This is a genomic window from Halomonas sp. AOP30-A1-24, from assembly GCF_052378165.1.
In the GTDB taxonomy this organism is placed as follows: domain Bacteria; phylum Pseudomonadota; class Gammaproteobacteria; order Pseudomonadales; family Halomonadaceae; genus Vreelandella; species Vreelandella citrativorans.
Genome location: NZ_JBQSXL010000019.1, coordinates 1 through 57,671 on the forward strand (window position 1 = coordinate 1; position 57,671 = coordinate 57,671).

Consider the following 57,671-nt stretch of genomic DNA (forward strand, 5'->3'; position numbering starts at 1 on the left):
AACTGTGGATAGTCCTGGAGTGAGGTTATAGGTATACGCTGAGGGTCGCGCTGCAACGGCAGATAACGGTGACGCATGCGTAGTGCGTCGTAGACCATCAGTGTGCCAAGCAATGTCTCACCGATACCGGTGATCAGCTTAATGGCTTCTGTGCTCATCGCTGAAGCCACAGCGGCGCAAAGAACGCCGAGCACGCCGCCTTCTGAGCAGGACGGAGCGAATTGTGGCGGGGGTGGCTCAGGATAGAGGTCTCTGTAGTTCAGCCCACCATTCGGAGCATTTTCCCAAAATACGCTGACCTGCCCTTCAAATCGGTAGATTGAGCCCCACACATAAGGTTTATTGGCCATCACGCAAGCGTCGTTAACCAGATAACGAGTGGCGAAGTTATCGGCCCCATCGATGATCAGGTCGTATTGGTCGAACAGTTCAAGGGCATTGCTGTTATCCAAGCGAAGCTCATGCAGTTGCACCTTTACATTGGGGTTTAGTGCCTTGATGGCGAGGCTAGCGCTTTTTGTCTTGGGCTGACCCAAAGTATTCATGTTGTGGATCACTTGACGTTGCAGGTTTGAGGCTTCGACTAGGTCAAAGTCAACGATGCCCAGTGTGCCAATACCTGCTGCGGCTAGGTAGAGCAGAGTAGGAGAACCTAATCCTCCGGCGCCAATCACTAGAACTCGGGCGTTTTTTAGGCGTTGCTGCCCAGTCAAACCTAATTCGGGAATTAAGATGTGACGACTGTAGCGTGATAACTCCTCAGGGATTAGTTTGGCTCCTTGATTACTAACCAGAGGTGCTAGGTCTCGAGGTAATACCGATGCGTCATCATGTTGATTCCTAGTGGTCATAGGTCAGCTCCGTTCGAGGTTCAAAACTTGCGCCAAGGCTTGGCGTAGGATGTGCATTTCGTCGGTGGTACCAAGGGTGATACGTACCCACTTATCAAGTCCCGGCCAACTTCTGCCGACTTTCACACCCAGTTGCGCGAGCTCCTCAATTATCGTGGCGACGGGCCGTTGACAGTCGATCAATAGGCAGTTGCTGTGGGAGTTGCTGTGGCGCAAGCCATAGCCGCCTAGCCAATCTGTGAAAGCTTGGCGTTCCTTCTTAGTGGCATGCTTACGCCGTGTGCATTCGGCTTCGTCAGCTAGACACGCAAGGGCAGCGGCTGCCGCCGGTGCCGGTACGTCATGAGCCGGTTGTGTATGGATGCGATTAAGCAGCTCTGGTTGCGCCACTGCATACCCAATGCGCAGACCTGCCAGTCCGTAGATTTTCGAGAAGGTGCGTGTAACAACCAAGTTTGGATGTTCTCGTAGTGCAGCGATCATCGAGGGCTCGTCACTGAATTCCACATAGGCTTCATCTACTAGCACCACGGCCTGTTGGGTCAGGTTGGCGGCGCCGTGAATCAGTCGAAGGAGCGCATCATGGGGCGTTACGCTGCCGGTGGGGTTGTTGGGGTTGGCCACATAGATCAATCCTCCTGCACCAGCCTCAAGCATCGCTGACACATTATGTTCCCCGTCTGCTAGTAAGGGTATCTGGCACACTGGCCGTTCATGCAGCCGTGCAGCTTGCTCACACACTGGAAAACCAGGCGCCCCTACCACTAGTGGTTTTTGAGCATTTGTGAAGGCCAGTGTCGCGTAGTGCAGAGCACGGTTCGAGCCTGGATAAAGCGATATCCATTCATTGGGAATTTGGTGTCGGTCGGCCAGGTCTTGACGTAGCTGTTCGACCAGTTCGAATTGATAGCGTGAAGATATCCTCACTGCATTCCGTGCAGCCTCTAGTGCTGCTGTTGGCACGCCGTAGGGCGATTCATTCAAGTTGAGGGAAATCGGCGCTTGACTTGCCCGCATGAAGTTTCCGCTTGACTCCTGGCGGCAGTATGGTGACTGCATTATGTTATGTTCCTTTTGTTTAGTTTTAAATCAATTGGTTAAAGTGAGTCGCGCACCGATTTTGGCGTGTAGCCGAAAAACTTTGTGAAGGCGGCACTAAAATTGTTTGGGTGCTGGTAGCCTACTTGGTAGGCCGATTCCGATACTCGGTATCCAGCCGCTAATAGTTCTTGTGCGCGCTGCATGCGCATCTCCAACAAGTGTTGGGCGGGACTGTTGCTGTAGGCCTGACGGAAACATTCCTTGAGTTTGTACTCACTGATGCCCAGCTCCGCGCACAAGCAAGCATTGTTTATAGGCTGGCTCAAGTGGGTGCGCATGAAGGTTTCAACTCTTTCAAGCAAGTCCACATCACGGCCTGTAATTCCTCCTCTCTGTACCTCACCGGGGGCCAGCAGGTTGAGCTGTTCACCGAGCAGGCTTAGAGCATGGATACGCTGGCGCAGCCCGTCTTGCTCTCCTACCCTCGGGTTCTTGAAAAATCTGAGATGTTCACTGGCTCGGCTGTTGACGTGAGAGATTTTGCGAAAGCTTTCGTTATGGCGCAGAGCTTTGCCAAGTAATCGATCACAGCGCTCTGGCCCGATATAACGCGTAAGTGCTGACTCAGAAACCACTAGGCGCAACTGCTGGATGGGTTCGTCGGCGGCGTAGCGCCTTTCACCAATGCCTTCCTGAAATACTGAAACCGTAGTTCGGTTGGCTGAGAAGGGTAAGCTGTTACCTACTCGGTCTAAGAACTCGGATTGTCCTGAAAGACCGAATGTGATCACCAGGGTTCGTTCATTGCCTTCGTGCTGACAAGCTTCGCGTAACTCGCGTCCCGAAGAGATTCGAGAGCGGACAACTGAGAAACCTGCCTCGCAATCCAGTCGCTCAATTAATGTATGGCTTCGAGAAGAATCGCTTTGACGGCATGTCCATTTCTGCAGTTCTTGATCAGTGGCCAATTTCGGTTTTGACAAGCAGTTCACAACACATCACTCCTTATCCATCTTAATCAGCAGGCGTTTCGGCGTGGGCAGCAATGAAACGCCAATAAGCCCCTAGGCGCAGTGTCTGCAATCTGTGGCTGGGGTAATCAGAGCACAGGCGGTACAGGCAAAAAATGGCTTCGCATGAATAGCATACGGAAACCTTCGATTTTCATATGTAATGCGAATGATTAGCATTACCTCAATAAAGTATCATCCCTCATGTCATCTCGACAATTGCCAGCAGGCTGATTACTCGTTGCTCAATATCCGATCCGAGGTAGGGCATATACGGGGGCGCGCATTGATTCTGGTTAAATTTGGCAGAGTAAGGAGGAGGGGGATGATCCCGATTGTTGTGAAACCGCCACTGACGGGGATTACGATATCCTTGACTCCTGCGCCAATAGGGTTGGAAGCGGTTGCAGAGGCTTTTATCCACCGAGCAGAGCTGCTTGGTGCACGAGTAGAGAGGAATCTGCAGTCCACCGCTAACAAGCTGGTAGCACAGTTCGAAGATGGTGGGGGTGCACGAGTGGTTGTGTACTTACGTGGCTGGCCTTGTGGTAATCAGCCAATAAGCGAGGCGCTGGCGCAGGCAGCTTGTGGGCTGAGTGGTTGGCATGCTCGCAATGCAGGTGGTGTATTTGCTCTGGGGCCGGACTATCTATCGGTGCTATCCGCATCACTTATGTGCACTACTGGCGTAGCCGCTCTGATTGGCCAGTACCGTGGTAGTGGTAGCCGTGAAGTAAACCTGAGCCTGGGCGGAGTCGGGTTGTTATCTATGGCTCAGTATTTGGCTATGGATGACGCTGGCCAAGCCTCTCCATCCAAAGCAGGCATAGATTGGTCTTCACCTCCCTTTATCAGTGTCGAAGGGCACCTCTTTGAGCTTGAAGCACTGAGCCCTGAGGCTTGGCTAAGCTTTTGGAGTAGGTTACAGGTTTCGGCAGTTGACATCGCAGCAGCTTGGTCGCCCTTCCTACAGCGCTATACCACCGCCCAAGCGCTGCTGCCGTCCAGCCTATTTGATGCCTGTTCCAGCCGACGATTGGTGGATCTGCAGCGCATGGCTAGAAACAGTGGTGTGGATATATGCCCACTGCGTTCGGGAACTGTGGTGTCTTGGCAGACACATGGCCCTTGGTCTTTCGGAGAGCCACGAGTGGCCGCGTGTAGCTCCACGTTAAACACTGCACCGGAGCGGCCATTGACAGGGTTGCGGGGGATTGAAGCTTGTCGATTGATTCAGGGGCCGCTGGCGGGACACCTGTTGCGCGAACTTGGCATGGAACTGGTAAAGGTAGAACCACCTGGCAGCGACCCGATGCGAGGTATGGCGCCATTGGTGAACGAGTTGTCGGTACATTTTCATGCCATCAATCGGGATAAGTCGTGTGTCGAGCTTAATCTGCGCAGCGGGGGGGACCGGGAACGCTTGCTACAGATGGCTGGCGGCGCAGATGTCTTCCTGCATAACTGGGCGCCTGGCCGAGCCGAGCGTTTAGGGTTGACGCCTGACATACTGCGTCGCCAGTCATCCTCACTCATCTATGCTTCGGCGTCTGGTACTGGTCGAGTACCAAAAATGAATGATCCACTTGCCACCGATTTCATGATCCAGGCGTATAGCGGTTTAGCATGCCGGATCAACCAAGCAGAAAGTCCCGCTGGAGCGTTACTGACGTTGGTGGACGTGCTTGGTGGAGTGGCCCTAGCCGAAGGTGTTGTTGCTGCACTTTACGCTCGCTATGCACATCAGCAGGTTCTGGAGCTAGATTCAGCCATGGCCGGAGCTGCTGCGCTGCTTATGGCGTCTAGCCCTGGCTCACCCCCGGCACGGAGTTTCGCCACTGCCGATGGTTACGTGATGGTTGAGTCGTGCTCCAGGCACATGTTGTCAGAGTTAGACCTGCGCTCGCTAGCGACTACCAAGGCGCTGACTTTGCTGGCAAAGCAAGGGGTTATCGCTACCCCCGTTTCTTTTTGTGCTGCTGATGTCGGAGCCCACCCCAACTTGTCAGGCACGCTGAGCCGTGACGAACATGGTCTGAATGTTGCCACCCCTTGGATCATTAATGCTTAAGGACAATGTAACATGCCTAATGAACTAGCCATGCGGCAGAATCAAAGTCAACTCAAAAAAACACAGGTGTTGGATTGGGTTCCTACCAGCCTACGCGAGCGTTGGGCCTCGGAAGGTATCTACCCGAATAAAGGCTTGTTTGAGGCCTTTCTGGATATTGCTCAAGTGCGTCCGATGGATGCAGCCGTTATCGAGGGTGCCGACAGCCTCAGCTATGCTCAATTGCGAGCGCGAAGTCTCAGCCTAGCCCAAGTGCTGCATGATATGGGAGTTGGTGCGGGAGATGTGGTGGCAGTGAACTTACCAAATGGGTGGCGTGCCTGTGCTGTAGACTTGGCTGTAGCCGCATTGGGGGCGATTGTGCTGCCATATCCAATGGGGCGACGCAAACGCGATACCCGCGCTATGCTCACCAAATCCGCCGCACGCGTTCTGGTATGTAAACGAAAGGTAGGCGACACCGATTACGCTGAGTTGGTCGATAGTTTGAAGCATGAATTACCGGCACTAGAGCAGGTGCTGGTATGCGGACAACGTTACCAAAATTGGCCGAGTTTGGCTGAGTGTTGGGAAAGGTCAGAATTCAATGCCCTCAGCGTGCGCGTCGATCCTAATGCTGGAGCCCGCCTGATAGCTTCTTCAGGCTCGGAGTCTGAGCCTAAATTGGTGCTTTACTCGCACAATGCGTTGGTGGGTGGTCAGACAGCTTATCTACACAGCTTGGTTCAGGATTCATCGAAAATACGTGCACTTTTTGCGGTGCCGCTAGCTTCGCCCTTTGGCTCGCTTGGCACTCCCTGCACTTTGGCTTCCCTTGGGGGAGTTCTCATTTGCTTGGATCGCTTCGAGCCGGACGAAGTGCTACGTCTGCTCTCCCAACAACGAGCCACACACCTTTTTGCTGGCCCTAATATGGTTGACATGCTGTTGGCTAGTCCTTTGCTCCAGCCATGTGGGTCTGAATCGCTTGATTTCTCCTCTCTCACGACGATCGTCAGCGGAGGCTCAGCACTGAGTGAGCAGACTTATGAAGGGGTACGTAACAAACTAGGGTGCACGCTGATCCAGTCCTACGGTTCTGCTGACGGTATTGCCTGCCATACTGAGCTTGATGACCGGCCTGAAACGACTGTGCGGACTGTCGGTTGCCCCGATCCGACAGTGATTAGCGTGAGCATTCGCAATGATTTGGGCCAGCAGCTCGGCTGTGGTGAAGAGGGAGAAATATGGGCGCGCGGACCTATGACGCCGATGTGCTACTACGGTGCACCGGAACTGGATCAGCGCTACCGCAACACCGAAGGTTGGGTGCGTATAGGTGATCATGGATTACTTGATGCTGAAGGGCGTCTGCGCATTGTTGGTCGACGTGCTGACACTGTGCTACGCGGCGGTTATAAAATTAATCTTGTTGAAGTGGCCCATATATTGCGCGGTCATCCTGCGGTTGACCAGAGTGTGGTGCTCAACAACCCTACTGAAGATGGCAAGCCGAGCCTGGATGCTTTTGTAGTCATGCAGCCTGGCCGTCACGCGCTGACGTTGGAGAAAATGCTGGCGTATCTCGTAAAGGAAGTGGGTGCTCAGCCGAGTCAACTGCCTGATACGCTGACGTGTGTGCCTGAGTTGCCATTGGCGCCATCTGGTAAGGTTGACCAGAAGGCGTTACTACAACGCTGTAAGGCGGTCTGGAACGGTGTTTCAGCACAGCCGGTAATTGACTTATTGATGGGGGTGGAGCGCGCAGGCGTGTTACGTGCGGCTATCGAGCTCCAATTGTTTGATCAAATGGGCGAAGGCGTCACCGCTGAGGTACTGGCTGAGCGTATTCAGGCCAGCCCCCGTGGTACTCGCATCCTGCTCGATGCTCTCGCTGGGCTGGGGCTAGTGTCAAACGAACCCGGCCACTCCTACTATCGTGCTAGTTCTTTGGGAGAGAAATTCTTGTGTCGTACTTCACCCCATTATGTCGGTGGCTTGACACAAGTTTACACCGCTGACCTGATGTGGGACGCCTTCCGCGATTTTAAGGGCGCGGTAGTAGCTGGTGGTAGCGTTCTTTCGCAAAGCCTGGAAGCGGCTAATCACCCATATTGGAAAGAATTCTCTCAGGGCATCACTAACACTGCGCGAGTTACTGCTCGACGTTTAGCTGACCAAATACTGCCATGGCTGGGCGAGCGTTCGCAGCCTGAGGTTCTGGACTTGGCCTGCGGAAACGGTACCTACGGCTTCACACTGGCTGCCAAACAACCTTCGATGAGAGTGTGGGGAGTTGACTGGCCAGACAGCGAAGAGTTATTTGAGAAAACCGCTGAGTGTTTTGGTGTTTGTGAGCAGGTACGTTTCATTCCTGGTGACCTCTTTGAAGTAAGGTTTGAGCAGCGCTTTGACTTGATCATTCTTAGTCAAGTGTTACACCACTTCGATGAATCTCAGTGTTGGCACCTGTTGGCGCGTTTGCAATCTTGGCTGAAACCCGGAGGGCGGGTTCTAATTGCTGGCTTCATGCGCTCCAATGCACCACCCGAACAGGAACCGATTCAACGGCTGTTTGCAGCACAGATGCTCAGCCTCACTGAGGCTGGTGACTGTCATTCGATAGAGTTGGTGCAGCAATTACTAGCCGAACAAGGTTGGCAGGATATTAAAACCAACCGTCTGAGAGGACTGCCTATTCAGTGCGTGCTGGCAACTAGAGGTGACTCGGGGGTAGAGGCATGACCCCGGTTCTCTGGCGCTTGTCGCGGCCTTTGCGTCCTTCGATTTTACTGGCTGCGTTCGGCCAAGTGGTTGTCACCGCCTGTCATGTTGGTCAGGCGCTATGCTTAGCCAGTGCTTTGGCCGGGCTATTCGCTGACCAGCCATTGTCCGAACTATGGTGGCCGCTGTCGGTTTTTTTTGTTTTTACTTGGCTACGCATCGTGCTGATGGGGTTGTCTGAAGCACTCGCTATGCGTGTGGCAGGGCTTGCCCGGCACTACTTGCGTCAGCGCCTGATTGGTCAGGTATTACGTGTGGCGGCTGATCCGGCCAGCGACCGAGATAGCGGGGAACTGAGTACCACCTTGGTGCAGTCGGTGGAAGCCTTGCAAGCCTATTACAGCCGTTATGTGCCTGCAGTGCTGGGTGCGGTGTTTGGTGGCGGGGGTGTGCTACTGCTAATGGCGTATTTCGATAGCCGTTCTGCCCTTGTGGCTGCTCTTGCTGCGCTGGCGCTACCCTTTACTGATCGCCTCTGGTTGCGTTGGCGGCGCGCTTCTGCAGGTGGGTTGTTCGCGAGTATGGGGCGTTTTTCCGCGTATTTGCTCGACAGCTTGCGCGGCGTCACCACGCTCAAGGCCTTCAATGCTCAGACCCGGCGCCGTCAGGTACTCAGTCAACAGGCACGGGATCTGCGTGAGCAGGCCATGGGTGTGCTTTACGCCATTCTCATGCGTAACGGCGCAACAGGGCTGCTTAGCTTGGGTGGTTTAGCGTTGGTGACTGCGCTTAGCGCTCAGCGCGCCGTTGCCGGTGAGCTATCGCCGTTTGCGTTGTTGGCCGTTGTGCTGCTGGCCCGCGAGGCCTTCGGTACGCTGGAAAAGCTTGATAAGACCTTCCACATTGCATGGTCGGGTAATGCGGCGGCGGCCCCCGTCATTCGTTTACTTGACGCTATACCTGGGGTGCCAGAGCCGATTGAGGCCCGGGCTTTACCGACCCATCATGGAGTGGCCTTTGATAGCGTTAGTTATACCTGGCCGGGTGGCTGCGAACCTGCGTTGCACAATGTGAATTTTACGCTTGAGCCTGGTGAGTTCGTGGCTGTGGTAGGGCCCTCTGGCGCAGGAAAATCGACCCTGGCAGCTCTATTGATGCGCTTTGTTGCACCTGACTGCGGCCGCGTCAGCCTGGGCGGCGTTGATCTTCGCGATTTGCGCGTCAATGACGTATACGAAAACGTCAGTGGCGTGTTCCAACATAGTGTGCTGCTGCATGGCAGCATCGAAGAGAACTTGAGGATGGGGGCTCCTCAAGCCAGTGATGAGGATCTGGCTGAGGCATGCCGGGTAGCGTCACTGGAATCGTGGATTTCAAGTCTTGAAAAAGGCGTTGCCACTGCCGTGGGAGAAGGCGGCGCGCGACTTTCTGGCGGTCAGCGACAGCGCATAGCTATCGCACGTGCTTGGCTAAAAAATACACCGGTCATGGTGTTGGACGAGGCGACCGCGAACGTGGACGTTGCCAGCGAAACCCACATTGGAGAGGCCATCGAGCGGCTTCGCGGTCAGCGTTCGCTACTGGTGATTGCACATCGTCTAGCCAACGTTCGGAATGCCGACCGCATTCTGGTGCTTGATCGTGGTCGTTTAGTTGAGATCGGTGATCACCACAACCTACTGACCCGAAATGGCCTCTATGCGCGCCTCTGGAACCGGCAGCACGCCCACGAAGCGTCGCCCCAAACCGAGGAAGAACTAATATGAAAGTCAATGTCCACGAAATTCCCCAGGGGCCGCGTAGCACATGGGGTGACCTGTTACGCCTTTCCGCTGGCCAGCCGCGCCTGCTAGCACTCACTATCGCTGCTACGCTCATTGCCCAGGCTGGCATGGTGACAAGCCTTGCGTTGGGTGCCTGGCTAGCAGGTTTGGCGCTGACGGGTGCACCGGAGAGCCTCTGGCAACCCGTGCTTTGGGGCATGCTTGTCAGCGCCGTTGCTGGGGCCGGTGGTCGCTGGTGGCAGGCACATATCTCCCATGCCTTTGCTTTTGCTCTGATCGAAACGCTGCAGGTGGGCATTTACGACGGTCTAGAGCGTGCCGCCCCAGGTGGTTTGTCCGACACCCGCAGCGGCGAGCAGGCCAACGTGGCGCTGAACGATGCTCAGGCGCTGGAACACTTTTTTGCCCACACCCTGGCCGATACCATCGCTGCAGTTGTGGTACCGCTGTTGGCACTGCTGGCGCTGGCCTGGATACAGCCTTGGCTTACTTTAGTGTTACTGCCATTTCTGCCGACTCTGACCAGCGTGCCATTCTGGCTGGGGGAGCGTGCTTTTCGCCAGGGGCGCGAGATGAATGCCGCGCTAGCGGGACTAAACGCTGAAGTGATTGAGGGCATTGAGGCGCGTCGAGAGATCCTCTTGTTCAATCAGGAGGCGGCTTGGCGCGCTCGGCTGGGGCAGTATCTGGCGCGGCTGAAGAGCGAGCAGCGTCGTTACGCCTTGCGAACAGGCGCGGAGCAAGGCGGTATAGAGCTGATCCAGTCCTTAGCATTGATCACCGCGCTGGTGGCCAGCGCAGTGTTGCTTGAATATCAAGCCCTAGCGTTGGCTCAAGTTCCGCTATCGGTCGTGCTGGTAGGCGCGGCACTGCTACCTTTGGCAGAGGTAGCGCGCAGTGCCAGCCAACTGGGTGCAGTGCGCGCCAGTGCGGCACGGGTGTTGGCGTTGCTGCATCAGCGTTCGCCGATTCAGGACAATGGCCAGCGATTGCCTAAGGATGCCAGCATCGAATTCAACCAAGTGGTGTTCGCCCATTCCGAGCGCCCTGTGCTGCAGGGTGTCAACTTCCGGGTAGAAACGGGTGAGATGGTCGCACTGGTTGGCCCCTCAGGATCTGGCAAGACCACCTGCGCCAACTTACTAATGCGCTTCTATGAGGTGCAGAGCGGCACAGTGAAGCTGGGCAGCGAAGATCTGCGTGATATTCCCCTATCCGAGCTGCGCCACTGGATCGCCTGGGTTGGTCAGGAGGCCTACTTGTTTGACGACAGTATCGAGGGCAACTTGCGCTTGGGCAAACCAGAGGCGACGCAGCAGGAAATCGAAATCGCTGCGCATCAGGCCCAGGCCCACGATTTCATTCAGGCCCTACCTGAGGGCTACCAAACGCGTTGCGGCGCGAATGGTGCGCGGCTTTCAGGTGGTCAGCGTCAGCGTATCGCCATCGCCCGGGCACTGCTGTCTCAAGCGCCCGTGCTGGTAATGGATGAAGCTTCATCCAGCCTCGATGCTGACAGTGAACATGCCCTGCAGCAGGCCTTGTTGGCGCTTCGTGGGCAGTACACGCTACTGGTGGTAGCACATCGTCCAAGCACCATTGCTCAGGCTGACAGGGTCGTACTCCTGCAGGATGGCTGCATTCTCGATCAGGGCTCTCATGAGCAGTTGCTGCACCGTTGCGAGCAATATGTCCAGTTGCTCGCGCAGCCAGCCAGCGCTTAAAAACACATGCTTAGCAACGAGTACCTTAAGCGTTTAGCTCCAGAAACTTAAAACCTGGGAATACCGACATGAAAGCCCCCGCCATTTCGTACTGGTCGTTGCAGTTGCTGCTCGGCTGGATCAACTTCGCTATGACCGCACCAATGATCTATCTCTACCTAGGGTTACCGCTGGTGATGCGCCAGCAGGGGTGGTCCGGCACCGCCATCGGCCTCTTCCAATTGGCAGGGTTGCCGGCCGTGCTCAAGTTCGTATTGGCTGCTCCGGTAGATCGCTGGGCGCGAGATACCGCCGGTTATCGGCGCTGGAGCTTAGTACTGTTGGTCGGTTATGCCGCAAGCCTTGTAGCGCTGGCGGGGCTCGACATAGGAAAAACGGGCTTCACGACGTTATTCGCCCTGGCGATGCTGGCTAGCTTATTCGGCACTTGGGCCGACGCGCCGGTCAATGCCTTGGCTATTCGCTGTTTACCCGAGACTGAACGTATGCGCGCAGGCACTATCCGTTCAGCCGCCAGTTCATTGGGGGCAGTGTTCGGGGGTGGTGCGATGCTCATTTTGCATGATCGTGTTGGCTGGTCTTGGCCGTTCTTTGTGCTGGGGGTTGGACTGTTGTTGGCCCTTGTCGGACTTTATCTCATACGCCCAGTGCATCTTGATACGATAGCGACACCCAAACGCTCAGAGGTGGGGGTGCGCCAATGGGTTGGCTATTTCGCTTCTGCTCAGCGTCGCCGTTGGGTGGTCGTGTTGATGCTCTATTTCCCCTTTATTGGCACTGCCTGGGTATACCTTAAACCGTTACTGCTCGATCAAGGACTGCCGTCCGGTCAGGTGGCCGTGGTAGCTGGTTTGCTGGGTGGCGTGGTCGGTGCTTTGGGCAGTCTGCTAGGCGGTTATGTCACTTACCGTCGTGGTTTGCACTATGCCCTGCCTGGCTTTGCAATGCTCGCCCTCGTTGCCTTGGCTGCATTATCGGCGGCGTTGGCCAGCCATGCGAGCTTGCCGTTGCTAACTGCCTGCACCGTGCTTCTGGCGCTGGCCATGGGCGCCTCGGCTGGATTAGTGTTTGGCATGATGATGTACTACACCCGTGAAGGTTTGACGGCTGTGGACTATGGTCTGCAATCGAGTCTATTCGTGCTCACGCGTACGGTTGTGCCCATGCTCGCAGGGCTGCTGCTTGACCATTTCGGGTATCTGGGCATGTTAAGCGCTCTGATGGCTGGCATGCTGGGAATAGGTTACTGGAGCCTGCGATTTGTGCGGGGCATGGGCGAGATGCCACCAAAGATGGGGCGTGTCGCCTGATTCCCGAACCGTTGTGGTCACTATAGTGGGGTACTGCGGAGCTAGGTCGGTTGTGCTGAGAACATCGTGATGTTAGCCGTGTCCGGTGTCGACTTCCGGCACCACTGACATGCCGACTTTTAACTGTTGGGCTTGAGGTTGACCTGGGTCGATGGCGATGCGCACCGGTAGACGTTGGACGATCTTGGTGAAATTACCTGTGGCGTTGTGGGGTTGAATGGCTGAAAAGCTCACCGAGCTGGCTGGGCCTAGGCTATCCACTCTGCCGGTTAGGGTGATGTTGGGGAGAGCATCGATGGTGAAACTTACCGGTTGGCTGGGCCGCATACGGGCGATTTGTGTTTCACGGAAATTGGCGGTGATATAGAGATTGTCCAGAGGAACTAAGGTCAGCAGCGTTTCACCGATTTTCATATAGCCGCCGAGGCGCACCACTTTCTGAGCGACGATACCTTTCACCGGTGCTGTAATGTGGGTGTAGGATAATGCCAATTCCGCTGCGTCCAGTTTGGCCTGAGCGATGTTTTGCGCCGCTTGGGCTTTCTCTAGGTCGGCCTGCAACACTTCCAACGCCTGTTGGGTAGCGGTATAGGCGGCCTGGTCGCCGATCAGGGTGGCCCTTGATGCAGCTAACTCTGCCTCTGCCCTTTGCAGCGACTGAACGGTACCGGCACCGCGGGCGCGCAGGTTGAGGTAGCGTTCTCGCTCCTGTCGAGCCAGTGTCACTGCGGCCTGATCGACGTCAAGTTTTGCCTGTGCTTGATGAATGCGACTTTCCTGACGCACGATTTGCGCTTGTAGACTGACGATTTCCGCAGCTGCCTGGGCCAGTCCAGCACTTGCTTCTTCCACCTTAGCTCGTGTATCGCTGTCATCGATCTCTACTAGCAGGTCGCCGACGCTCACCGTCTGGTTTTCTTCCACCAGTACCCGCTGTACACGACCGGCAACCTGCGACGCCACCCGTGTTAGATCTGCCTGTATATAAGCATCGTTGGTGGATTGATATCTGGCGGCGCTTTCCGGGCGGTTCAGCGCATAGACACCCGTAATTGCCAGGGCCAGGAGTATCAGAATGAAAGGAGTTCGCAAGCGACGTAATGAGGTCATGGCTATTATTCCGGTGAACGAGAGGGAGGTGACGGTGGCGTTACGGGCGTGAGACAGAGCGTCAGCGGAATCAGCATCAGGGCAAGCACGCTAAGTGCCCGGTAAGCGTCGGCGGTGGCCAGCGTGACGGCTTGGGTAGTGACGGCGTCGGACAACGTCATCAGTTGGTCTTCATGCATTCCTAGGGCGGCGCCAGCTCGAGCCATGCTGTCCAGCAACATGTCGCTGTGAAAATGGCTTTGAATCAGTATCAACTGAGTGACCAGCGCGCTGCCCAGGGCGGTGCCGAAGGCGCGCAGCATATTCACCAGCCCGGATACGAAGGGGCCTTCCATTGGCTGTACCACACTGGTAGCCAGAAATAGCAGTGAGACCACCGCCATTGGCTGGCCGATCGCTTGCAGTGCTTGTACAGCGACGAACTGGTGCCACATCCATTCACTGGTGATTTGGGCGCCTAGCCAGCAGGCTATCGCCACAATCAGCAGGCCAGTGGCAAATACCTTGCGTGCATCCATCCAAGGCTGGTATAGAAGCAGAGCCACCAGGGAGCCGAGCACCAACTGTGGTAGCCCGATGGTGAGCCCAACGGCACTGGATTGCAGTGGTCTATAACCTTGCACTTGGGCGAGAAAATTAAGCGGCAGTAGAGCGCCGGACATCAGCACAACCAACAGCCCAACAAACAGGGTGAAGCCCAGCCCAAGGTTGCGCCGGGAAAGCAGTTGAAGGCGGATAAAAGGGCTGGGATGATGCCACTCGCTGAGCAGACCGGCGAAGGTGGCGATTAGGCCGCCAGCAAGTGCACTGCAGATCAGTGTTGAATGAAACCAGCCAAGACGTACACCCTGACTGAGAACTATCGCAAGCAGCGCTAATCCGGTAACCAGACAAATATGGCCGATCCAGTTGCCCTGACCGAAGCGCTCATGGCGTGGTGGATCCTGAGGGAGGCCCCATGCACATAGCGCTAAGCTGAACATACCCAGCGGAACGATTTGCCAGTAGACCCACCGCCAGTCGAACAACTGATCTGTCCACACGCCAGCCAGCCACACCGCCAGATTGGGTGCTAGGGTGGCAGTCATGGCGAATAGCGCCAAACCGTGCAGGCGAATATGAAACGGCAGAAAACGCAGCGCTGCCATCATCAGTGTCGGGATCAGACCGCCAGCGACGGCACCTTGCAGACCGCGCAGTAGGAGCATGGACGGTAGCGACTGGGCAAAGGGCAGTAGTAATCCGAGCAGCGTGGCAGCGGAGATTAACACCAGTTGATAACGGCGCAGTGATAGGGTGATGGCGAACCAGGCGGCAAACGGTTGTACCGTGATTTCGCCAACGAGATAGACGGTATCCAGCCAGGAGGCAGCGTCGGCACCCAAACCATGGGCGCCGCGAATATCTGGCAATGATAAGGCAGGAACCCGGTTGTTAAATCCTGCCATGATGGCTGCGATGAATACGCCGGTCAGCCCGGCGATAAGCCGAGGGCCAAAAACAGGCTGGGCTGGGGTGGCGGTGCGGGTATTAGGCATGGAGAGCGCTCCGGCGATCACAATCGCCAAGTGAAGCGCATTCCTACCTCCCGGGGCGGGCTGTAGATGGTGACGAAGCCGTTCTGGTAGCCCACGGCGTCATAGCGCTTATCGCCGATGTTGTCGGCGTAGGCGGCGAGCTCCCAATCACCTAACTGATAGCCAGCGACCAAGTTGAGCAGTGCATAGTCGTTACGCTCGTATTGGTTGGCGGCGTCTAGGTAGACTTTGCTGCTACCGACCAGGCTGCCCTGGGTGTACCAGCCTTCTGGATCGTCGTAGCGTAGGCTCAAATAACCGGTAAAATCGGGAGCGAAAGGATTGTGATTACCAGCGTAGTCGGCTGAGCCATCTTGGAATTGATCAAATCGGGTATGGTTCCAGGCTAACCCCCCTTTAATTTGCCACCCATCGCCAAGCAGATAGTCAAGGTCGAGTTCTACCCCTTTAGAGGTGGCTGTGGCAGCATTGGTGATGTACATCATGCCGGCGGTGGGCATTTGCATGACTTGCATGTTGTCGATGTCCATCAGATAGGCGGCGAGAGAGTAACGCAGGCGCCCTTCGGCTAGCCAACCCTTAGCGCCGGTCTCGTAGGACCAAGTTTTCTCTGGACCGAAGGACTGATAGTTCGTTGCGGGGGATAATATATTGAACCCACCGCTACGCACGCCTCGCGAGATACTGGCGTACCACTGATTGCGTGGGCTGATTTCATATTGCAACGCGATCTTGGGCGAAAAGTGCGACCATGATTCCGACCGGCTTGCCGCACCACGTGGGTGTAGTTCCACCTGATTGTGCTCAATGCGCCCACCGGTAGAAAGGCGCCAGTGTTGTGCCAAGGGTAGGTTCCAATGGGTAAACAGGGCTGTCGTTTGGCTTTCCTGATTGGCATGAAGATCCACAGAGCCCATCATATTTTTGCTGATACTATGCAGCCGGTTATCACTGCTATCGCCGTAGACGCCGAGCAACCACTCTGTCTCGCCAAGAGCACCCTCTAAGCGAAGCTCCTGGGATAGCGTGCGTAGCCGGTTGTCACGACCTACGTGCAAGATATCCTCGGCCCTGAAATCGGTATCCTGCTGTATATGATCCCGGAAATCATTCCAGGCAGTGACGGAATGGAGACTCAAGTCCGAGGCGAATTCATGTTCCGCGGTTAGTGCTAGGGTTTGCCCCCAGGATCGGTTCCAACTTGGGGTGCCTGAGGCAACAGTGGCACGATGCGCGCTAGGTGCCCCCCAGCGGGATGCACCATCATCATACTCTTGGCGCGTATAGCGCAGTGCCAAATCAGTCGCATCACCAGGCGTCCAGCGCAGCCCTAGGTTGAGATCGTGCCGATTGCGGTCATCTTCATTACTGCCGGTGTGGATGTTGTCGATAAAACCATCCTCACTCGACGTGCTAACCGCAATACTGGCATAGAGATTGTCCTGAACGATGGGGTGACTGACGGCGAAGCGAACGGCTCGATGGCCATGGTTGCCGGCTTCACCGCTAACAGTGGCGCGAGGTTGGTTGTCCATCGGCTGGGTGTGGATAGCAATGACGCCAGCTTCGGCATTACTGCCATAGAGTGTGGACTGAGGGCCGCGTAGTATCTCGATTCGGTCGACGTTAAGTAGGCTGCTCTCGAATCCCTGAGCAGACAGTGTTGGTACACCATCCACCAGAAGCAACGTTGAGGTGGAAAAGGTGTTGAAGTTAGCCGTTAGTCCCCTCATTACGGGAGAATTCATGCCGGCCTGTCCGAATGGCTGAAACGATAACCCAGGAACCCGTCCCTCTAACTGTTCGAGGCTGGTCAGGCCCGCTGCTTCAATTTCAGAACCATCAATCACCGCGACACTGGCAGCCACATTTTCCAGTGGCTGCTCGGTTTTTTCCGCGGTCACCGTTATCGGTGTGAGGGTGGCGGGGGCTTCACCCTCTGTCGTTATTGCTGAGTTTGTCGTATTCGCCCACCCGGGGACGGCTTGCAGGCAACTCATCATGGCTGCCAAATGGAAAATTCGACGTCGCTTGTGCTGCATCTTTCGTTTCCCCTTATTCCCTTATGTTATTTCATTACGTGCTAATTTCCCCGCTACAATCTCATCGGTACGGGGAGTACGCTGAGAACAAGGATACTCTTAAGGCAAATAGTAATCATTGCTATTAAGTATGGTGGTTGGCGGTTTACCTATGAATGTATGCAAGCGCAGGGCTGGGGCAGCTGCCCATTCTGGTTCGGCCGAGCTGATTTTGACTGCTCAGTTCAAATTGAGCCTTGGGGCGTAGTCTGCTATTCTGTCGTCCCATCCTGGTGTGGCTTTCTGTTACGCCTTTTGATCACGTTTCGACAGGTTTTCCATGACACGATATATCTTCGTGACCGGCGGCGTTGTGTCCTCTCTTGGCAAGGGCATCGCGTCGGCCTCGCTGGCGGCGATTTTAGAGGCCCGCGGCCTTAAGGTCACCATGCTCAAGCTCGACCCGTACATCAACGTGGACCCGGGCACCATGAGCCCTTTCCAGCACGGCGAGGTGTTCGTCACCGAGGATGGCGCCGAGACCGATCTGGACCTGGGCCACTACGAACGCTTTATTCGTACCAAGATGACCCAGCGCAACAACTTCACCACAGGCCGTGTTTACGAGCACGTGCTGCGCAAAGAGCGCCGTGGCGATTACCTGGGTGGCACGGTGCAGGTAATTCCGCACATCACTGATGAAATCAAGCAGCGCGTTTATGCCGGCGGCGAAGGCTTTGACGTGGCGCTGGTGGAAATTGGTGGCACGGTCGGCGATATCGAATCGCTGCCGTTTTTGGAATCCATCCGTCAGATTCGTAGCGAGCTGGGCGCTAACCGCGCGCTGTTCATGCATTTGACCTTGGTGCCCTATATCAAGACAGCCGGTGAGACGAAAACCAAGCCGACTCAGCACAGCGTTAAAGAGCTGCGCTCTATCGGTATCCAGCCGGATATTCTGATTTGCCGTAGCGAAGTTGAGCTTGAAGAGAGCGAGCGTCGCAAAATCGCGTCGTTCACCAACGTTGAAGAGCGTGCGGTCGTTCCGCTTCAGGATGCCGATACGATCTATCGCATTCCGTTGATGCTCCATGAGCACGGTCTGGACGATATCGTGTGCGACAAGCTGCGTCTGGAAGCCGAGCCTGCTGATCTTTCCGAGTGGGTAAAAGTACTGGATGCCAAGCTGAACCCGCTGAAGTCGGTCAGCATCGCCATGGTTGGTAAGTACATGGAACTGCTGGATGCGTACAAGTCGCTTAATGAAGCGCTGATCCACGCTGGTATTCAAGGACGTATCAAGGTCAACGTCGACTATATCGACGCTGAAGACATCGAGCGCCACGGCACTGAGCGTCTGGCAGGTAAAGATGCGATTCTGGTACCTGGCGGCTTTGGTGAGCGCGGCGTGGAAGGCAAAATTCTGACCGCCCAGTTTGCGCGTGAAAATAACGTGCCTTATCTGGGTATCTGCTTGGGTATGCAGGTAGCGGTGATTGAGTTTGCGCGTAACGTGGCGGGTTGGAAAGATGCCAACTCCACCGAGTTTACCCACGATACTCAGCACCCGGTGGTCGGCCTGATTACTGAATGGCTGAACGCTGAAGGTAAAATCGAGCTGCGTGATGCGGCGTCCGATTTGGGCGGCACCATGCGTCTGGGCGGCCAGGTATGCCACCTGACCTCGGGCAGTAAAGCACGCGAAGCCTACGGCTCTGATGAGATTGTCGAGCGCCACCGTCACCGCTTTGAAGTCAATAACCAGTTTATTGATGAGCTGGAAAAAACCGGCCTGGTGATTTCGGGTAAAAGTGTCGATCAGTCGCTGGTCGAAATGGTTGAGCTTGCGGATCACCCTTGGTACGTGGCGTGTCAGTTCCATCCGGAGTTTACCTCCACCCCGCGTGACGGGCATCCGCTCTTCTCGGGTTTTGTGAACGCAGCGCTTGAGTATAAAACAGCGCGGACCAGAACTCACACGACACCTCAGGAATAAGGGGGAAGCCAATGTCTTCTCAAGCACCTTTCCAAGAGCGTCATATCAACATTGCCGGCCTAACCGCCGGCAATTCTTTGCCTCTCATGTTGCTGGGAGGCATGAATGTACTGGAGTCGGCAGAACTTGCCGATGAAGTCGCCCAAGCCTACGTTAGCGTGACGCAAAAGCTCGGCATGCCTTATGTGTTTAAGGCAAGCTTTGACAAAGCCAATCGCAGCTCGATTCATTCGTACCGTGGTCCAGGTATTGAGAAAGGCTTGCAGATACTCGCTGACATTAAGTCGCGTTACGGCGTGCCGATCATCACCGATGTCCACGAACCCTGGCAGGCGGCCCAAGCGGCAGAAGTGGCGGATATTATTCAGCTGCCTGCTTTCCTGGCACGTCAGACGGATCTCGTGGTAGCGATGGCCAAAACCGGTGCGGCGATCAATATCAAAAAGCCGCAGTTTCTGGCGCCTCATGAAATGCGCCATATTCTCAGCAAGTTTCAGGAAGCCGGTAATGATCGCCTGATGCTGTGCGAGCGCGGTTCAAGCTTTGGCTATAACAACCTGATTGTCGATATGCTTGGGTTTGGCGATATGAAGCAGACTGGCTACCCAGTGTTCTTCGATGTTACCCATGCGCTGCAACGCCCCGGCGGGCGTGCTGATAGTGCGGATGGGCGGCGTGCCCAGGTCGCCGAGCTTGCCCGTGCAGGCGTTGGCGTCGGGCTTGCGGGGCTGTTTTTAGAAGCGCATCCTGATCCGGATAACGCCAAGTGCGATGGTCCCTGTGCGTTGCCGCTTGACCAGCTTGAGCCATTTTTAACGCAGCTATCTCAGCTTGATTCATTGGTGAAAAATTTTGCGCCGTTGACCATTCGCTGATCGCGGCCATCATGCGATACATAACCTTCTAATAGACCGCCAACCAAGGAGACTGTCATGACCAAAATTGTAGATATCAGTGCACTGGAAGTACTCGATTCACGCGGTAACCCGACGGTGCTAGCGCGTGTGCGCCTTGAAAGTGGGGCGACGGGCGAAGCCTGCGCACCCAGCGGTGCTTCTACCGGTTCGCGTGAAGCGCTTGAGCTACGTGACGGTGACAAAGCACGCTATCTCGGCAAAGGTGTACTGGCAGCTGTCGATGCGGTCAATGGCAAAATCCGTGAGGCGCTGCTTGGTATGGACGCACGCGATCAGCGCGGTCTGGACGATGCCATGCTGGCGCTGGATGGCACTGACAACAAAGCCACTCTGGGTGCGAATGCAATTCTCGCGGTATCGCTGGCGGCCGCTAAAGCCGCGGCTAACGCCAAGGGCGTGCCGCTTTATGCACACATTGCCGAGCTTTACGGTCAGCCAGGTCAGTACAGCATGCCCGTGCCGATGATGAACATCATCAACGGCGGCGAGCATGCGGATAACAACGTGGATATTCAGGAGTTTATGGTGCAGCCGGTCGGCGCCAAAAACTTCCGTGAAGGCCTGCGTATGGGCGCTGAAATTTTCCACGCGCTGAAGAAGGTACTGTCTTCCAAAGGCCTGTCTACTTCTGTGGGCGATGAGGGTGGCTTTGCCCCTGACCTGGCGTCCAATGCGGATGCCTTGGCTGTCATCAAACAGGCGGTGGCGGATGCTGGTTATTCGCTAGGCAGTGATGTCACGCTGGCACTCGACTGCGCGTCGTCTGAGTTCTACAAGGATGGCCAGTACAATCTTTCCGGTGAAGGTAAAAGCTACGATGCACAAGGCTTTACTGACTACCTGGCAGGCTTGTGTGAAGACTATCCGATTGTCTCTATTGAAGACGGTATGGATGAGTCGGATTGGGATGGTTGGAAAGCCCTCACCGATAAGCTGGGCGATAAAGTGCAGCTGGTGGGCGACGATCTGTTCGTTACCAACACCAAAATTCTTAAGCGCGGTATCGACGAGCAGATTGGTAACTCGATTTTGATCAAGTTTAACCAAATCGGTTCGCTGTCTGAAACGCTGGACGCCATCAAGATGGCTCAGGATGCAGGCTTTACTGCGGTTATTTCGCACCGCTCCGGTGAAACAGAAGACACCACCATTGCTGATTTAGCGGTGGGCACCTGTGCAGGCCAGATTAAAACCGGCTCCTTATGCCGCTCTGACCGGGTTGCCAAATATAACCGCTTGTTGGTGATTGAGTCAGAACTTGGCGATGTCGCTTATCCCGGCTTGAAGGCTATCAAGGGCCAATAACGGGATTTGTTAGCAGCCTTGTAAGAAATGTCGCAAGATTTTGTAAGACATGTCCTACAAAAACCGACGAAAATCGCTCGATATGGGTAGGAAAAATAGAAGTTTTCGTCTAATTTAAGTTTATCTAATTGATTTTAAGTTGTTTTTTATTGAAGGGCAGGCCGCTTAGGCTTGCCCTTTTTGTTATAGGCCGCCTTGAGATGACGTTGTTATCTGCCACAATGCATTCAGGACAGTGGAGGCAGGGATGCTTTAGACAGAATGCAACGCAATGGGGTGTAAACAGGCACACCGAATGACACACTGAGGTGAATTTCGGTAGGGAAGCGGCCTGAGGAAGTTGACACATGGAGCGGTCAGAGGAAGTGTTTGGAGCGGGCGACCTAAGGGTCGCCTTTTTTTGTGCTTACGTTTTATACCTACGTACGTTGAATACCTGGCAAGAGGGTTGTTCCCGGTGTTTCTTACAACCGGCCGACGCAACCAGCCAAATGATTCCTAGGTTATAAGTAAAATCCATTTTTATTCTTCTTCGCTATTACTTACCATGGCCCGCAGAATTAGCAGGCTATGCTTCTGCTGCTGCGCTTGTCACACGGTACATCGTTGATGTGCCGTTTTTTGTTATTCAGGAGGTGCGTTACATGCATGGGTTGATTGCGATCAACGTGTTGGTCTTTATACTGGCGATTGCACTGCTGGCGCGTTGGCAGCGGCGTGGTGCCAGCCTGTCTCGCGTGGTGCTTGCAGGCCTGGTCGTTGGGGTGGTGCTTGGCGCGCTATTGCAATGGGGATACGCCGGTTCAGAGGTGCTTGAGGGCACCATCGACTGGGTAAACCTGGTAGGCGGTGGCTATGTCCAACTGTTAAAAATGATCATTATGCCGTTGGTGCTGGTGACCATTTTATCTGCTGTTACGCGCTTACATGATGCCAGTGCGCTGGGCAAGATTAGCCTGGGGGTACTTGGCATGCTCATGCTGACAACGGCGATTTCTGCCGTTATTGGCATTAGTATGACTCAGCTGTTTGGATTGTCTGCCGAGGGGCTGGTACAAGGCGCTCGCGAGCTGGAGCGCGGCCAAGCGATTGTCGAGCGCAGTGTTCAGGTGGCAGATCTGACCATCCCACAGCTTCTGCTCTCGTTTATTCCCAGCAATCCGTTTCAGGATTTAGCGGGCGCACGACCCACCTCCATTATCAGTGTGGTGATCTTTGCGACGTTTCTCGGCTTGGCCGCTCTGGGCATCAAGCGTGAAAATGCCGCGATTGGCGGCAAGCTTATCGAAGGCATCGATATTGTGCAGAAGTGGATCATGCGTTTGGTGCGCATGGTGATCCGCCTTACGCCCTACGGGGTACTGGCGTTAATGGCCAAAGTGGTTTCTACGTCGAACCTCAACGATATCTTTAATCTGCTCGGATTCGTCGTTGCCTCCTACGTTGGCTTGGCACTTATTCTGGTCATGCATGCACTATTTTTGATGGGCGTTGGGGTTAACCCCAAACGCTATTTTCAGAAGGTCTGGCCGGTACTCACCTTTGCCTTTACCTCACGTTCAAGCGCGGCCACGATTCCTTTGAATATCGAGGCGCAGGTAGACCGGATTGGCGTACCCCCTGCGATTGCCAACTTTTCAGCCTCCTTCGGAGCGACCATCGGCCAAAACGGTTGCGCGGGGCTTTATCCGGCCATGCTGGCCATGATGATTGCGCCCACGGTGGGGATTGATCCGTTTTCACTGGAGTTTCTGGCAACGCTGGTACTGGTCGTGACGCTGGCCTCGTTCGGCATTGCCGGTGTTGGCGGCGGGGCAACCTTTGCCGCGATTATCGTGCTCTCAACGCTTGATCTACCGATTGCTTTGGCGGGGCTTCTCATCTCGATTGAGCCGTTGATTGACATGGGCCGCACCGCCATCAACGTCAATGGTTCAATGACGGCGGGTACGGTGACCAGTCGTTTGCTCAAGCAGCACGACGCGGCTATTTTTGCTTCCAACGATGACCAGTTGGACGAGCCGAAAGCAGCGTGATTCAACCGACAAATTAAGCAAGCTACAAAAAGCCGCCTTCGGGTGGCTTTTTGCGTTTGTCACGTGCGTTATCCTTGAAGAGGAGGGACAAGCAGATATAAAAAAACCAGCGCGGACGCTGGTTTTTAAGCCGATGGCTAACGACACGGTACTAAAAGCGTGCTGTGTTATCGCTCCAGCTTGTCGATCTTGCCGCTCTTGCCATCCCACTCTTCGGCATCCGGCAAGGCATCTTTCTTTTCAGCGATGTTGGGCCACACTTCGGCCAGCTCAGCGTTGATCTCGATAAACGGTTCTTGCCCATCCGGCAGCTCATCCTCTGAGAAGATGGCTTCGGCCGGGCACTCAGGCTCGCATAGCGCACAGTCAATGCACTCATCCGGGTGAATCACCAGGAAGTTGGGGCCTTCATAAAAGCAATCGACCGGGCAAACCTCTACACAGTCGGTGTATTTGCATTGGATGCAGTTTTCGGTAACGACAAACGTCATCGCGCTATCCCTCTTGCGGGACCGGGGGAGGTCCCGGTCATAGGTCAATCATGAATGGTTATAAAACGGCTGTTTCTTATAAGCTAAAAAGTATGGGCGACATTCTAGTGGCGCCCATACCTCACGGCAAGCACTTGGCTATCTTCTCTTGTACCGGTTACAACAAATCTCGCCATTGATAGACCAATGCCAGCGCCTCGCGGGGCGATAAATCATCAATGTCGGCACGCTCCAGTGCTTCTAAAACCGGATGTGGCGCACTGGCAAATAGATCGTTTTGCTGAGGTGACGGGCTATTGGCAGGAGCCTGTTGTGCCGGGCCTGGGCGCGCCTGATGAGTGTCTACATCGCGCTGTTCCAGGGCAATCAACTTTTCACGGGCGCGCTTGATAACGTGGCTTGGAACACCGGCTAGTTGGGCGACCTGTAAGCCGTAGCTTTGGCTGGCCGGGCCTGCCTCAATGCGATGCATAAATACAATGCTATCGCCATGCTCTGTAGCGGTTAAATGAATATTTTCCACGCCTTCGGCCTGCTCGGGAAGGGCGGTCATTTCAAAGTAGTGCGTAGCAAAGAGCGTCAGTGCCTGCGCCTGCGCCAAGTGCTCAGCGCTTGCCCAGGCCAAGGAAAGTCCGTCGAAAGTACTGGTGCCCCGGCCGATTTCATCCATCAGCACCAGGCTATGCTCTGTGGCATTGTGCAGGATATTAGCCGTTTCGGTCATCTCGACCATAAAGGTGGAGCGCCCACCGGCAAGGTCATCCGAGGAGCCTATGCGGGTGAATATCCGGTCGACAGGACCAATCTCAGCCGCATCGGCAGGCACAAAGCTACCGCTATGGGCTAGCAGCGCGATCAAGGCGGTCTGGCGCATATAGGTCGATTTACCGCCCATATTGGGGCCGGTAATAATCAGCATGTGACGATCAGGCGAAAGCACAACGTCATTGGGCACAAACGGCTTGTCGCTGACTTGTTCTACCACTGGGTGGCGGCCAGCGGTAATGCTAATGCCGGTCGCGTCGCTCAGGGTCGGGCGCACCCAGTTAAGCGCATCGGCACGTTCGGCAAATGCACACAGTACATCAAGTTCGGCAAGCGCCCGGGAAGTGCTTTGTAGCGCCATGAGATGTTCGTTGAGTTCGCTTAGCAGGCGCTCATACAGCCACTTTTCACGGGTCAGTGCGCGTGACTTGGCGGAAAGCGCTTTGTCCTCAAACTCCTTGAGCTCGGGGATAATAAACCGCTCAGCATTTTTCAGCGTTTGGCGGCGGATGTAATCAGCCGGTGCTTGCTGGGCCTGGGAGCGGGGTAGCTCTATAAAGTAGCCGTGCACCCGGTTGTAACCCACCTTGAGGTTGGCAAGGCCAGTACGCTCACGCTCACGTAGCTCCAGTTGAACCAGGTAACTGCCAGCGTTTTCGGCCATACCGCGATGTTCGTCAAGCTCGGCATCATAGCCATCGGCAATCACACCGCCATCGCGGATCACCACCGGTGGGTTCTCGATCAACGCCCGGCTCAACTGGTCGGCGATATCTGGATAGGGGCGAATATGCGGACGCAAATTATCCAGCGTACTGCCGCTTTCTACGCCACCTAACTGCTGCTCAAGTGCTGGCAACGTATTAAGGGCGTCTCTTAAGCGGGCCAGGTCGCGTGGGCGGGCGCTATAGAGCGCGACGCGGGCCAAAATACGCTCTACATCACCCACATCATTGAGTGTGTCGCGTAGCGTCATGTATGCAGCATCGAGGCTTAAAAGCGCCACCCCCGCCTGGCGGCCCTGCACGGTTTCACGCTGGCGTAGGGGGCGATTCAACCAGCGCTTTAAAAGCCGCGACCCCATGGCGGTGGTGCAGGTGTCCAGTACGCTGGCAAGCGTATTGTCCGTGCTACCGCCAAGGTTGATGTCGATTTCTAAATTACGTCGGCTGGCAGCATCAATGACCACCGCATCATCACGGTTTTCAACGCTGAGTGCCGTTACGTGGGGCAAGCGCGAACGTTGAGTATCACGGGCATAGTCAATCAGTACCCCGGCGGCCACCAAAGCGGTGGTAAGGTGGGCGCAGCCAAATCCACGCAGGTCCTGAACTTCAAATTGGTCGCACAGGCTGCGATTGGCGCTTTCCAAATCAAACAGCCACTCGCCCTGGCGACGCAAGCTGCGCTTCTGCGACCACACGTCGGGCAGCGTCAGGCTCTCAGGCACCAGTAGCTCGGCAGGTGAAAGGCGGGTCAGCTCGGCAAGCATTTCGGCTTCGCTCTCGACTTCCAGCACGCTAAAACGCCCGCTGGATAGCTCAAGCCACGCAAGCCCCCAGCGGTCGCTGCCGGGTGCCAACGCGACCAGCACGTTGTCGCGCCGGGCATCCAGGAGCGCCTCATCATGCAGTGTGCCGGGTGTTACGATGCGCACGACTTGCCGCTCAACCGGACCCTTGCTGGTTGCCGGGTCACCAATTTGCTCGCAAATGGCCACGGATTCACCGGTAGCCACCAAGCGGGCCAGGTAGCCTTCGGCGCTATGATAAGGAACGCCCGCCATCGGGATGGGTTTGCCACCGGATTGGCCACGCTGGGTAAGCGTGATATCCAACAGCGCAGCCGCGCGCTTGGCATCATCAAAAAACAGCTCGTAGAAGTCCCCCATCCGGTAGAACAGAAGGACGTCAGGGTGTTCGCGTTTGATCTTTAAATACTGCGTGATCATGGGCGTATTGGGGGGGATGGCCTGTGACATGGGCGTCCTGATTGAGCGTGGCGTAAGCGCATCTCGCTTACGGCATGTTCATTAAATAAAAGCGTTAAATACGTTCTTTGAGCGATTTCGTTGAGAAAGCTAAACGCAGTATTCTACGCTGACTGATATCTTACATGAAGGAGCGACCATGACGCCCAGCATAACGAGCCTAAAAAATCTGGATTTGTCCCTGCTGGCGCAGCGGCTTGGAAAGCTTTGCCAGCAGCTGGATATAGAAGTGACCACGGCAGAGTCGTGTACCGGTGGTGGCATTGCCAGTGCGATCACCTCGGCTGCAGGTAGCTCGGCCTACTTCACAACGGGTTACGTGACGTATGCTAATGCGGCTAAAACGCGGCTGATCGGTGTCTCAGACGTTACACTACACACCCATGGCGCTGTCAGTGAAGCGGTGGTGAATGCCATGGTGGCCGGTGCCTGCCGTGATAGCGGCGCGCAGTTGGGCGTGGCGGTCAGTGGTGTGGCAGGCCCCGGGGGCGGCAGCGATGAAAAGCCGGTGGGTACGGTGTGGTTGGCTTGGGGCGATGTTAATCACCAGGAAGCCAAATGTTTTCATTTTCCCGGTGATCGCCAAGCGGTACGCGAGCAGGCCGTTCGCGAGGCGTTGGCAGGGCTGGTGGCGCGCCTGGATATGTTGGCTGAGGGTCAGGAAGAGAAATAATCGTTAAAAACCACGTTGAGGATTTGTTTAGCGACGAATTTTTGGCATAATACTGGTTAATTATACAGTCTGTGATGAGGGTGTTTGCATGGCTCAGGATGACAACCGTACGAAAGCGCTAAACGCCGCACTTAGCCAAATTGATCGGCAGTTCGGAAAAGGCACGGTAATGCGCTTGGGTGACGCGCCTCGCGTTGTGATGCCGTCAGTCTCCACTGGCTCGCTGGGGCTGGATATTGCGCTTGGCATTGGAGGATTACCCTTTGGCCGAGTAGTCGAAATCTTTGGCCCTGAATCCTCCGGTAAAACCACCCTGACGCTTTCCGTGATTGCTCAAGCACAGAAGCAGGGCAAGGTGTGTGCGTTTGTCGATGCCGAGCATGCGCTTGATCCAAGCTATGCGGAAAAACTGGGCGTTAACCTCGATGATTTGCTGGTTTCCCAGCCGGACACGGGTGAACAGGCGCTTGAAATCACCGATATGCTGGTGCGCTCAGGCGGCGTTGACGTGATTATTATCGACTCCGTGGCAGCGCTTACTCCGCGTGCGGAGATCGAAGGGGAAATGGGAGATACCCACGTAGGCCTGCAAGCACGTTTGATGTCTCAGGCGCTGCGTAAAATCACCGGTAATATTAAAAACGCCAACTGTTTAGTGGTCTTTATCAACCAGATTCGCATGAAAATCGGCGTTATGTTTGGTAGCCCGGAAACCACCACAGGCGGTAACGCACTGAAATTCTACTCCAGTGTTCGGTTGGATATTCGCCGCACCGGCTCGGTGAAATCGGGCGATGAAGTCACCGGTAACGAAACGCGCGTTAAAGTAGTTAAAAACAAGGTAGCACCGCCGTTCCGTCAGGCCGAGTTCCAAATTCTTTACGGCAAGGGTATCTACCATGCCGGTGAGGTGGTCGACTTGGGCGTACAGTGCAACCTGGTTGACAAGGCGGGTGCCTGGTATAGCTATAAAGGCAGCAAAATCGGTCAGGGCAAGGCAAACGCGGCTCAGTACCTTGAAGAGCATCCGGCCATTATGGAAGAGATCGAAAGCCAGATCCGCGAACAGTTGCTTGCCAAGCCTGACCCCAAGAAAGAAGAGGCATCGGCTGCTGATGTTGCCGCCGATGCTGACGACGACCTGCTGTAACGCTTATGTTTGCTTCGTCACGTGATGCCACTCCACGCGACATCGCACTACAGCTGCTATCTCGGCGCGAGTACTCTCGCGCTGAGATAGCGCAAAAGCTAAAACAAAAAGCCGTTGCTACTGCTGACATTGAGGCGTGCCTGGACACCCTTGAAGAGCAGGGGCTTCAGTCAGACGTCCGCTTTGCTGAAAGCTTTATCCGTTCACGCATTGTGCGCGGTCAGGGCGTGATACGGATTAAAGGCGAGCTGCGTCAACGCGGCATCAGCCAGGAAATAGTGGCAGAAACCCTCGCTACCGTAGAAGAGAATGAAGGTGTCGATTGGTTTGAACTGGCCAGTGATACCTTATCGCGACGCTTTTCCTCCCCCGGTGAATCCCCCAAAGAGCGGGCCAAACGAGAGCGCTTTCTAGCGTCACGAGGCTTCGATTTTGAACAAATTCGTTACGCGCTCTCTTGCCTGTAAAGCCTTCTTTCATCACTATTGTGGGTTATCGATTTCTGACGTCTTTAGCTCTTAGCCATTAACTGCCGCTTTAGTCGTTAGACAACTGCGCTATAATGGCGCTTTTGCGACCCCAGCGGGTAGCGGCGACAGCGCCCTGGGGCATCATGCTTTATTGTTACGGATACCCTATGAGAAGCGCAGAGATTAGACAGGCCTTTTTATCCTTTTTCGAAGAGCAAGGGCATACCATTGTGCCCACAAGCTCTCTGGTGCCAGGTAACGACCCGACATTGTTGTTTACCAACGCGGGCATGGTGCCGTTCAAAGATGTGTTTCTTGGCCGTGACCCACGCCCTTATGTGCGTGCCACCTCATCTCAGCGCTGCGTGCGTGCCGGCGGTAAGCATAACGACCTGGATAACGTTGGCTATACCGCACGCCACCATACGTTTTTTGAGATGCTGGGTAACTTCAGCTTTGGTGATTACTTCAAGCGGGACGCTATCCGATTTGCGTGGACGTTTTTAACCGAAACGCTGGGCCTGCCTAAAGAGAAGCTGTGGGTCACCGTACATATTAGCGATGACGAGGCCGAGCGCATCTGGAAAGATGAAATCGGCATCGACCCGGAGCGCTTCTCCAGGCTGGATGAAGATAACTTCTGGCAAATGGGCGATACCGGCCCCTGCGGCCCCAGCTCAGAGGTCTTCTTTGATCACGGCCCTGACGTATGGGGTGGTCCTCCCGGCAGCGCTGACGAAGATGGCGACCGCTACATTGAGATCTGGAACCTGGTCTTTATGCAGTTTGATCGCGATGCCCAGGGCACGCTGAACCCGCTGCCCAAGCCCTCTATTGATACCGGTATGGGGCTTGAGCGGGTAGCGGCCGTTATGCAGGGCGTGCACTCCAACTACGAGATCGACCTGTTCCAGAATTTGCTCCAGGCGGCCGCCAAGGCGACCGGGCATTCCGATATGGCAACGCCTTCGCTACGCGTTATTGCGGACCATATTCGTTCGTGTGCATTTTTAATCGCCGACGGCGTGCTGCCTTCAAATGAAGGCCGTGGTTATGTGCTGCGGCGCATTATCCGCCGAGCGGTTCGTCATGGTCACAAGCTGGGCGCCACCAAGCCGTTCTTCTATACGCTGGTGGATGCACTGGATGCCGAGATGGGCGATGCCTATCCCGAACTGCGTGAGGCGAGCGCCCAAATTGCCCGTATTTTGCTGAAAGAAGAGGAGCAGTTTGCGCGCACGCTGGACCACGGCATGGGCTTATTGAATACCGCGCTTGAGGAGCTTGATGGCAACGTGCTGTCGGGTGAAACCGTGTTCAAGCTGTATGACACGTACGGTTTCCCGTTTGACCTTACGGCGGACGTTTGCCGTGAGCGCGGTGTGACGTTGGATGAAGTTGGTTTCCAGCGCGAGCTTGACGCTCAGCGCGAGCGTGCCCGTGCGGCCAGCCAGTTTGGCGCCGACTACAGCGCCTCTATTGAGCTGGATGGCGAAACCCAGTTTACGGGGTATGACCAGCTTGAAGATCAGTCCACGGTAACTGCTATTGTGGATAGCGAAGGCAACGCCCTTGTCGCGCTGGAAGCAGGCCAGAAAGGCACTGTCGTATTAGATCGTACCGCGTTTTATGGTGAATCGGGCGGCCAGGTGGGTGATACCGGCTACTTATACGTAGAGGGCGGCCGCTTCGAAGTTACCGATACACAAAAGCAGAACGGTCATCATCTGCACCAGGGCGTGATGATAGAAGGCACGTTGAACGTGGGGGCCAGCGTTCGTGGCGAGGTTGATGCCAGCTTGCGCTCTGCGACCATTCGCAACCACTCGGCCACTCACTTGCTGCACAAAGCCTTGCGCATGGTGTTGGGCGATCACGTACAGCAGAAAGGCTCACTGGTAAATGCAGAACGTCTGCGCTTCGATTTCAGCCACTTCGAGCCTCTGAGTGCTGATCAGTTGGCAGAGGTGGAGCGCCTGGTTAACGAGCAGATCCTTGCTAATGCGCCGACGTACGTTGAGCAGATGAGCCTGGAGCAAGCCAAGGCCAAAGGGGCTGCGGCGTTGTTTGAAGCCAAGTATGCGGAAAATGTTCGCGTATTGACGATCGGTGCTGACGGCTTTTCGATTGAACTGTGTGGCGGTACTCACGTTGCACGAAGTGGTGATATCGGCTGCTGCCATATCGTCAGTGAAGTAGGTATTGCCTCTGGCGTGCGGCGCATCGAAGCCATTACCGGCGAGAATGCGTTGGCCTATTTCCGCGAGCAGGAAGCGCGCGTTCAGCGGTTGGGTGATCGCCTGAAAACCAAGCCCGAGCAGGTGGAAGCCCGCGTTGAGTCATTGGTCGAGCGTAATCGTAGCTTGGAAAAAGAGCTTGAGCAGTTGAAGGCTAAGCTTGCAAGCGCTGCGGGTAGCGACATGCTGAGCCAGGCGCAGGAGATCGGCGGCGTTAAGCTGCTGGCGACTCAGTTGGAGGGAGTATCCGGTAAGGATCTGCGTGGCGTGCTCGACCAACTCAAAAACAAGATTGGCTCTGGCGTTATTATCCTGGGCGTTGCCGATGAGGCGGCGGGCAAGGTCAGCCTGATTGCAGGCGTGACTCAAGACCTGACCGAGCGCGTTAAAGCCGGTGAGCTGGTTAACCATGTCGCCTCGCAAGTTGGCGGTAAAGGCGGTGGTCGTGCTGACATGGCGCAGGCGGGTGGCAGTCAGCCAGAAGCGCTGGCTGGCGCGTTAAGTAGCGTCCCCGCGTGGCTGGAAAACATACTTAGCTAATCACAAAGGCCGGTGGCAATTATCTGCAACCGGCCTTTTGCTAACTTAATATAACTACTTTCATCCCCCATTCCCGGACGAATAGGAAAAAACGGCATATGGCACTATACGTACAGAAGTTCGGTGGCACCTCGGTAGGTTCTGTTGACCGTATCAAAGCCGTGGCGGAAAAGGTCAAGGGCTTTCGTGACCAGGGCCACCAGGTCGTGGTCGTGGTCTCCGCCATGAGCGGAGAGACCAACCGGTTGACCGATATGGCCAATGCGCTTAATGATGACCCTGCCCCGCGTGAAATGGATATGCTGCTCTCGACCGGTGAGCAGGTAACTATTTCATTGCTCGCCATGGCGCTCCAGCAGGTTGGCGTTGCGGCCACTTCGCACACCGGTGCCCAGGTCGGTATTCATACTGACAATGCTTACACCAAAGCGCGTATTCAGCGCATTGAAACCGAAGACCTTAAGGCTGACCTCGACGCAGGCAAGGTCGTGGTTGTGGCTGGTTTTCAGGGTGTTGATGAAGACGGCAATATCACTACGCTAGGACGTGGTGGCTCGGACACTACCGGGGTGGCGCTTGCTGCGGCACTCGGCGCCGATGAGTGCCAGATCTATACTGACGTTGATGGGGTTTACACCACTGACCCCCGCGTATGCACCAAGGCACAGCGCCTGGAGTGCATTACGGTGGAAGAAATGCTGGAGCTTGCAAGCCTGGGCTCCAAAGTGCTGCAAATTCGTGCGGTAGAGTTTGCGGGCAAGTACAACGTTCCCCTACGGGTACTGTCGAGCTTTGAAGATGGCCCCGGTACCCTAATTATTGCAGATGCTGACCAAGACGAGGACTCCATGGAAGAACCGCTGATTTCCGGTATCGCGTTTACCAAAAATGAAGCCAAACTGACACTGCTGCACACGCCCGATGTACCAGGTGTTGCGTCGCGCATTCTTGGCCCTATCGCTGATGCCAACATTGAAGTCGATATGATCGTGCAGAACGTAGCACCGGCGGGTGACTACACCGACTTTACCTTCACCGTGGCGAAGGGCGACTACAAGACCACCAAGAAGCTGCTTGAAGAAACGGTCATTCCTGACCTGGGCGGCGGTGAGCTGCGTGGCGATGACAATATCGCCAAGGTATCCCTGGTCGGTGTTGGCATGCGCTCTCACGCCGGTGTTGCCTCGAAGATGTTCCGCGTTTTGGCTGATGAAAACGTCAATATCCGTATGGTTTCCACCTCTGAAATTAAAATCTCAGTGGTGATTGATGAAAAGCATATGGAACTTGCCGTTAACGCGTTACACAAGGCATTTGGCCTGGATAAGTCAGACATAGAATCTGAATAACATTTCTGCCTTAAACCTTCTACGCTGAAAAGGTACTCGCTACTTGCCGGTGGTGAGCTTTCTTTCAACGGGAGGTTTGGGTGTCATGGAGTCAGAGGCATTGGTTAGCGCGCCGCTATGCCGCATAATGGCTTAGTGGCGCCTCTGGTGGACACAGCCCGTTGTATAAAACGTCTGAGAAGGAGATCAGCCATGCTCATCCTAACCCGCCGAGTTGGCGAAACATTGATGATAGGTGATGAAATCACCGTCACAGTGTTAGGTGTGAAAGGTAATCAAGTGCGTATCGGCGTCAATGCGCCGAAAGACGTGGCTGTACACCGTGAAGAGATCTATCAGCGCATCCAGCGCGAGCGTAGCAGTGAAGAAAGCGAAGCAGAATAAATGGTCGCTTTTATCGCGCCCAATACAGGGCGTATCAACGGTAAGATGAAGCTGGCGCGAAAAAAATCGGCATAGGACTAGACAGCAGTCGCTGAAATCGGTAACATTCGCGCCGTGCTGTTGAGGAGAGGTGGCCGAGTGGCTGAAGGCGCTCCCCTGCTAAGGGAGTATAGGGTTTATAGCCCTATCGAGGGTTCGAATCCCTCTCTCTCCGCCAGCCGCACATTAGAAGATGCGCCCGTAGCTCAGCTGGATAGAGTACCTGACTACGAATCAGGGGGTCGGAGGTTCGAATCCTCCCGGGCGCGCCATCTTCTAACCTGATGTAAGGCGGAAGCCTATAAGTATTTCATTACAAGTATTTAAGCATAAGCACTTCATCATGTTTAGTAATGAGTATTTACATCACTAAAGCGCCCGTAGCTCAGCTGGATAGAGTACCTGACTACGAATCAGGGGGTCGGAGGTTCGAATCCTCCCGGGCGCGCCAGATTCTAAACCCGTTCTCTTTTATGAGAGCGGGTTTTCTGCTTTCTAGCCTGACCAGGGCGGCTCGCGCTTTGGTTTTGGATCGTTTTAAGCGCCCCGCATTGCGAGGGCGCTTTTTTTTGGTCAATGCGCTTGCTTAGTGGCAGCTGACAGCCGCCTCAGAGTGCGCTGTGTCGATGACCAGGCTTTTAAGCAGGGTATCAAGGTCCGTTAGGCGTTTAACCCGCTGAAAGTGCTGGTTGGCTTCTTCATTGCCCTGACGCATCTGTGCGAGCCACTGCTTTACCAGCGAGACCACAACCCGGTCGGGCAGATGCTGCCGCTGAAGGTGCGCGTACTCCTTGATCACGCTGGCACGCATTGGCCATGTGGTTTCAGGCAGTCGTTCACCGGTTCGCTGCCAGTGCCGGATACGTGGCGCAAGCCAGGGGTCTGCTAGCGCGCTACGGCCTAACATCACATCTCTGCAGCCTGACAGGGTGCGCGCTTTCCAGTACGCCTCCAGCGTCCATATATCGCCATTGGCAACCACGGGTATCGATACCTGCTGGCGCACTCGGCCGATCCACTCCCAGTGAGCCGGAGGGCGATAGCCTTCATCACGTGTGCGGCCGTGAACAACCAGGCGAGCGGCACCGCCTGCCTGGGTCGCCTGGGCGCAGGCGACGGCTAAGCGCCGGTCTGAAAAGCCCAGGCGGATTTTAGCGGTGACCGGAATTTGACCCTCAAGTGCTTCGGAGACGGCCTTCACTGCCTGGTAGACGCGTTCTGGGCGGCGTAGTAACGAGGCGCCTCCATCATGCCGATTAACCAGCTTGGCCGGGCAGCCGAAATTCAAGTCCACGCTGACAGCACCCAGCGCTAACGCCTGGCGAGCATTTTCAGCCAGCGCCTTGGGGTCAGAGCCAAGCAGTTGCAAATGCACGGGAATGCCGCTGGCGGTCGCAACAGGGCGGTTGGTAAGCTCAGGGCAGTGCTTGTAAAACACTCGGGGCGGGAGGCGCGTGTCGACCACGCGGACAAATTCGGTAACGGTCCAATCAAAGCCTTCCTCACGCGTTAATAAGTCGCGGGTGAGGGCGTCGATAACGCCCTCCATCGGGGCGAGGCCAATTTTTCCGTTTTGTAGTAAATTAACAACCATGACTTCCACTATGGCGCGATTGCGTTTTATGCTGGGTGTGGCAGGTTAGTGTATTACTTTGACGGCGCCAAGGGGCTTTTAGAGCCCTTTAAGCGTTAATTTATGTTCTACAACAAGAGAGACATTATGCAGAATGCAGAACTACTCCAGGAAGGGCTCGCAATTATGGGGCTTGGGATGGGCTTTGTTTTTGTTTTTCTTACTATTTTAGTCATTAGCGTTACGTTGATGTCAAAACTGTTAGGTCGTTTTCAGCCGACGCCTGTGCCGACGTTAACAGGTACAAAGCCTTCGTCTGCTCCCGCGTTGAGTGGCGAGGACGAGGAAGTGACTGCAGTTATCAGTGCTGCGGTGCATCGTTACCGCTCATTAAAGCGTCACTAATCGGTAATTTTTTAGTCAGCCTATCCCCTTTTTTGCCTTTATTTTGTTAGTTTTACTACATATCAATAATTTTAACGTGTGAGCTACTGCTATGAATGAGACAAAACGCCCGCTGGGAATTACCGATGTGGTACTGCGTGATGCCCATCAATCACTGTTTGCGACCCGCTTGCGTCTGGACGACATGCTGCCCATCGCTGAAAAGCTGGATCGTGTTGGCTACTGGTCGCTAGAGACCTGGGGGGGCGCCACCTTTGATGCATGCATTCGTTATTTAGGCGAAGACCCATGGGAGCGTATTCGGGCATTAAAAGAGGCGATGCCCAATACGCCTCAAGCCATGCTACTGCGTGGTCAAAACCTGTTGGGCTATCGCCACTATGCGGATGACGTAGTCGATAAGTTTGTCGAACGGGCCAAAACCAATGGCGTTGATGTGTTCCGTGTGTTTGATGCCATGAATGACCCGCGCAACCTGGAGCGCGCGATTAAAGCGGTTCGTCAGGTGGGTGGGCATGCGCAGGGCACCATTTCCTACACGGTAAGCCCGGTACATACCCTGGATAGCTGGGTCGATCTAGCGACCAATATTGCCGAAATGGGCGCAGACTCGCTGGCTATCAAGGATATGGCGGGGCTGTTAACGCCTTACACCGCATTTGAGCTGGTAACGCGGCTGAAGAAAAATCTGTCTATTCCTGTTCACCTGCACTGCCATGCCACGACAGGACTTTCCACTTCCACCATTCTTAAGGCAGTCGAGGCCGGTATCGATAACGTCGATACCGCGATTTCGTCCATGTCGATGACGTATGGACATAGCCCCACAGAGTCCGTTGTTGCGATGCTCAAGGATACCGACCGTGATACCGGGCTGGACCTTGAGCTGTTGGAAGACATCGCGGGCTATTTCCGTGAAGTACGTAAAAAGTACGCTGCTTTTGAAGGTTCGTTACGCGGCATCGATTCGCGCATTCTGGTAGCCCAGGTGCCAGGCGGCATGCTGACCAATATGGAAAGTCAGCTGAAAGAGCAGGGTGCGGGCGACAAGCTGGACGATGTGCTTGGCGAAATTCCTCGCGTGCGTGAAGACCTGGGATTTATTCCGCTGGTGACGCCCACGTCGCAAATCGTCGGTACTCAAGCGGTAATGAACGTGATGATGGGCGAGCGTTACAAGTCCATTTCCAAAGAAGTGCAGGCGCTGCTGAAAGGTGAATACGGCGCGGCACCCGCCCCCTTTAATACCGAGCTTCAAGCCCGCGTGCTGGAAGGCGGTCAGCCGATTACCTGTCGCCCGGCGGATAACCTTGCACCTGAAATGCAAAAGCTGGCGGCAGAGCTTAAAGAGAAAGCCGGCGCCGAGCAGGTACGCCTGGCAGAAGGCGACTGTGAAATAGATGATGTCCTCACCTACGCCTTGTTCCCACAAATCGGTCTGAAGTTTCTTAAAAATCGTGATAACGCGGACGCTTTCGAACCCGCGCCCCAGGCGGCTGGTAGCGAGCCTGCCAAGCCTCCGGTGGTTACTCAAGGCAGTGCGCCAGAAGCGGCACGTGGCCCTGAAACCTATACCGTAAAGCTCAATGGCAAAGCGTTTGTAGTGGAAGTTTCTGAAGGCGGCGATATTGGCCAGGTGCAAGAGCAGTCGGCTGCGCCTGCGGCGAGCCCCGCCCCGGCGGCCAGCAGTGGTGAAACCATAGAAGCACCGCTTGCTGGCAATATCTTCAAGGTGAATGTGCGCCCTGGCGACCAGGTGGCGGATGGGGAAGTGGTCATCATTCTTGAAGCAATGAAAATGGAAACCGAAATTCGCGCCAGCAGTGCCGGCACGGTATCGAAAGTCAATGTTAGTGAAGGCGACAGCGTAGCTGTTGGCGACGTACTGATTGAGCTTTAAGGGCCTCGGGAATGGATAAGCTAGTCACGTTATGGGAGGGCTCGGGGCTTTATAACCTTGAGCTTGGCCAAGTGGTCATGATCGGGGTCGGGCTGCTGCTGCTCTATTTGGCGATCCATAAGAAATTTGAGCCGCTGCTGTTAGTGCCGATTGGTTTTGGGGGGATTCTTGCCAATATTCCCGAAGCTGGCCTTGCGATTTCAGCGCTGGACCAGGCCATTGAGGTTGGCAAGCCTGCCGTGCTTCAGCAGGTTGGTGCCGCGCTGGGCGTAATGCTGGATCCTTTGGCAGGTATTGATGCGTGGCGTGAAACGCTCAAAGTAGTTGCCCATGGTGAGGTAGCGCCAGAGCAGCTGCGTGCCGCTAAGGATATTGCGACAAGCGTCGGTTACAGCAATGGCATGCTGTATAACTTCTATTCAGTGGCCATTGCATCGGGTATCGCGCCGCTGTTGATCTTTATGGGCGTGGGGGCCATGACTGACTTTGGCCCGCTGCTTGCCAACCCTCGTACGCTGTTTCTAGGTGCTGCGGCCCAGTTTGGTATTTTCGCCACGCTGTTTGGTGCTGTTGTGCTGACCTCCATGGGCATCATGGACTTCTCGCTGAACCAGGCGGCAGCGATCGGGATTATCGGCGGCGCCGATGGGCCAACGTCTATCTATGTGTCCAGCGTGCTTGCGCCAGAGCTATTGGGTGCTATCGCGGTGGCGGCCTACGCGTACATGGCGCTGGTGCCGTTAATCCAGCCACCTATCATGCGGCTGTTAACCACTGAAAAAGAGCGTCAGATAAAAATGACGCAGCTGCGCCCCGTCTCCAGGCTGGAAAAAGTGATTTTTCCACTCATGCTGTTGATCCTGGTCGCGCTGTTTCTACCCGACGCAGCACCGCTTCTGGGGATGTTCTGCTTTGGTAATTTGATGCGCGAATGCGGCGTGGTAGAGCGGCTTTCGGATACCGCCCAGAATGCGCTGATCAACATCGTGACGATCGTTCTAGGGCTTTCTGTTGGCTCAAAGCTGATGGCGGAAAGCTTCTTGACGGTGGAAACCCTCGGGATTCTGGGGCTGGGCATCGTGGCCTTCGGGATCGGTACCGCCGCCGGGGTGTTAATGGCCAAGCTAATGAACCTAATGAGCCGTATGCCGATTAATCCGCTGATAGGTGCTGCCGGGGTATCTGCTGTGCCTATGGCAGCGCGCGTGGCTAATAAGGTCGGTCTGGAGTCCAATCCGCATAACTTCTTGTTGATGCATGCGATGGGCCCAAACGTGGCAGGGGTAATTGGTTCTGCCGTGGCTGCCGGGGTAATGATTAAATATTTGGGATAAATAGACAGGATTGACGGGGAAGCAGAAGTGCCCCATGCACGGCTTACGGTTTACACCGTAAGCCGTTTTTGGTTCAGGGGGCGGGTGCGTTTACCGGGGTAACGTCCAGCGTGCACTTTAGGCGATTTTCCAAGGGGGAAAGGTCGAACGTATGGTCGCGGGGCCAGCCAATGGTGAGCTGAACACCTTCGCCATCGTAGTTGACGTGTTCAATGGGGATGGCCTTTTCGTCGCACCAGGCGCGGGCGATCGCCTCGCTGGCAAAGGTAAGGCGTAGCGTGTAGGCGTCTCGCTCAATCACTTCACGCGTCGGTAAGGTTTCCAACGCATGGCTGATGGCTTGAGCGTAAGCCCGTGCCAGCCCGCCGGTGCCTAGTTTGGTGCCGCCAAAGTAGCGCGTCACGACACCGCCGATTTCACCCATTTGGCTGCCTTGAAGTACCTGGTACATTGGCCGGCCAGCCGTGCCGCCAGGCTCGCCATCATCGGAAAAACCAATCAGTGTTTGCTCCCCGGGCGGCCCAGCAATATAAGCCGTACAGTGATGGCTGGCATTGGGGTGAGCAGCTCTTGCCGCTTCAAGAAGTGCACTAAAAGCGGCCACATCTGGCGCATGGCATAGCCACGCCAGAAACTGGCTTTTTTCGACCTCTATCTCGGCGGTATGCCACTGCGAGGCAGCTAAATCAGGAACTTGATAACGCAATCAGTGCTCCATAAGGCCATAAGAATTGGCAGCAAGGTCGTTGGCACTATCCTGCGCCACACCCATTACCATTCCTAACACTTGAATATCGCGATTGTGCAAAAAGAGATCCGGCGCTTGGGTATCGGCAGGCCATAAATGTACGCCAAAGCGACTGATCGAGAGCTGCTTCAACGCAACAGGCTGCTGATTGATGTGAGCGACGGCGGTTTCTTCGTGGGTATCGCATTGAAAACGCCGAATAATAATGACATCTCCATCAAACAAGTTGCAATCACGCATTCGGTTGCCACGTATTTTTAGGGCGTAGGTATTGTGCCGCGTTCTGCGTGGTGCTGTTTTAAAGGCGCGTGCCGATTGAATGCCTTTAGGTGCGCAGGACGCGCTGCTCAATACGGTAGAACCGGCGTGAGTTGGTGCTGACATCGATATATTCATAGGAAATTCTCCAATGCAGCGCCCTTTCCCTAGGCGTTTAGTAGTGGCAAGCCAGCAGGTTGCTGGCATGTCTTTTCATACAGTGTTTTAGTATACAGCTGTTTTTGCATACAGTGGTAGTGCTGTTTTTATCCAGTGCCTTTGGCTATTCAAAATGCTGGTTCCGTCAGCACGCTTGGTGCATTCTCACGGCCGCTGCGATTGGCTGGAGATAACCTGGCTTTCCGTGTAGAGTTTTGGCTAACTATCAACCTGTTGGGAGACACCTTTGAGCCTGTGCCTGCAAGCACGACAACTAGCCTGCGAGCGTGATGGGCGCTGGCTATTTGAAGGGCTCGATCTCACGATTCGCAGCGGTGACATTGTTCGAATTGAAGGCCCCAATGGCAGCGGCAAGACCACACTGTTAAAGCTGCTGGCAGGTCAACTGAGTGATTACCAAGGCGAGCTTTTCTGGAACGGCGCGCCACTTCGCAAGGTGCGTGAACATTATCTGGCCAACCTGCTGTATCTGGGACATTCGCCAGGCATCAAGGCTGGGCTTTCACCGCTTGAAAACCTGGCCTGGTACCAGGCGCTAAGCGGCGAGCGGGGTAATGAATCGCAGCGCCTGAGCGCTTTGGAGCAAGTAGGGCTTGGCGGTTTTGAGGACGTATTGGCCGGCCAGCTGTCGGCGGGTCAGCAGCGCCGTGTGGCGCTGGCCCGGTTAACGCTGACGCGCCGTCCACTCTGGGTGCTTGACGAGCCGTTTTCCGCCATTGACCACCAAGGCGTAGCCGCGCTTGAAGCGCAGCTTTCAGCTCATGCTCAAGCCGGGGGAAGCATTCTGGTAACCACTCACCATGGGCTGAATGCTTCGCCCGCCGCTCGCTGTATTCAACTGGGGTAGACAATGACGCAGGGGCAGAAGGCGACCACTACACTACTTGAAACGCCAGTGCCGGGCGGGCTGTGGATTGCCTTTACCGCCACCCTGAAGCGTGATGTAACACTGATGTTCAGACGCCGCGGCGAGCTGCTCAATCCGCTGGTCTTCTTCGCGCTGGTGATAACGCTGTTCCCAATCGGCATTTCACCCGACCGCGCCGTGCTTGCGCTGATCGCGCCAGGTCTTTTGTGGGTAGCGGCGCTTCTGGCGGCGCTTTTGTCGCTGGATAGCCTGTTTCGCACCGATTATGACGACGGCAGCCTTGAGCAGATGCTGCTCGCGCCTCAGCCGCTAGTCGCGCTTAGCATGGCCAAGGTACTTGCCCACTGGTTGTTGACCGGGCTGCCGCTGGCACTGGTCGCGCCGCTTCTAGGTGTGACGCTGGCCCTGCCTCCGGGCAGCTATGTGGTGCTTGCGCTTTCGCTTTTGCTGGGCAGCGCCAGTTTGAGCCTGCTTGGCGCGATTGGTGCGGCGTTGACCGTCGGTATCGCGCGAGGCGGTGTACTGCTGTCGCTGCTTATACTGCCGCTGTATATACCGGTGCTTATTTTTGGGGTTGGGGCGGTGCAGGCTGCTGTCATCGGTGAAGGTGTCGCGGCGCACCTGGCCATGCTCGGGGCCCTGCTGGCCGCGTCGCTACTGTTGGCTCCCTGGGCGATTGCCGCCTCGCTACGCATCAGTATCAACGGTTGAGGACAGAACACGCCATGTGGACCTTTATTCATAAATGGGGCTCGCCCAAATGGTTTTATGTAATGAGCGCAAAGGTGCAGCCTTGGTGTTGGGCAGTCTCCCTGATACTCATTGCGACCGGTACGGTATGGGGGTTAGCCTTTGCACCCACCGAGGTGAATCAGGGGCAGGGCGATAGTTTCAGGATTATTTATGTCCACGTGCCCGCCGCCTTTCTTGCCCAGTCGGTGTTTGTTTCGATGGCGGTGGCGAGCCTGGTCTTCATGGTATGGAAGATCAAGGTGGCGGATATGGCCGCGACAGTCATGGCGCCGTTTGGGGCGGTGATGACGTTTGTGGCGCTTTTTTCCGGAGCGGTGTGGGGTGTGCCCACTTGGGGCACCTGGTGGATGTGGGACGCCCGACTGACCTCCATGCTGATTCTGTTGTTCCTGTTTCTAGGGGTGATCGCCCTGCGCAGTGCTTTTAGCCGTCGTGAGGGTGGATCAAAAGCGGCTTCGGTACTGGCCATGGTTGGGGTCATCAATATTCCGATTATCAAGTACTCGGTGGACTGGTGGTTTACGCTCCACCAGTCGGCGACCTTTACGTTGACGTCGCGGCCCCTCATGCCCACGGAAATGTGGCTGCCGTTACTGATCATGGTGCTGGGCTTCTACTGTTTTTTTATCGCTCTCACACTGATGCGTACGCGTAGTGAAATCCTGCGTCGGGAAATTGATAAGCGCTGGGTCAGGGATTTGATCAGGGAGGCGCGGTAATGGCATTTACATCGTTTGGCGCGTTCTTGGCCATGGGCGGACACGGACCTTACGTGTGGGCGGCCTGGGGCGTCACGGCACTTCTGATGGTTGCCTGCATCATTCATGCTCGTTTTGAGCGCCGCCAACTGGCCAGTGCTGTAAAACGCCGTGCCCGACGTGGTGACCGTCATCCACCCCATCAAGCGAGACATGCTGATGACACCTAAACGTCGCCAGAAGCTAGTGATCATTCTCGGCGCGCTGGCGCTAGCCGCCGTGGCGGTAGGCCTCACGCTCTATGCCCTGCGCACTAATATCAACCTGTTCTACAGTCCGGTGCAGATTGCCCTAGGGGACGCGCCCATCGAGCGGACAATCCGTGCAGGCGGTATGGTAAAGGAGGGCTCGGTTGTCCGTGACCCGCAAAGCCTGAATGTCGAGTTCCTGGTAACCGACTACGTGGACGAGCTTGCGGTGGCCTATAACGGCATCCTGCCGGATCTGTTTCGCGAAGGGCAGGGCGTGGTAGTGGTAGGCAAACTGTCTACAGACGGGCGGTTTATCGCTGACAAGGTGCTTGCTCGCCACGATGAAAACTACATGCCGCCCGAAGTGTCGCAAGCGTTAGAAGAGGCAGGTTACTCGCCTGCTGATTATCAGGACCAACCGGTTGAAGCAGCCAAGCGTGAATAGGTTGAGCCAATGTCCTATACCCTAGAGTCCGTGTCATGCTGGAGTGCCGATGTTGGTAAAATTGATCCCTGAGCTTGGGCACTTCGCGTTAATTATTGCCCTGCTAATAGCAGTATTGCAGGGCGTAATGCCGTTAGCCGGGGCGGCCACGCGCAGGCCGCTTTGGATGGCATATGGTCATCCCATGGCCACGGGGCAGTTTCTGTTTATCGCAGTGGCTTATATGTGCCTAACCGCCAGCTATGCGCTGGATGACTTCAGCGTGGCGAACGTCGCCAACAACTCCAACTCGCTGTTGCCCTGGTACTACAAGCTCAGTGCGGTGTGGGGCAACCACGAAGGGTCGGTGCTGTTGTGGAGCCTGATGCTGGCGGGCTGGGGGTATGCCGCTTCGCGCTTTTCAGGCGGCCTGCCTCGCGACATGGTAGCGCGGGTACAGGGTGTGATGGGCTTGATTAGCGTGGGATTTTTACTGTTTATCCTGCTGACGTCCAATCCCTTCGAGCGGCTTTTGCCCAATGTGCCTCACGATGGCGCGGACCTTAATCCGCTGCTTCAGGATATTGGCTTGATTGTTCACCCGCCGATGCTCTACATGGGCTATGTCGGGTTTTCCGTCGTGTTTGCCTTCGCCATTGCCGCGCTGCTGGGTGGGCGGTTGGATGCGGCCTGGACGCGCTGGGCGCGCCCCTGGACCAATATTGCCTGGGCCTTTTTGACGGTGGGTATTGCATTGGGCAGTTGGTGGGCCTACTACGAACTTGGCTGGGGAGGCTGGTGGTTCTGGGACCCGGTAGAAAACGCCTCGCTGCTGCCCTGGCTAACCGGCACCGCGCTGATCCATTCGCTGGCCGTCACCGAAAAGCGCGGCTCGTTTAAAAGCTGGACCGTACTGCTGGCCATTTTTACCTTTTCGCTATCGCTGCTGGGTACCTTTCTGGTGCGTTCTGGTGTACTTACCTCGGTGCACGCGTTTGCCAATGACCCCTCACGCGGCTTGTTTATTCTGGTGCTGCTGACGATCACCGTGACGCTTTCTCTACTGATATTTGCGCTGCGCGCGCCCCGCGTGAGCCATCATGCGAGCTTCAACTGGCTATCACGAGATTCGCTGCTGCTTATCAACAATATTCTATTGGTCATCATGACCGTGACCATTTTGCTGGGTACGCTCTACCCGCTGATTTTAGACTCGCTCAAGCTGGGTAAAATCAGCGTGGGCCCGCCGTACTTTAATGCACTTTTTGTACCGCTGACGGTTGTGATGTGTCTCTTTATGGGGCTTGGTCCGGTCGCACGCTGGAAGAGCATGTCGGCCAGTGAGCTGCGCCGTAAGCTGTGGCTTGCTGGCGTCGCTGCGCTGGTGCTGGGTATGGTGTTGCCGCTGATATACACCGGTGAATGGAACCTGTGGGCCTCATTGGGTATTGTGGCTGCGCTGTGGATCGTGCTGCCGATTGGGAAGGACATGTGGGATAAAACCCGCCACGGCGCCAGCCGCCTGGCGGGTTTGCGCAAGCTTTCCCTGGCATATTGGGGCATGGTGCTCGGGCACGTGGGAATTGCAGTGACGATTATTGGTGTGGCCGTGGTGTCCAACTATGCCACTGAGCGCACGGTGCGTATGGCGCCGGGCACCGAGCTTGACGTCGCGGGCTATCAGTTCACGTTGACGGAGCTTAAAAGCCGCCGAGGCGCCAACTTTATGGCCGATACGGCCGTCATTCAGGTGCGCAATATCGAATCAGGGCGTGGTTTTATTATGCGCCCTGAGAAGCGCTTTTATCTGGCAACGGGTATGCCCATGAGCCAGGTCGCGCTACGCCCCGGCCTGTTTCGGGATCTTTACGTTGCCATGGGTGAAGATTTGGAGGATGGCAGTTGGGCCATGCGCATTCAATATAAGCCTTTTGTACGCTGGCTTTGGTTGGGCGGTTTGTTGATGGCGTTAGGCGGCATACTGGCAATAGTGGATAAGCGCTATCGCCGAACCAGAACGGCCGACCGTGCCGACGTGGCCCGCTCGCCCAAAACGCAGGAAGCCGCGCTATGAGCCGTCGACTATGGCTGTTACTGCTACCGCTGGGTTTTCTTCTGGTGGCGCTGTTTTTATATCAGCGTTTGCAGCATGACCCGTCAGCCCGGGACTCGGCGCTGATGGCACGTGAGTTCCCGACATTTGAGGCCTCCACGCTGCGTGATGAAGGCCGCCTGGTTGATCAAACGCTGCTCCAGGGGGAGGTCTCGCTAGTTAATGTGTGGGGCGAATGGTGCCCGGCCTGCAAGCAGGAAATGCCCCAGCTTTTGGCATTGGCCGACCAGGGTGTTCGTATGGTCGGGGTGAACTATCGCGATACCCGCGAGAAGGGAATGCACTTTTTAAACGAGTTTGGCGACCCGTTTGAAGTGAATATCTTTGACCCTGACGGCAGCCTGGGCTTTGATCTCGGCGTTTATGGCGCGCCGGAAACGTTTCTGGTCGATGCCGATGGGATAATTCGCTATCACCATAAAGGCGATATCTCGCCTCAGGATATGGCCGAGCGTATTTTGCCGGAGGTAGCCAAATGGCGTTAATACGGACCCTGGCCGTGCTCTTCCTGCTGCTGTTGTCGGCAAGCGTTGTGGCGGAGGGAATCGAGCTGCGTGAGTTTGACGACCCGGTGCTGGCGCAGCGTTATCACGCATTAACCGCGTCCATGCGCTGCCCGCTGTGTGAAAACCAGGCCATCAATGATTCGAACTCGCCTATCTCCGCCGATATGCGCGAACGGGTGTATCAAATGCTGCAGGATGGGCGCTCCGATAGCGAAGTGATCAATCACATGGTCGAGCGCTTTGGTGACTATGTTCTCTATAATCCGCGCCTGGAGAGCCGCACCTATCTTCTGTGGGGGCTGCCCATCGGGTTAGGCGTCGGGGGTGTTTTGATCGTGCTGCTGATTGTGCGTGCACGGCGCCATGCGTCTGCCAAGGCGCTAAGTGCTGAAGAGCGCGCTCGGCTGGATGCGCTGATTCAGCGCAGGAGATCCTCATGACGCTTTTATGGGTCGCCATGGCGATTGTCATATTGCCAGCGATTGTCTTGCTACTTTCCCCGCTGCGTAAGGCGCATGCGCTTTATGACCAGCAACGCGCATATGAAGCCAACGACACTTCGGCCGAGCAGAACGTGGCCATTTTTCAGCGTCGGCTTGCCTCGTTAGAGGCGGCTCATGCGCGTGGCGATGTTAGTGCCGCGCAGTTTGAAGAAGGAACGCTGGAACTTGAGCGTAGCCTTCTGGAAGACACTGCCACGCTGGCCGTACGACCGCTACAATCGCCCCTTGCCGGGCGTTTAGCTGTGCCATTGATTGCCTTGAGTGTGGTGGCCATCAGTCTTTTTTGGTACCTGGAAGAGGGGGCCGAGGGTGATCTTGCCCTGTATGGCGTTCAGCAGGAATTACTCAACGACCCCGGCGCTACTCCAGACACGTATATTCGTCGTATGGAAGAGCAGGCCGCGCTTCAGCCGGGCAATGCCAACGTGTGGGCCTCGCTGTTTCCGCTGTATCGCGATACCGGCCAGGAAGATAACGCCATCGATGCGCTGGAACGGCTCATCGCGCTGGAAGGCCGGCTCCCTGCACTGCTCGCCCAGCTTGCGCAAATTCGCTTCTTTATGGCAGGACGTGAGCTGACCCCGGATGTGCAGCGTTTGGTGAATGAAACGCTGGCTCAGGACCCACGCCAACCAACGGTGCTCGGTCTGTTAGGCATTCACGCGTTTGATAACGGCGATTACGAGGGCGCAATGGAGCACTGGCGGCGCGCGCTGGCAACGGTCAACGATCCGAACACGGCCGACTCGCTACGCGAAGGTATCCGCGCGGCCCAGGAACGCCTGGCCGATACATCCGAAACAGCGGCGGCTGATGAGCCCTGAGCCAATCACCGCTGCCGAAGTCGTTATGAATCATGTATTTTGAATACTTCTCATGTTTATAAATAATTTTTTGTAGGATTGGCATGCGCTTAACCTCTATCCGCCTTGTTGGATTCAAGTCGTTTGTCGATCCGGTCACGGTGCCCTTCGACGGTAATATGACCGCGATTGTCGGCCCCAATGGCTGTGGCAAGTCCAATATTATCGACGCCGTGCGCTGGGTGATGGGCGAGTCCTCCGCTAAAACCCTGCGTGGCGAGTCCATGGCCGACGTTATCTTTAATGGCTCGACTGGGCGCAAGCCGGTGGGCCAGGCGTCTATTGAGCTCAAGTTCGACAATCGCGACGGCACCATGGGTGGCGTGTATGCCCAATACGCGGAAATCGTGGTCAAACGGTTAGTGACCCGCGACGGCCAGTCCAACTACTTCTTCAATGGCCAAAAGTGCCGTCGACGGGATATCGCCGACCTGTTTATGGGCACCGGGCTTGGCCCGCGCTCCTACGCGATTATCGGCCAGGGCATGATCTCGCGATTGATTGAAGCTCGCCCCGATGATTTGCGCTCAACGCTTGAAGAAGCCGCGGGCATTTCTAAATACAAGGAGCGCCGCCGCGAAACCGAAAATCGTATGCGGCGCACCCAGGAAAACCTTGAGCGTTTGGACGATATTCGCGAGGAGCTGGATAAACAGCTTGAGCGCTTAAAGCGCCAGGCCGAGGCGGCCAAACGCTATCAGGAGTTAAAGCAGCAGGAGTACCGGCTTAAAGGCGAGCTGGCACTGCTACGCGGGCGCACCTTGCGAGCAGAGCAGTCGCAGCAGGAGAGCCGGGTTCGTGAGCTGGAAATCTCAGTTGAAAAAGATGTGTTTGGCGTACGCCAGTGCGAAACCCGCCTGGAGCAAGCTCGTGAGCAGCACGATGAGCTGGCTGAGGTACTGGAGCGCCACCAGCAGCAGTTTTTTGAAACCACCACGCGCATTGCACGGCTGGAGCAGGATCAGGCCCACCGGCGTAGCCGTGAGGCCCAGCTAGCCAACGATATTGCCACTGCACGGCGCGAACTGGATGAGCAACGCCTGGTGAGCGAAGGCGACCGAGAGCGTCTTGCCGCCATCGACGAACGCTTTGAGGGCCTGGCGCCCGAACACGAAGCGCTGGAAGAGCAGCTGGACGCCCTGGAACAGGCCCTGGCCGATGCTACCCCCGCCATGGAAGCCGCCGAGCAGCAGTGGTCGGACGCCGAAAATCGCTGGCGCGATGCCAGCCGCGAAGCCGACCGCAGCCAGGACCAGCTGCGCGATTTAGAGCAGCGTATTCAACGCCTACAGGCAGAAAGCCAGCGGCGGCGTCAGCAGCGCGGCGATTTGGCGGATTTGAGCGCGCTACGCGAAGAGCACGCTCAGTTCCAGGCACAGTTGGAAGAAGCTGAAGAGCGTTCCGAAGCCTTCACCCAAACGCGTGAACAGTGGCAGCAGCAGTACAGTGATGCTAAACAGCGTTATCAACAGGCAACGCTTACCCGTGATGATAAACGCGCTGAATTGAGCCAGCGCCAGGGTGAACTGGCCTCGCTGCAGACCCTGATGGATGCCGCGCTGGCCGACCACGACCCGGACATGGAAGCAACTCTGGCAACCCACGGGCTAAGTAATGCCCCCCGCCTGGGTGAAACCCTCAGCGTGACACCTGGTTGGGAGACGGTCATTTCCTGGCTGTTGGCGCCCTGGTTGAATGCTCGACTGGTCGCAAGCCACCAGCTTGCCGCGTTGCCGCAGGCGCTGGCTACCGACTGGTGTTTGATTGATGAGCAAGCGCCCGCCGCTTCAACCCAGGGCCAGCGGCTGGATTCACTGGTAAGCGGCGCTGGTGCGATAGGTGAATGGTTAGCAAGTATTCACTACGTTGAGTCCGGCGCCGAGGCTGAGCAGCTTGCGCCCGGCCTTGCAGCGGGAGAAAGCGTTGTTAGCCGTGACGGCGTTTGGCGGGGGCGCGGCTGGCTGCATCAGCAGGCCAATGGCGAAGGCGTTGATGCCTTACTGGTAACGCGACGCCGTTTCAAGGAGCTGGACGCCCTGCGCGAGCAGGATGAAGACGCGCTGGCGCTGGCTGAAGAGCAGTGCGAAACGACCAGTGAGACTATTGAAGCCCTGGAGCTTTCCCGTGAACAGCAGGCTGAGCAGGAGCGTGGTCATGCTGCAAGCGTTCAGCAGTTGGCTATTAAAGAGCGTAGCGCTGCCCAAAAGCTTGAGCATTTGGAGAGCCGGGCCACCGAGCTTGATGCGGAGCTTGGGCAACTGCAAGAGGATGAAGCGGCGTTAACGCTTACCCTGGAGGAGCAGCGTGCTCGTTGGAATGTGGCGATGGAAACGCTGGAAACCACTGCACAAGCACGCGAAGAGGCCAGCGAGCAGCGTGGCCGCCAGCGCGAACAGCGCGACCAACTGACCCAGCAACACGGCCCGTTAAAAGCGCAGCAGCAAACGCTGGCGTTAGAGCGTGAGCGGTTAACCGCTGAGCGGAGTAGTTTGCGCGCCCAGCAGACGCGCTCAAGCGACAGCGAAGAGCGCTTGACGCTACGCATAGCAGAGCTAGAAGCGTCGCGGGAAACGCTACTTGAGCCGGACGAGTTGGCCGGTGAGGAGCTTGAAGAATTGCTGCATCAGCGTGAGCAGCAGGAGCGCCGCCTTAACGAAACGCGCCAGCAGGCCCAGTCGCTGGCAGAACAGCTGCGCAATGATGAGCTGGCCCGCCAGCAGCACGAACGCAATCTTGAACAGAGCCGCGAGCAGCTTCAGCAGCGGCGCATGGATGTTCAGGCGCTGGCGCTAAAAGCGGCCACGCAGGATGAGCAGTTGGCCGAACTGGGGCATGACGCCGATGCCCTGGCCGAGAACCTTCCAAGCGATGCCAGTGAACAGGTTTGGCAGGAGCGTTTGGAAAGCACTGGCGAGAAGATACGCCGCTTGGGCGCCATTAATCTGGCAGCGATTGAGGAGTACGACCAGCAGGCCGAGCGACGCAACTATTTGGAAGCCCAGCACGCCGAACTGACCGAAGCGCTGGAAACCCTGGAGCGAGCGATCAAGCGTATCGACCAGGAAACGCGGGTACGTTTCAGGGAAACGTTTGATCAGGTGAATAGCGGTTTGCAGGAACTCTTTCCCCGCGTGTTTGGCGGTGGGGCGGCCTGGCTAACGCTTACCGGTGATGATCTTCTGGAAACCGGGGTGGCGATCATGGCGCGTCCGCCGGGTAAGAAGAACAGCACGATTCATCTGCTCTCCGGTGGGGAAAAAGCACTTACCGCGCTTTCGTTGGTGTTCTCGATCTTCCAGCTCAACCCCGCGCCGTTCTGTATGCTCGATGAAGTTGACGCGCCGCTGGATGATGCCAACGTGGGTCGATACGCCAAGCTCGTAAAAGAGATGTCGGAAAACGTTCAGTTCATCTATATCACCCACAACAAGATTGCCATGGAAGCCGCCGAGCGCCTGATGGGGGTGACCATGCAGGAACCCGGCGTGTCGCGTCTGGTATCGGTGGGGATTGATGAAGCCGCAGCGCTGGTGGACTAAGCCTCAGCTTAGCCTTCGCCCAGCTCGCGCATCACTGCATACAGCCTGGATTTGGCTTCAAAGCCTACGCCAGGAATATCAGGCAGGCCGACGTAGCCATTTTCAACCTGAATGCCGTCAGCGAAGCCACCAAACGGCTGGAAGACATCCGGATAGGATTCGTTGCCGCCCAGGTGTAAGCCAGCGGCGATATTCAGTGACATTTGGTGACCACCGTGGGGTACGACGCGGCGTGATGACCAGCCAAGCTCATCCATCACTTTTAGCGTGCGCATGTACTCCACCAGCCCGTAGGAGAGGGCGCAATCGAACTGCACGAAATCGCGGTCGGCACGCATGCCGCCATGGCGTAGCAAGTTGCGAGCGTCCTGGTGCGAGAACAGGTTTTCGCCGGTCGCCATGGGTAATTCATAGTGGTTGGCAAGCTCCGCCTGAAGCGCGTAATCCAGCGGGTCACCGGCTTCTTCGTACCAGAAGAGGTTATAAGGCTTTAGCGCTTCGGCGTAAGCAATTGCCGTTTTCAGGTCAAAGCGCCCGTTAGCATCTACTGCCAAGCGGCTGCCATCGCCAACGACTTCAAGCACGGCTTCGATACGCCGAATATCTTCTTCAAGCGGTGCGCCGCCAATCTTCATTTTTACCACGTTGTAGCCACGTGCCAGGTAGCTGCGCATTTCGTCCTGCAGCCTGGTGTGGTCTTTACCAGGGTAGTAGTAGCCGCCAGCCGCATACACCCAGACCTTATCGTCGGCCTGGCCGTTTCGATAACGCTCGGCAAGCAGTTGGTAGAGCGGTTTGCCCTCGATTTTGGCGACTGCATCCCAAATTGCCATGTCGATCGTGCCTACCGCGACCGAGCGCTCGCCATGCCCGCCGGGCTTTTCGTTTTTCATCAGGGTATCCCAGATAGCAAACGGGTCCAGGTTGTCGCGGGCGTGATCAATGAGCGTGTCGGGGTTGGCCTCGGTGATTCTATCCAGAAAGCGGTCCCGCATGAGCGCTCCCTGGCCATAGCGCCCGTTGGAGTTAAAACCGTAGCCAATCACGGGTTTACCGTCGCGTATCACATCAGTGATGACGGCCACGACCGAACAGGTCATTTTGGAAAAATCGATATAAGCGTTGGCAATCGGGGAGGCAATCGAAACGGTTTTCTCGCGAATATCCACAATACGCATGGCAAGCTCCTTGGTGGTTAAGTGCTTAACCCTATGCGTGACAAGGAGGGCTGCCCAATGCTATTACTAGGTGCTCCCATGCTGAAACGGCATTGCCCCATGGAACTCGTCTGGTTAGAAGACTTTACCGCCCTTGCCGAGCACGGCAGTTTTGTACGTGCTGCAAACGCCCGACATATTACCCAGCCCGCGTTCAGCCGACGGATCCGCGCGTTTGAACAGTGGATGGGCGTTAGCCTGTTTATTCGCACCCCACAGGGCACCACGCTCACCGACGCCGGTAAGCACATACAGGCCAGCGCGTTTGACGCGATTGGCCGACTGTACCGCTTGCGGGCTGAAGCACAGCAAATTGCCGGGGAAGCGACCCGAACGTTGCAATTTGCAGCGACGCACTCGCTGTCATTTACGTTCTTCCCCCGTTGGATAAGAGCCCTGGAGCAGGGAGCGCCCATGGAGGCCGTGCGCCTTCACTCGGATACAATGTCCACGTGTGAGCAGTTGTTGTTACAAGGTGACTGCCAGTTCTTGTTAAGCCATCGGCATTGCGCTGTTCCCTCACGGTTATCGCCTGACCAGTTTGAGAGTATAAAGGTGGGCGAGGATTCGCTGATTCCACTGGTGGGAAAAGAATTAAGCAGTTCTCAGTGCCTGGAAGTGTTGCCTTACCTGGGATATACCGATGCTTCGGGATTAGGCCGTGTTGTTAACCACTGGCTTAATGAAAATGCCACCTCTCTTATAAGTGCGCCTCGCTTTACCAGCCACTTGGCCGCGGTGTTGATGTCCATGGTATTGGAAAATAAAGGCTTGGCATGGATACCTAAAAGCCTTTCAGAACAAGAGATTAGCGATGGTCGGTTAGTGCGTGCATTGGATGATTCGTGGGATATACCGTTAGAAATACATCTGACCCGACCACGTGTATTAGCCAGCCACTTTGCGAATGCATTCTGGCAAAAGCTGTCCAACGGTTAAGCAAATAACTGCTACAACTGTTAACAAATTGAGTAGAAATAATAAAAAAATGTGTAAAAACGCTCAACTTATCTATATTGATCATTATAAAATTGTGGTTAATGCTATGGTAGATTTACCTTGAACTAGTGTGGCTGAGCTGGATTAAAGCCTTTTGCTGTTTTTATATACAGTAGTGGCAGGTTGGTTGTTAAGCTCGCTTCGCTTTAAGAATTAAGTAAACATTAAGTAAGATAGATGCAGTACATATACACCAGGATTAAAGAGCAGATTCACGACCTGAATAATAGCAACTGAGTCTGATCACGATGAACGTCAATATTGCTTAGAAAACGTCAGGAACTGTACTTAGGAACTGTGCTTAGGAACCGTGCCATAACGTAGAAATCGCTAAAAAATGGCTCTATTTATAGTAACCGCGCTATGCTAGTGGTATTTATTTACCACCTGAAAGGTTTTCACTCAGGTATGGCGCTTTAGTAACCGGTTAAATGACCCATGGAATGTTCGACATGGAACTAAGAGAATGGTTAATCATTTTAGGACTGGCGTTGGTGTCGCTCATCGTAGTCGACGGTGTACGACGACTCCAACGCCAGCGGCGCGTCCCTCGTTTGGACCAGGCGGTTAAGGACCTTCCCGAGGCGAAGCTAACCGAGCTGGATGATGAGGCTAAAGAAGCCGAAATTAGCTGGGAGCTTCCGAACGGTGGCGCACGTGTCGTTAAACCTGCGGACTATAGTGGGGTCGGCGCGAAACCCAAGTTGGAACGTCAAGACCATCCAGGGCCTTCCAGAGTGCTATCCGAATTTAGGAGCTCCTTTGCCAATGCGGTCCCTAAGCGTAAAGCGACTGCTCCGCCAGTGGATACAGCAGCATCTGCACAGCCTCAGCGCCAGGCCGCTGCGCCTAAAGCACGCCCGGCTGACATTGATCGTCGAGAGCCAAGCATCTTCCCGAATAGCGACGCTCCAGCTGACGTGAGCCAGGTTGAACCCCAGCCAACGGCACAAGCCAATCCTGTTAACACTCAGCCGGTAGACAAAACAGCGTCAGAAGCGCATGCGCCTATTGCCGAGCAAGTGCCAACCCAAAGCAAGCCACACACTGGAGAGCCGTCTATCTCCCTATCTACTGCCAACGAAGAGTCCGTTGCTGCGAAAGAAGAGCCTGTCGCGGTGAATGAATCCGTCGCGGTGAATAAGGAGAGCCCCGCTGAGCCGGTCCTCGCTGTTGAAACAGACGCCGATCCTGTGTTGCGTGCAGAGCCAGAAGATGCCGCTTCGGCCAGGGCGCCCAAGCGTCGTCAACTGCGTGAAGATACGGCCGGCGAGTATGACGAGCTGGATGATGATGCCGTTGATGAGTATCGGCTGGTCGATTTTGAGGGTATGGGCCGCTCGCTTAAACGTCGCCTGATACAGCGTCGTCAGGAAAAAGCCCGTAAGAAAGCTGAAAAGGCCAAGCGTGCTGAAGCCGCCGCCAAGCTGAAAGCAGAGCGCAAAGCGCTTGAAGCCGAGCAGCGCCGTGAAGCAAAAGAAGCTGCCGAGGCAGAAAAAGCCCGCATTGCCCAGGAACAGGCCGAAGCCCGCGAAGCCGCCGAAATTGCTGCGGAAGCGCAACGGGCCGCTGCACGCCATGACGAGTCTGAACCTGCTTATGCGCATGAAACATCAGCGGATCAGTACGATGACTATGAAGCCTACGATGAAGCGCCGGTGCGTGGCTCGCGTGATAATGTCGTACGTGCTCACCCAACGCTTGAAAAAGCGTTGCGTCATGATGTGCCGGGTGAACATGCCAAAGAAACATTGACCAACGCCGATGAGGTGGTGGTTATCAGCGTGCTCTCCCGGGACCCGGAAGGCTTCGATGGCAGCAAGTTGCTGGATCTCATTATGGCGTGCGGCCTACGCTACAGCCGTGCCATGGGTGTGTTCCACCGCTTTGAAACAGAAAGTGACGACAGCGAACTTCAGTTCTCAATGATTAACGTTGTTAAACCCGGCACATTCCCTATTGAAGAGATGGGTGAGTTTGTAACGCCAGGGATCACCTTTCTGATGCCCTTGCCAGGAGCGGTCGACAGCTCTGCAGCCTTTGAAGCCATGGTGGAAACCGCTATGGTCGTGGTTCGCCATATGAGTGGCGAGCTGAAGGATGAGAATCGTAGCGTCATGACGGCTCAAACCATTGAGTTTGCCCGCCAGCGGGTGCATGAGTTTGAACGCCGCCACCGCCTGCATCGCCACATGCAAGCCCACTAAGTAGCGCTTGCTGTTAAACACCCGCCTTCTTGCAGAAGGCGGGTGTTTTTGTTCCAGGATGTGTCTTTTTGTGATTGATTTTAGCCCGTACGATGGAAACCAACGTTAATGAGTCAGCCTGACCCCCAAGTGCTGGAAGCAGTCACCCAGCTGCGCGCCGAGCTTGATGAAGCCAACTACCGTTACTACGTATTGGATGAGCCAACGTTATCAGACGCTGACTACGACCGGAGACTGCAACGCTTAAAGCAGCTGGAAGCTGAAAACCCAACGCTCGTCTCTCCGGATTCACCGACTCAGCGCGTGGGTGCGGCCCCTGCTGATGGGTTTCCTTCGGTCGCCCACGCCATCCCCATGCTCTCGCTGGATAACGCGTTTAGCGGCGGCGACATCGTGGCCTTTGCTGAGCGCGTCGCAGAGCGCTTGGAGTGCGCAGCAGATGACGTTGAGTTTACCTGTGAACCGAAGCTTGATGGCGCTGCGGTATCGCTGGTGTATGAGCAGGGCGTACTGGTGAGTGGCGCCACCCGTGGCGATGGCCGCACTGGGGAAGGCATTACCTCTAACCTGCGTACGCTGCGCTCGGTGCCTTTAAAGCTAATGGGCAAGCAGATCCCTGAGCTTTTGGAAGTGCGCGGTGAAGTCATCATGCGCCACCAGGGGTTTGAAGCGCTTAACGAGCGTGCACGCGAGGAGGGCAGTAAGGTATTTGCCAACCCGCGTAACGCCGCTGCCGGTAGTTTACGTCAGTTGAACCCCGAGATTACTGCTACCCGCCCGTTGGAGTTTCATGCCTATCAGGCGGCGCGTCTGGAACCGGACATGGGCGACACCACGCATAGCGCACTAATGGATCGACTGGTAACGCTGGGCTTTCGCGCCAGCGCGGAGCTAAAGGTGTTGACTGGCCCGCAGGCGGTCGTTGAGTATTGCGAGCAGTTGGGTGAGAAGCGCGACCAGTTGGGCTACGACATCGACGGCGTGGTGATCAAGGTGAATGCACTGCGCTATCAGCGTGAACTTGGGTTTGTGGCTCGCGCTCCCCGCTGGGCAACGGCGTTTAAGTACCCCGCTCAGGAAGAGATCACCACGCTTAACGACGTTGAGTTTCAGGTAGGCCGTACGGGTGCCATCACGCCAGTGGCAAGGCTTGAGCCCGTTAGCGTCGCAGGCGTTACCGTATCCAACGCGACGCTGCACAACGCTGATGAAATCACCCGCCTGGATGTCATGATTGGCGATACAGTAGCTATTCGCCGCGCAGGCGATGTGATTCCCCAAGTGGTCCGGGTCGATAAGGAAAAACGTCCAATAGACGCGCAGCCGATTGTGTTCCCCGAGCACTGCCCGGTGTGCGGTTCGGATATCGAACGCGTGGCAGGCGAAGCGGTAGCGCGCTGCTCGGGTGGGCTTTTCTGCGCTGCCCAGCGTAAAGAAGCGCTCAAACACTTCTCCAGCCGCAAGGCCCTGGATGTAGATGGCCTAGGCGTCAAACTGATCGACCAACTGGTAGAGCTGGATTGGGTGAAAACACCTGCCGACCTGTTTCACCTGACGGTTGAGCAATGGCAGAGCTTGCCGCGTATGGGCGAAAAATCGTCCATTAATCTGGTCAACGCGCTGGATAAAGCTCGTCATACGACGCTCGCTCGGTTTATCTACGCGTTGGGCATTCGTGAAGTGGGGGAGGCCACCGCTGCTAACTTGGCGAGCCATTTTGGAACGTTGCAAGCGCTTCAAGCAGCCGAACAGGCAGCGCTTGAGGCGGTCAACGATGTTGGCCCCATTGTGGCGGCCCACGTGCATACCTTTTTCCGCCAGCCCCATAACCAGGAGACCCTGGCTGCCTTGATTGAGGCAGGCGTCACCTGGCAGGAAGCCGACGTTACCCAAGGCCCTACACCGCTAGAAGGTCAAACCTGGGTACTGACGGGCGCCATGGAAAGCATGACCCGTGACGAGGGCAAGGCTCGGCTACAGGCGCTTGGCGCCAAAGTAGCGGGTAGCGTTTCGAAAAAGACCACGGCGCTGGTCGCCGGTGAAGCGGCCGGTAGTAAGTTAACCAAAGCGGAACAGCTGGGCGTAGAGGTTGTGGATGAAGCCACCTTTATTGAACGCCTTGCGCAGTGGGAGCAGAGCGAATGAGCCGTTTCATCGAAGTACCCGCCCGCATGTTGCCGCCGGAAACCCTCGATGCGTTGTTGGAGGCGTTTGTTACCCGGCAGGGTTATGACACCACCGATACCGGCACGGGGATGAAAGGGTGGGTCGACGAGCTTAAACAGCAGTTGGCGCGCAGTGAGCTGATTATTGCCCATGACCTCAAGCTTGAAATGACCGAAGTAATGACCCTGGCGCAGTGGCGTTCCTTCGGTCGTGATCTGGCAGATGATGAGGAAGAGGGTGACTACTGACCGCGAACAATCGCGCTGATAATACGTCGCCCAGGATGAAGATGGTCGACCAACTGAGCCTCAAGCGGCATGGGGTCGTCAAGCAGCCGGGAGGCAATAAGCTCGGCGCATAACGGCGCACTGGAAAGCCCGCGAGAGCCGTGGGCGGTAGATATCCACAACCCTGGGTAGTGCTCCCCGGGGGCGTTTGGCACCCGCGAGGCATCTTTTGCCAGCACGGCATAGTCTGACTGCCAGGCCGAGGCATTGGGGACTGGGCCTGCATAGGGCGTTTTATCAGGGCTTGCTGCACGTACCGCCGCACGTCCTTCAAGCGCCTGTGGAGTCAGGTGGGCGCCTGCGCTTTCAAGTTCTGCCACCAGCGCTGGAAGCGTTTGGCGAAGCTCATCAATATTGCGCTGGTGGTCGGTATC

45 protein-coding genes and 3 tRNA genes (1 of these 48 running past the window's edge) are annotated in these 57,671 nt (G+C 55.8%); 35 read left to right on the forward strand and 13 right to left on the reverse strand.

From position 1 onward, the window contains the following. The 3 genes from moeB to ACT3TJ_RS11745 all read right to left on the reverse strand — a co-directional run. Positions 1–851 (reverse strand): molybdopterin-synthase adenylyltransferase MoeB (gene moeB, locus ACT3TJ_RS11735; protein WP_444665753.1); only part of this gene is annotated, 851 nt, incomplete at its 3' end. Positions 852–854: 3 nt separating this feature from the next. After that, positions 855–1,910 (reverse strand): aminotransferase class I/II-fold pyridoxal phosphate-dependent enzyme, encoded by a 1,056-nt coding sequence (locus tag ACT3TJ_RS11740; RefSeq protein ID WP_087107913.1) that lies wholly within the window; start codon positions 1,908–1,910, stop codon positions 855–857. A gap of 38 nt (positions 1,911–1,948) precedes the next feature. Beyond that, positions 1,949–2,884, reverse strand: a complete 936-nt coding sequence (locus tag ACT3TJ_RS11745) for a helix-turn-helix transcriptional regulator (protein WP_087107915.1) — start codon at positions 2,882–2,884, stop codon at positions 1,949–1,951. A 343-nt stretch (positions 2,885–3,227) separates the two neighbouring features. On the opposite strand from ACT3TJ_RS11745, the gene ACT3TJ_RS11750 reads away from it, so the two are divergent. The 5 genes from ACT3TJ_RS11750 (at position 3,228) to ACT3TJ_RS11770 (ending at position 12,494) form a co-directional block, all read left to right on the forward strand. Further along, on the forward strand, positions 3,228–4,973 hold the full coding sequence (locus ACT3TJ_RS11750) for a CoA transferase (RefSeq protein WP_176372193.1): 1,746 nt from the start codon (positions 3,228–3,230) through the stop codon (positions 4,971–4,973). Positions 4,974–4,985: 12 nt separating this feature from the next. Beyond that, on the forward strand, positions 4,986–7,697 hold the full coding sequence (locus ACT3TJ_RS11755; RefSeq protein WP_087107920.1) for an AMP-binding protein: 2,712 nt from the start codon (positions 4,986–4,988) through the stop codon (positions 7,695–7,697). Beyond that, a complete protein-coding gene (locus ACT3TJ_RS11760) occupies positions 7,694–9,442 on the forward strand; it encodes an ABC transporter ATP-binding protein (RefSeq protein ID WP_087107922.1) in 1,749 nt (582 codons plus the stop codon). Before ACT3TJ_RS11755 ends, ACT3TJ_RS11760 begins: the two co-directional genes overlap by 4 nt. Then, complete coding sequence (locus ACT3TJ_RS11765; RefSeq protein ID WP_087107924.1) at positions 9,439–11,184, forward strand: ABC transporter ATP-binding protein; 1,746 nt, start codon at positions 9,439–9,441, stop codon at positions 11,182–11,184. Before ACT3TJ_RS11760 ends, ACT3TJ_RS11765 begins: the two co-directional genes overlap by 4 nt. A 68-nt stretch (positions 11,185–11,252) precedes the next feature. After that, positions 11,253–12,494, forward strand: coding sequence for an MFS transporter (locus ACT3TJ_RS11770; RefSeq protein ID WP_087107926.1), 1,242 nt, complete (start codon positions 11,253–11,255; stop codon positions 12,492–12,494). Positions 12,495–12,566: 72 nt separating this feature from the next. On the opposite strand, the gene ACT3TJ_RS11775 is transcribed toward ACT3TJ_RS11770, so the two are convergent. Genes ACT3TJ_RS11775 through ACT3TJ_RS11785 form a run of 3 tightly spaced genes read right to left on the reverse strand, consistent with a single transcriptional unit; the run spans position 12,567 to position 17,184 of the window. Then, positions 12,567–13,604, reverse strand: a complete 1,038-nt coding sequence (locus ACT3TJ_RS11775; RefSeq protein ID WP_087107928.1) for an HlyD family secretion protein — start codon at positions 13,602–13,604, stop codon at positions 12,567–12,569. A 5-nt stretch (positions 13,605–13,609) separates the two neighbouring features. Beyond that, positions 13,610–15,142, reverse strand: coding sequence for an MFS transporter (locus tag ACT3TJ_RS11780; RefSeq protein ID WP_087107930.1), 1,533 nt, complete (start codon positions 15,140–15,142; stop codon positions 13,610–13,612). Positions 15,143–15,159: 17 nt separating this feature from the next. After that, positions 15,160–17,184 (reverse strand): TonB-dependent receptor, encoded by a 2,025-nt coding sequence (locus ACT3TJ_RS11785; RefSeq protein ID WP_217883853.1) that lies wholly within the window; start codon positions 17,182–17,184, stop codon positions 15,160–15,162. A 319-nt stretch (positions 17,185–17,503) separates the two neighbouring features. Between ACT3TJ_RS11785 and ACT3TJ_RS11790 the strand changes: the two genes are divergently transcribed. The 4 genes from ACT3TJ_RS11790 (at position 17,504) to ACT3TJ_RS11805 (ending at position 23,417) form a co-directional block, all read left to right on the forward strand. After that, entirely contained in the window at positions 17,504–19,159 is a 1,656-nt protein-coding gene (locus ACT3TJ_RS11790; RefSeq protein ID WP_172118671.1) for a CTP synthase, read from the forward strand. Between the two features lie 11 nt (positions 19,160–19,170). Beyond that, a complete protein-coding gene (kdsA, locus tag ACT3TJ_RS11795) occupies positions 19,171–20,034 on the forward strand; it encodes a 3-deoxy-8-phosphooctulonate synthase (RefSeq protein WP_087107934.1) in 864 nt (287 codons plus the stop codon). Positions 20,035–20,091: 57 nt separating this feature from the next. Next, positions 20,092–21,381, forward strand: a complete 1,290-nt coding sequence (gene eno, locus ACT3TJ_RS11800; RefSeq protein ID WP_444665755.1) for a phosphopyruvate hydratase — start codon at positions 20,092–20,094, stop codon at positions 21,379–21,381. 644 nt (positions 21,382–22,025) lie between these two features. After that, positions 22,026–23,417: an L-cystine transporter gene (locus tag ACT3TJ_RS11805; protein ID WP_193055333.1), complete on the forward strand. Its 1,392-nt coding sequence runs from the start codon at positions 22,026–22,028 to the stop codon at positions 23,415–23,417. A 167-nt stretch (positions 23,418–23,584) separates the two neighbouring features. Here the strand turns inward: ACT3TJ_RS11805 and fdxA are convergent, their stop codons facing one another. Together fdxA and mutS are read right to left on the reverse strand one after the other, a co-directional pair. Continuing rightward, on the reverse strand, positions 23,585–23,908 hold the full coding sequence (fdxA, locus tag ACT3TJ_RS11810) for a ferredoxin FdxA (protein ID WP_087107940.1): 324 nt from the start codon (positions 23,906–23,908) through the stop codon (positions 23,585–23,587). Positions 23,909–24,065: 157 nt separating this feature from the next. Further along, on the reverse strand, positions 24,066–26,654 hold the full coding sequence (gene mutS / locus ACT3TJ_RS11815) for a DNA mismatch repair protein MutS (RefSeq protein WP_193055334.1): 2,589 nt from the start codon (positions 26,652–26,654) through the stop codon (positions 24,066–24,068). 148 nt (positions 26,655–26,802) lie between these two features. Here mutS and ACT3TJ_RS11820 point away from each other — a divergent pair, with 148 nt between their 5' ends. From ACT3TJ_RS11820 to ACT3TJ_RS11860, 9 genes are all read left to right on the forward strand, one after another. Beyond that, on the forward strand, positions 26,803–27,336 hold the full coding sequence (locus ACT3TJ_RS11820; RefSeq protein WP_087107945.1) for a CinA family protein: 534 nt from the start codon (positions 26,803–26,805) through the stop codon (positions 27,334–27,336). Between the two features lie 88 nt (positions 27,337–27,424). Next, entirely contained in the window at positions 27,425–28,486 is a 1,062-nt protein-coding gene (recA, locus tag ACT3TJ_RS11825) for a recombinase RecA (RefSeq protein WP_087107947.1), read from the forward strand. 5 nt (positions 28,487–28,491) lie between these two features. Further along, positions 28,492–28,953: a regulatory protein RecX gene (locus ACT3TJ_RS11830; RefSeq protein ID WP_444665757.1), complete on the forward strand. Its 462-nt coding sequence runs from the start codon at positions 28,492–28,494 to the stop codon at positions 28,951–28,953. A gap of 170 nt (positions 28,954–29,123) precedes the next feature. Next, positions 29,124–31,733, forward strand: a complete 2,610-nt coding sequence (alaS, locus tag ACT3TJ_RS11835) for an alanine--tRNA ligase (RefSeq protein ID WP_444665759.1) — start codon at positions 29,124–29,126, stop codon at positions 31,731–31,733. A 98-nt stretch (positions 31,734–31,831) separates the two neighbouring features. Next, complete coding sequence (locus ACT3TJ_RS11840; RefSeq protein ID WP_087107953.1) at positions 31,832–33,082, forward strand: aspartate kinase; 1,251 nt, start codon at positions 31,832–31,834, stop codon at positions 33,080–33,082. A gap of 192 nt (positions 33,083–33,274) precedes the next feature. Beyond that, positions 33,275–33,466, forward strand: a complete 192-nt coding sequence (gene csrA / locus ACT3TJ_RS11845) for a carbon storage regulator CsrA (protein WP_087107955.1) — start codon at positions 33,275–33,277, stop codon at positions 33,464–33,466. A 124-nt stretch (positions 33,467–33,590) separates the two neighbouring features. Beyond that, a tRNA-Ser gene (locus ACT3TJ_RS11850) sits at positions 33,591–33,683 on the forward strand. A gap of 17 nt (positions 33,684–33,700) precedes the next feature. Then, a tRNA-Arg gene (locus ACT3TJ_RS11855) sits at positions 33,701–33,777 on the forward strand. A 102-nt stretch (positions 33,778–33,879) separates the two neighbouring features. Then, positions 33,880–33,956, forward strand: a tRNA-Arg gene (locus tag ACT3TJ_RS11860). 135 nt (positions 33,957–34,091) lie between these two features. On the opposite strand, the gene ACT3TJ_RS11865 is transcribed toward ACT3TJ_RS11860, so the two are convergent. Continuing rightward, positions 34,092–35,099, reverse strand: coding sequence for a tRNA dihydrouridine synthase (locus ACT3TJ_RS11865; RefSeq protein WP_444665761.1), 1,008 nt, complete (start codon positions 35,097–35,099; stop codon positions 34,092–34,094). Positions 35,100–35,225: 126 nt separating this feature from the next. On the opposite strand from ACT3TJ_RS11865, the gene ACT3TJ_RS11870 reads away from it, so the two are divergent. The 3 genes from ACT3TJ_RS11870 (at position 35,226) to ACT3TJ_RS11880 (ending at position 38,717) form a co-directional block, all read left to right on the forward strand. Continuing rightward, complete coding sequence (locus tag ACT3TJ_RS11870) at positions 35,226–35,483, forward strand: OadG family protein (RefSeq protein ID WP_444665763.1); 258 nt, start codon at positions 35,226–35,228, stop codon at positions 35,481–35,483. 91 nt (positions 35,484–35,574) lie between these two features. Continuing rightward, on the forward strand, positions 35,575–37,383 hold the full coding sequence (gene oadA / locus ACT3TJ_RS11875; RefSeq protein ID WP_444665765.1) for a sodium-extruding oxaloacetate decarboxylase subunit alpha: 1,809 nt from the start codon (positions 35,575–35,577) through the stop codon (positions 37,381–37,383). Positions 37,384–37,394: 11 nt separating this feature from the next. Then, on the forward strand, positions 37,395–38,717 hold the full coding sequence (locus ACT3TJ_RS11880; RefSeq protein ID WP_087107962.1) for a sodium ion-translocating decarboxylase subunit beta: 1,323 nt from the start codon (positions 37,395–37,397) through the stop codon (positions 38,715–38,717). Between the two features lie 73 nt (positions 38,718–38,790). Here ACT3TJ_RS11880 and ACT3TJ_RS11885 read toward each other — a convergent pair whose 3' ends face one another. Both ACT3TJ_RS11885 and ACT3TJ_RS11890 read right to left on the reverse strand, forming a co-directional pair. Further along, positions 38,791–39,423, reverse strand: coding sequence for an IMPACT family protein (locus ACT3TJ_RS11885; protein WP_172118679.1), 633 nt, complete (start codon positions 39,421–39,423; stop codon positions 38,791–38,793). Continuing rightward, complete coding sequence (locus ACT3TJ_RS11890; RefSeq protein WP_444665767.1) at positions 39,424–39,849, reverse strand: LexA family protein; 426 nt, start codon at positions 39,847–39,849, stop codon at positions 39,424–39,426. It abuts the gene before it with no gap. A 280-nt stretch (positions 39,850–40,129) separates the two neighbouring features. Here ACT3TJ_RS11890 and ccmA point away from each other — a divergent pair, with 280 nt between their 5' ends. The 10 genes from ccmA (at position 40,130) to smc (ending at position 50,421) form a co-directional block, all read left to right on the forward strand. After that, positions 40,130–40,750 carry a cytochrome c biogenesis heme-transporting ATPase CcmA gene (gene ccmA / locus ACT3TJ_RS11895; protein WP_172118681.1) on the forward strand — a complete coding sequence of 207 codons (621 nt, stop codon included), beginning with the start codon at positions 40,130–40,132 and terminating at the stop codon, positions 40,748–40,750. A 3-nt stretch (positions 40,751–40,753) separates the two neighbouring features. Next, positions 40,754–41,482, forward strand: coding sequence for a heme exporter protein CcmB (gene ccmB, locus ACT3TJ_RS11900; protein ID WP_172118682.1), 729 nt, complete (start codon positions 40,754–40,756; stop codon positions 41,480–41,482). A 14-nt stretch (positions 41,483–41,496) separates the two neighbouring features. Continuing rightward, a complete protein-coding gene (locus ACT3TJ_RS11905; RefSeq protein ID WP_172118683.1) occupies positions 41,497–42,243 on the forward strand; it encodes a heme ABC transporter permease in 747 nt (248 codons plus the stop codon). Further along, entirely contained in the window at positions 42,243–42,452 is a 210-nt protein-coding gene (ccmD, locus tag ACT3TJ_RS11910) for a heme exporter protein CcmD (RefSeq protein WP_172118684.1), read from the forward strand. Before ACT3TJ_RS11905 ends, ccmD begins: the two co-directional genes overlap by 1 nt. Then, complete coding sequence (ccmE, locus tag ACT3TJ_RS11915) at positions 42,442–42,918, forward strand: cytochrome c maturation protein CcmE (protein ID WP_172118685.1); 477 nt, start codon at positions 42,442–42,444, stop codon at positions 42,916–42,918. Before ccmD ends, ccmE begins: the two co-directional genes overlap by 11 nt. 49 nt (positions 42,919–42,967) lie before the next feature. After that, positions 42,968–44,971, forward strand: a complete 2,004-nt coding sequence (locus tag ACT3TJ_RS11920; RefSeq protein ID WP_172118686.1) for a heme lyase CcmF/NrfE family subunit — start codon at positions 42,968–42,970, stop codon at positions 44,969–44,971. Then, entirely contained in the window at positions 44,968–45,495 is a 528-nt protein-coding gene (locus ACT3TJ_RS11925; protein ID WP_172118687.1) for a DsbE family thiol:disulfide interchange protein, read from the forward strand. Before ACT3TJ_RS11920 ends, ACT3TJ_RS11925 begins: the two co-directional genes overlap by 4 nt. Next, positions 45,486–45,956 carry a cytochrome c-type biogenesis protein gene (locus ACT3TJ_RS11930; RefSeq protein ID WP_444665771.1) on the forward strand — a complete coding sequence of 157 codons (471 nt, stop codon included), beginning with the start codon at positions 45,486–45,488 and terminating at the stop codon, positions 45,954–45,956. The genes ACT3TJ_RS11925 and ACT3TJ_RS11930 overlap by 10 nt, the downstream gene beginning before the upstream one ends. Then, the gene (ccmI, locus tag ACT3TJ_RS11935) at positions 45,953–46,843 is read left to right on the forward strand and encodes a c-type cytochrome biogenesis protein CcmI (RefSeq protein WP_444665773.1); all 891 of its coding nucleotides are present in this window, start codon (positions 45,953–45,955) and stop codon (positions 46,841–46,843) included. The genes ACT3TJ_RS11930 and ccmI overlap by 4 nt, the downstream gene beginning before the upstream one ends. 83 nt (positions 46,844–46,926) lie before the next feature. Next, complete coding sequence (smc, locus tag ACT3TJ_RS11940; RefSeq protein ID WP_444665775.1) at positions 46,927–50,421, forward strand: chromosome segregation protein SMC; 3,495 nt, start codon at positions 46,927–46,929, stop codon at positions 50,419–50,421. A gap of 8 nt (positions 50,422–50,429) precedes the next feature. Here the strand turns inward: smc and ACT3TJ_RS11945 are convergent, their stop codons facing one another. After that, entirely contained in the window at positions 50,430–51,599 is a 1,170-nt protein-coding gene (locus tag ACT3TJ_RS11945) for a mandelate racemase/muconate lactonizing enzyme family protein (protein ID WP_444622330.1), read from the reverse strand. 57 nt (positions 51,600–51,656) lie between these two features. Here ACT3TJ_RS11945 and ACT3TJ_RS11950 point away from each other — a divergent pair, with 57 nt between their 5' ends. From ACT3TJ_RS11950 to ACT3TJ_RS11965, 4 genes are all read left to right on the forward strand, one after another. Beyond that, positions 51,657–52,577, forward strand: a complete 921-nt coding sequence (locus ACT3TJ_RS11950; protein WP_441678008.1) for a LysR family transcriptional regulator — start codon at positions 51,657–51,659, stop codon at positions 52,575–52,577. Positions 52,578–53,089: 512 nt separating this feature from the next. Further along, a complete protein-coding gene (gene zipA, locus ACT3TJ_RS11955; RefSeq protein ID WP_444622331.1) occupies positions 53,090–54,844 on the forward strand; it encodes a cell division protein ZipA in 1,755 nt (584 codons plus the stop codon). A gap of 108 nt (positions 54,845–54,952) precedes the next feature. Further along, positions 54,953–56,989, forward strand: coding sequence for an NAD-dependent DNA ligase LigA (ligA, locus tag ACT3TJ_RS11960; RefSeq protein WP_444622332.1), 2,037 nt, complete (start codon positions 54,953–54,955; stop codon positions 56,987–56,989). After that, the gene (locus ACT3TJ_RS11965; RefSeq protein ID WP_172118191.1) at positions 56,986–57,258 is read left to right on the forward strand and encodes a YheU family protein; all 273 of its coding nucleotides are present in this window, start codon (positions 56,986–56,988) and stop codon (positions 57,256–57,258) included. Before ligA ends, ACT3TJ_RS11965 begins: the two co-directional genes overlap by 4 nt. Here the strand turns inward: ACT3TJ_RS11965 and mnmC are convergent. Continuing rightward, on the reverse strand, positions 57,252–57,671 hold the 3' end of the coding sequence (gene mnmC / locus ACT3TJ_RS11970) for a bifunctional tRNA (5-methylaminomethyl-2-thiouridine)(34)-methyltransferase MnmD/FAD-dependent 5-carboxymethylaminomethyl-2-thiouridine(34) oxidoreductase MnmC (RefSeq protein WP_444622333.1). The gene runs 1,578 nt beyond the window's last position; 420 of the gene's 1,998 nt are visible here — the last part of the coding sequence; its start codon lies beyond the right edge, outside the window — the gene reads right to left on this strand; the stop codon is at positions 57,252–57,254. The genes ACT3TJ_RS11965 and mnmC overlap by 7 nt on opposite strands.

Coding starts and splice junctions, on each gene's coding strand:
- ccmD (WP_172118684.1), top strand. CDS start 42,243: ATGGCATTTACATCGTTTGGCGCGTTCTTGGCCATGGGCGGACACGGA.
- ACT3TJ_RS11870 (WP_444665763.1), top strand. CDS start 35,226: ATGCAGAATGCAGAACTACTCCAGGAAGGGCTCGCAATTATGGGGCTT.
- ACT3TJ_RS11805 (WP_193055333.1), top strand. CDS start 22,026: ATGCATGGGTTGATTGCGATCAACGTGTTGGTCTTTATACTGGCGATT.
- ACT3TJ_RS11775 (WP_087107928.1), bottom strand. CDS start 13,604: ATGACCTCATTACGTCGCTTGCGAACTCCTTTCATTCTGATACTCCTG.
- ACT3TJ_RS11840 (WP_087107953.1), top strand. CDS start 31,832: ATGGCACTATACGTACAGAAGTTCGGTGGCACCTCGGTAGGTTCTGTT.
- oadA (WP_444665765.1), top strand. CDS start 35,575: ATGAATGAGACAAAACGCCCGCTGGGAATTACCGATGTGGTACTGCGT.
- ACT3TJ_RS11905 (WP_172118683.1), top strand. CDS start 41,497: ATGTGGACCTTTATTCATAAATGGGGCTCGCCCAAATGGTTTTATGTA.
- mutS (WP_193055334.1), bottom strand. CDS start 26,654: ATGTCACAGGCCATCCCCCCCAATACGCCCATGATCACGCAGTATTTA.
- ACT3TJ_RS11750 (WP_176372193.1), top strand. CDS start 3,228: ATGATCCCGATTGTTGTGAAACCGCCACTGACGGGGATTACGATATCC.
- ACT3TJ_RS11770 (WP_087107926.1), top strand. CDS start 11,253: ATGAAAGCCCCCGCCATTTCGTACTGGTCGTTGCAGTTGCTGCTCGGC.
- ACT3TJ_RS11930 (WP_444665771.1), top strand. CDS start 45,486: ATGGCGTTAATACGGACCCTGGCCGTGCTCTTCCTGCTGCTGTTGTCG.
- eno (WP_444665755.1), top strand. CDS start 20,092: ATGACCAAAATTGTAGATATCAGTGCACTGGAAGTACTCGATTCACGC.
- ACT3TJ_RS11820 (WP_087107945.1), top strand. CDS start 26,803: ATGACGCCCAGCATAACGAGCCTAAAAAATCTGGATTTGTCCCTGCTG.
- ACT3TJ_RS11790 (WP_172118671.1), top strand. CDS start 17,504: ATGACACGATATATCTTCGTGACCGGCGGCGTTGTGTCCTCTCTTGGC.
- csrA (WP_087107955.1), top strand. CDS start 33,275: ATGCTCATCCTAACCCGCCGAGTTGGCGAAACATTGATGATAGGTGAT.
- ccmE (WP_172118685.1), top strand. CDS start 42,442: ATGACACCTAAACGTCGCCAGAAGCTAGTGATCATTCTCGGCGCGCTG.
- alaS (WP_444665759.1), top strand. CDS start 29,124: ATGAGAAGCGCAGAGATTAGACAGGCCTTTTTATCCTTTTTCGAAGAG.
- smc (WP_444665775.1), top strand. CDS start 46,927: ATGCGCTTAACCTCTATCCGCCTTGTTGGATTCAAGTCGTTTGTCGAT.
- ccmI (WP_444665773.1), top strand. CDS start 45,953: ATGACGCTTTTATGGGTCGCCATGGCGATTGTCATATTGCCAGCGATT.
- ACT3TJ_RS11945 (WP_444622330.1), bottom strand. CDS start 51,599: ATGCGTATTGTGGATATTCGCGAGAAAACCGTTTCGATTGCCTCCCCG.
- fdxA (WP_087107940.1), bottom strand. CDS start 23,908: ATGACGTTTGTCGTTACCGAAAACTGCATCCAATGCAAATACACCGAC.
- ccmB (WP_172118682.1), top strand. CDS start 40,754: ATGACGCAGGGGCAGAAGGCGACCACTACACTACTTGAAACGCCAGTG.
- ACT3TJ_RS11785 (WP_217883853.1), bottom strand. CDS start 17,184: ATGCAGCACAAGCGACGTCGAATTTTCCATTTGGCAGCCATGATGAGT.
- ACT3TJ_RS11920 (WP_172118686.1), top strand. CDS start 42,968: ATGTTGGTAAAATTGATCCCTGAGCTTGGGCACTTCGCGTTAATTATT.
- ACT3TJ_RS11765 (WP_087107924.1), top strand. CDS start 9,439: ATGAAAGTCAATGTCCACGAAATTCCCCAGGGGCCGCGTAGCACATGG.
- ACT3TJ_RS11890 (WP_444665767.1), bottom strand. CDS start 39,849: ATGTCAGCACCAACTCACGCCGGTTCTACCGTATTGAGCAGCGCGTCC.
- ACT3TJ_RS11925 (WP_172118687.1), top strand. CDS start 44,968: ATGAGCCGTCGACTATGGCTGTTACTGCTACCGCTGGGTTTTCTTCTG.
- zipA (WP_444622331.1), top strand. CDS start 53,090: ATGGAACTAAGAGAATGGTTAATCATTTTAGGACTGGCGTTGGTGTCG.
- ACT3TJ_RS11950 (WP_441678008.1), top strand. CDS start 51,657: ATGCTATTACTAGGTGCTCCCATGCTGAAACGGCATTGCCCCATGGAA.
- ACT3TJ_RS11760 (WP_087107922.1), top strand. CDS start 7,694: ATGACCCCGGTTCTCTGGCGCTTGTCGCGGCCTTTGCGTCCTTCGATT.
- ACT3TJ_RS11755 (WP_087107920.1), top strand. CDS start 4,986: ATGCCTAATGAACTAGCCATGCGGCAGAATCAAAGTCAACTCAAAAAA.
- ACT3TJ_RS11865 (WP_444665761.1), bottom strand. CDS start 35,099: ATGGTTGTTAATTTACTACAAAACGGAAAAATTGGCCTCGCCCCGATG.
- ACT3TJ_RS11830 (WP_444665757.1), top strand. CDS start 28,492: ATGTTTGCTTCGTCACGTGATGCCACTCCACGCGACATCGCACTACAG.
- kdsA (WP_087107934.1), top strand. CDS start 19,171: ATGTCTTCTCAAGCACCTTTCCAAGAGCGTCATATCAACATTGCCGGC.
- ACT3TJ_RS11740 (WP_087107913.1), bottom strand. CDS start 1,910: ATGCAGTCACCATACTGCCGCCAGGAGTCAAGCGGAAACTTCATGCGG.
- ACT3TJ_RS11965 (WP_172118191.1), top strand. CDS start 56,986: ATGAGCCGTTTCATCGAAGTACCCGCCCGCATGTTGCCGCCGGAAACC.
- ACT3TJ_RS11880 (WP_087107962.1), top strand. CDS start 37,395: ATGGATAAGCTAGTCACGTTATGGGAGGGCTCGGGGCTTTATAACCTT.
- recA (WP_087107947.1), top strand. CDS start 27,425: ATGGCTCAGGATGACAACCGTACGAAAGCGCTAAACGCCGCACTTAGC.
- ligA (WP_444622332.1), top strand. CDS start 54,953: ATGAGTCAGCCTGACCCCCAAGTGCTGGAAGCAGTCACCCAGCTGCGC.
- ACT3TJ_RS11780 (WP_087107930.1), bottom strand. CDS start 15,142: ATGCCTAATACCCGCACCGCCACCCCAGCCCAGCCTGTTTTTGGCCCT.